Annotated in this window: 49 protein-coding genes, 3 tRNA genes and 2 pseudogenes (1 of these 54 cut by a window edge); 48 read left to right on the top strand and 6 right to left on the bottom strand. The window is 70.1% G+C overall.

Annotated elements, in window-relative coordinates; all coding sequences use genetic code 11:
- The 11 genes and pseudogenes from IE330_RS38765 to IE330_RS06335 all read left to right on the top strand — a co-directional run.
- Positions 1 to 679: pseudogene (locus tag IE330_RS38765) on the top strand (hypothetical protein); the annotation flags it as partial.
- Positions 676 to 1644: a complex I subunit 1/NuoH family protein gene (locus IE330_RS06380; protein ID WP_190134862.1), complete on the top strand. Its 969-nt coding sequence runs from the start codon at positions 676 to 678 to the stop codon at positions 1642 to 1644. The pseudogene IE330_RS38765 and the gene IE330_RS06380, both read left to right, overlap by 4 nt.
- Positions 1644 to 2339: a 4Fe-4S binding protein gene (locus IE330_RS06375; RefSeq protein WP_190134861.1), complete on the top strand. Its 696-nt coding sequence runs from the start codon at positions 1644 to 1646 to the stop codon at positions 2337 to 2339. Before IE330_RS06380 ends, IE330_RS06375 begins: the two co-directional genes overlap by 1 nt.
- The gene (locus tag IE330_RS06370; protein WP_229925424.1) at positions 2336 to 3010 is read left to right on the top strand and encodes an NADH-quinone oxidoreductase subunit J family protein; all 675 of its coding nucleotides are present in this window, start codon (positions 2336 to 2338) and stop codon (positions 3008 to 3010) included. The genes IE330_RS06375 and IE330_RS06370 overlap by 4 nt, the downstream gene beginning before the upstream one ends.
- Positions 3010 to 3453: an NADH-quinone oxidoreductase subunit NuoK gene (gene nuoK / locus IE330_RS06365; RefSeq protein ID WP_190134860.1), complete on the top strand. Its 444-nt coding sequence runs from the start codon at positions 3010 to 3012 to the stop codon at positions 3451 to 3453. The genes IE330_RS06370 and nuoK overlap by 1 nt, the downstream gene beginning before the upstream one ends.
- A complete protein-coding gene (locus IE330_RS06360; RefSeq protein ID WP_190134859.1) occupies positions 3450 to 5444 on the top strand; it encodes an NADH-quinone oxidoreductase subunit 5 family protein in 1995 nt (664 codons plus the stop codon). The genes nuoK and IE330_RS06360 overlap by 4 nt, the downstream gene beginning before the upstream one ends.
- A 6-nt stretch (positions 5445 to 5450) precedes the next feature.
- On the top strand, positions 5451 to 7031 hold the full coding sequence (locus tag IE330_RS06355; protein WP_190134858.1) for an NADH-quinone oxidoreductase subunit M: 1581 nt from the start codon (positions 5451 to 5453) through the stop codon (positions 7029 to 7031).
- Positions 7028 to 8587 carry an NADH-quinone oxidoreductase subunit N gene (locus IE330_RS06350; protein ID WP_229925423.1) on the top strand — a complete coding sequence of 520 codons (1560 nt, stop codon included), beginning with the start codon at positions 7028 to 7030 and terminating at the stop codon, positions 8585 to 8587. The genes IE330_RS06355 and IE330_RS06350 overlap by 4 nt, the downstream gene beginning before the upstream one ends.
- 230 nt (positions 8588 to 8817) lie before the next feature.
- Entirely contained in the window at positions 8818 to 9681 is an 864-nt protein-coding gene (htpX, locus tag IE330_RS06345; protein ID WP_190134857.1) for a zinc metalloprotease HtpX, read from the top strand.
- Entirely contained in the window at positions 9678 to 10142 is a 465-nt protein-coding gene (locus tag IE330_RS06340) for a YccF domain-containing protein (protein WP_190134856.1), read from the top strand. The genes htpX and IE330_RS06340 overlap by 4 nt, the downstream gene beginning before the upstream one ends.
- 115 nt (positions 10143 to 10257) lie before the next feature.
- Complete coding sequence (locus IE330_RS06335) at positions 10258 to 10524, top strand: GlsB/YeaQ/YmgE family stress response membrane protein (RefSeq protein ID WP_190134855.1); 267 nt, start codon at positions 10258 to 10260, stop codon at positions 10522 to 10524.
- Positions 10525 to 10642: 118 nt separating this feature from the next.
- Here IE330_RS06335 and IE330_RS06330 read toward each other — a convergent pair whose 3' ends face one another.
- Positions 10643 to 11131, bottom strand: coding sequence for a YajQ family cyclic di-GMP-binding protein (locus IE330_RS06330; RefSeq protein ID WP_190134854.1), 489 nt, complete (start codon positions 11129 to 11131; stop codon positions 10643 to 10645).
- A gap of 901 nt (positions 11132 to 12032) precedes the next feature.
- Between IE330_RS06330 and IE330_RS06325 the strand changes: the two genes are divergently transcribed.
- Positions 12033 to 12254, top strand: a complete 222-nt coding sequence (locus IE330_RS06325) for a hypothetical protein (protein ID WP_190134853.1) — start codon at positions 12033 to 12035, stop codon at positions 12252 to 12254.
- 17 nt (positions 12255 to 12271) lie between these two features.
- On the opposite strand, the gene IE330_RS06320 is transcribed toward IE330_RS06325, so the two are convergent.
- Together IE330_RS06320 and IE330_RS06315 are read right to left on the bottom strand one after the other, a co-directional pair.
- Positions 12272 to 12928 (bottom strand): SDR family oxidoreductase, encoded by a 657-nt coding sequence (locus IE330_RS06320; RefSeq protein ID WP_190134852.1) that lies wholly within the window; start codon positions 12926 to 12928, stop codon positions 12272 to 12274.
- 154 nt (positions 12929 to 13082) lie between these two features.
- Positions 13083 to 14315, bottom strand: a complete 1233-nt coding sequence (locus IE330_RS06315) for an amidohydrolase family protein (protein WP_190134851.1) — start codon at positions 14313 to 14315, stop codon at positions 13083 to 13085.
- A 382-nt stretch (positions 14316 to 14697) separates the two neighbouring features.
- Here IE330_RS06315 and IE330_RS06310 point away from each other — a divergent pair.
- From IE330_RS06310 to IE330_RS06275, 8 genes and pseudogenes are all read left to right on the top strand, one after another.
- Positions 14698 to 14770: transfer RNA gene (locus IE330_RS06310), tRNA-Thr, on the top strand.
- 46 nt (positions 14771 to 14816) lie between these two features.
- A tRNA-Met gene (locus IE330_RS06305) sits at positions 14817 to 14889 on the top strand.
- Positions 14890 to 14978: 89 nt separating this feature from the next.
- Positions 14979 to 15143, top strand: a complete 165-nt coding sequence (gene rpmG, locus IE330_RS06300) for a 50S ribosomal protein L33 (RefSeq protein ID WP_003956487.1) — start codon at positions 14979 to 14981, stop codon at positions 15141 to 15143.
- A gap of 103 nt (positions 15144 to 15246) precedes the next feature.
- On the top strand, positions 15247 to 15705 hold the full coding sequence (locus IE330_RS06295) for a MaoC family dehydratase N-terminal domain-containing protein (protein ID WP_190134850.1): 459 nt from the start codon (positions 15247 to 15249) through the stop codon (positions 15703 to 15705).
- Positions 15706 to 15709: 4 nt separating this feature from the next.
- Positions 15710 to 16138, top strand: a complete 429-nt coding sequence (locus IE330_RS06290; RefSeq protein ID WP_190134849.1) for a MaoC family dehydratase — start codon at positions 15710 to 15712, stop codon at positions 16136 to 16138.
- A 372-nt stretch (positions 16139 to 16510) separates the two neighbouring features.
- Positions 16511 to 17068 (top strand): annotated as a pseudogene (locus tag IE330_RS06285) (TetR/AcrR family transcriptional regulator); the annotation flags it as partial.
- A 370-nt stretch (positions 17069 to 17438) separates the two neighbouring features.
- On the top strand, positions 17439 to 18872 hold the full coding sequence (locus IE330_RS06280; protein ID WP_190134847.1) for a DHA2 family efflux MFS transporter permease subunit: 1434 nt from the start codon (positions 17439 to 17441) through the stop codon (positions 18870 to 18872).
- Between the two features lie 132 nt (positions 18873 to 19004).
- Positions 19005 to 20186 (top strand): UDP-N-acetylmuramate dehydrogenase, encoded by a 1182-nt coding sequence (locus IE330_RS06275; protein WP_190134846.1) that lies wholly within the window; start codon positions 19005 to 19007, stop codon positions 20184 to 20186.
- Between the two features lie 166 nt (positions 20187 to 20352).
- On the opposite strand, the gene IE330_RS06270 is transcribed toward IE330_RS06275, so the two are convergent.
- Positions 20353 to 20991 carry an NAD(P)-dependent oxidoreductase gene (locus IE330_RS06270; RefSeq protein WP_190134845.1) on the bottom strand — a complete coding sequence of 213 codons (639 nt, stop codon included), beginning with the start codon at positions 20989 to 20991 and terminating at the stop codon, positions 20353 to 20355.
- Positions 20992 to 21080: 89 nt separating this feature from the next.
- On the opposite strand from IE330_RS06270, the gene IE330_RS06265 reads away from it, so the two are divergent.
- Positions 21081 to 21692 carry a TetR/AcrR family transcriptional regulator gene (locus tag IE330_RS06265; RefSeq protein ID WP_190134844.1) on the top strand — a complete coding sequence of 204 codons (612 nt, stop codon included), beginning with the start codon at positions 21081 to 21083 and terminating at the stop codon, positions 21690 to 21692.
- Here the strand turns inward: IE330_RS06265 and IE330_RS06260 are convergent.
- Together IE330_RS06260 and IE330_RS06255 are read right to left on the bottom strand one after the other, a co-directional pair.
- Complete coding sequence (locus tag IE330_RS06260; protein WP_190134843.1) at positions 21682 to 22701, bottom strand: adenosine deaminase; 1020 nt, start codon at positions 22699 to 22701, stop codon at positions 21682 to 21684. The genes IE330_RS06265 and IE330_RS06260 overlap by 11 nt on opposite strands.
- Before the next feature lie 135 nt (positions 22702 to 22836).
- Positions 22837 to 24063, bottom strand: coding sequence for a pyridoxal phosphate-dependent aminotransferase (locus IE330_RS06255; protein ID WP_190134842.1), 1227 nt, complete (start codon positions 24061 to 24063; stop codon positions 22837 to 22839).
- Between the two features lie 193 nt (positions 24064 to 24256).
- On the opposite strand from IE330_RS06255, the gene IE330_RS06250 reads away from it, so the two are divergent.
- Positions 24257 to 24329 (top strand) — tRNA-Trp (locus tag IE330_RS06250).
- Between the two features lie 107 nt (positions 24330 to 24436).
- A complete protein-coding gene (gene secE / locus IE330_RS06245) occupies positions 24437 to 24724 on the top strand; it encodes a preprotein translocase subunit SecE (RefSeq protein WP_190134841.1) in 288 nt (95 codons plus the stop codon).
- 77 nt (positions 24725 to 24801) lie between these two features.
- Positions 24802 to 25749 carry a transcription termination/antitermination protein NusG gene (gene nusG, locus IE330_RS06240; protein WP_190134840.1) on the top strand — a complete coding sequence of 316 codons (948 nt, stop codon included), beginning with the start codon at positions 24802 to 24804 and terminating at the stop codon, positions 25747 to 25749.
- Positions 25750 to 26020: 271 nt separating this feature from the next.
- Positions 26021 to 26548 (top strand): hypothetical protein, encoded by a 528-nt coding sequence (locus IE330_RS06235; RefSeq protein WP_190134839.1) that lies wholly within the window; start codon positions 26021 to 26023, stop codon positions 26546 to 26548.
- A 191-nt stretch (positions 26549 to 26739) separates the two neighbouring features.
- Complete coding sequence (rplK, locus tag IE330_RS06230; RefSeq protein ID WP_093613725.1) at positions 26740 to 27174, top strand: 50S ribosomal protein L11; 435 nt, start codon at positions 26740 to 26742, stop codon at positions 27172 to 27174.
- Positions 27175 to 27279: 105 nt separating this feature from the next.
- Complete coding sequence (gene rplA / locus IE330_RS06225) at positions 27280 to 28002, top strand: 50S ribosomal protein L1 (protein ID WP_190134838.1); 723 nt, start codon at positions 27280 to 27282, stop codon at positions 28000 to 28002.
- Between the two features lie 196 nt (positions 28003 to 28198).
- The gene (locus IE330_RS06220; protein ID WP_190134837.1) at positions 28199 to 29119 is read left to right on the top strand and encodes an SCO4651 family lipoprotein; all 921 of its coding nucleotides are present in this window, start codon (positions 28199 to 28201) and stop codon (positions 29117 to 29119) included.
- A gap of 153 nt (positions 29120 to 29272) precedes the next feature.
- Positions 29273 to 30148, top strand: a complete 876-nt coding sequence (locus tag IE330_RS06215) for an SCO4651 family lipoprotein (protein WP_190134836.1) — start codon at positions 29273 to 29275, stop codon at positions 30146 to 30148.
- 518 nt (positions 30149 to 30666) lie between these two features.
- Positions 30667 to 31194: a 50S ribosomal protein L10 gene (rplJ, locus tag IE330_RS06210; RefSeq protein WP_190134835.1), complete on the top strand. Its 528-nt coding sequence runs from the start codon at positions 30667 to 30669 to the stop codon at positions 31192 to 31194.
- A 111-nt stretch (positions 31195 to 31305) separates the two neighbouring features.
- Positions 31306 to 31695, top strand: a complete 390-nt coding sequence (rplL, locus tag IE330_RS06205) for a 50S ribosomal protein L7/L12 (RefSeq protein ID WP_190134834.1) — start codon at positions 31306 to 31308, stop codon at positions 31693 to 31695.
- 584 nt (positions 31696 to 32279) lie between these two features.
- Complete coding sequence (gene rpoB, locus IE330_RS06200) at positions 32280 to 35765, top strand: DNA-directed RNA polymerase subunit beta (RefSeq protein ID WP_190134833.1); 3486 nt, start codon at positions 32280 to 32282, stop codon at positions 35763 to 35765.
- Between the two features lie 118 nt (positions 35766 to 35883).
- Positions 35884 to 39798, top strand: a complete 3915-nt coding sequence (locus IE330_RS06195; RefSeq protein WP_190134832.1) for a DNA-directed RNA polymerase subunit beta' — start codon at positions 35884 to 35886, stop codon at positions 39796 to 39798.
- 126 nt (positions 39799 to 39924) lie between these two features.
- Positions 39925 to 40464: a DUF1707 and DUF4190 domain-containing protein gene (locus tag IE330_RS06190; protein ID WP_229925421.1), complete on the top strand. Its 540-nt coding sequence runs from the start codon at positions 39925 to 39927 to the stop codon at positions 40462 to 40464.
- Positions 40465 to 40785: 321 nt separating this feature from the next.
- Positions 40786 to 41157, top strand: coding sequence for a 30S ribosomal protein S12 (gene rpsL / locus IE330_RS06185; RefSeq protein ID WP_003948652.1), 372 nt, complete (start codon positions 40786 to 40788; stop codon positions 41155 to 41157).
- 2 nt (positions 41158 to 41159) lie between these two features.
- A complete protein-coding gene (rpsG, locus tag IE330_RS06180) occupies positions 41160 to 41630 on the top strand; it encodes a 30S ribosomal protein S7 (protein ID WP_003974303.1) in 471 nt (156 codons plus the stop codon).
- Positions 41631 to 41669: 39 nt separating this feature from the next.
- Entirely contained in the window at positions 41670 to 43796 is a 2127-nt protein-coding gene (gene fusA / locus IE330_RS06175) for an elongation factor G (RefSeq protein ID WP_190134831.1), read from the top strand.
- Between the two features lie 154 nt (positions 43797 to 43950).
- A complete protein-coding gene (tuf, locus tag IE330_RS06170; RefSeq protein WP_190134830.1) occupies positions 43951 to 45144 on the top strand; it encodes an elongation factor Tu in 1194 nt (397 codons plus the stop codon).
- A 515-nt stretch (positions 45145 to 45659) separates the two neighbouring features.
- Positions 45660 to 45968 (top strand): 30S ribosomal protein S10, encoded by a 309-nt coding sequence (gene rpsJ / locus IE330_RS06165; protein ID WP_003948644.1) that lies wholly within the window; start codon positions 45660 to 45662, stop codon positions 45966 to 45968.
- Positions 45969 to 45982: 14 nt separating this feature from the next.
- Positions 45983 to 46627, top strand: a complete 645-nt coding sequence (gene rplC, locus IE330_RS06160; RefSeq protein WP_138961312.1) for a 50S ribosomal protein L3 — start codon at positions 45983 to 45985, stop codon at positions 46625 to 46627.
- A gap of 8 nt (positions 46628 to 46635) precedes the next feature.
- The gene (gene rplD / locus IE330_RS06155; RefSeq protein ID WP_190134829.1) at positions 46636 to 47286 is read left to right on the top strand and encodes a 50S ribosomal protein L4; all 651 of its coding nucleotides are present in this window, start codon (positions 46636 to 46638) and stop codon (positions 47284 to 47286) included.
- Positions 47286 to 47702 (top strand): 50S ribosomal protein L23, encoded by a 417-nt coding sequence (gene rplW / locus IE330_RS06150; RefSeq protein ID WP_190134828.1) that lies wholly within the window; start codon positions 47286 to 47288, stop codon positions 47700 to 47702. The genes rplD and rplW overlap by 1 nt, the downstream gene beginning before the upstream one ends.
- Positions 47703 to 47740: 38 nt before the next feature.
- The gene (rplB, locus tag IE330_RS06145) at positions 47741 to 48577 is read left to right on the top strand and encodes a 50S ribosomal protein L2 (protein ID WP_190134827.1); all 837 of its coding nucleotides are present in this window, start codon (positions 47741 to 47743) and stop codon (positions 48575 to 48577) included.
- A gap of 12 nt (positions 48578 to 48589) precedes the next feature.
- The gene (rpsS, locus tag IE330_RS06140) at positions 48590 to 48871 is read left to right on the top strand and encodes a 30S ribosomal protein S19 (protein WP_010036728.1); all 282 of its coding nucleotides are present in this window, start codon (positions 48590 to 48592) and stop codon (positions 48869 to 48871) included.
- A gap of 40 nt (positions 48872 to 48911) precedes the next feature.
- The gene (gene rplV / locus IE330_RS06135; protein ID WP_030685471.1) at positions 48912 to 49259 is read left to right on the top strand and encodes a 50S ribosomal protein L22; all 348 of its coding nucleotides are present in this window, start codon (positions 48912 to 48914) and stop codon (positions 49257 to 49259) included.
- Complete coding sequence (rpsC, locus tag IE330_RS06130) at positions 49259 to 50095, top strand: 30S ribosomal protein S3 (RefSeq protein ID WP_190134826.1); 837 nt, start codon at positions 49259 to 49261, stop codon at positions 50093 to 50095. The genes rplV and rpsC overlap by 1 nt, the downstream gene beginning before the upstream one ends.
- Positions 50096 to 50100: 5 nt before the next feature.
- Positions 50101 to 50520, top strand: a complete 420-nt coding sequence (rplP, locus tag IE330_RS06125; RefSeq protein WP_190134825.1) for a 50S ribosomal protein L16 — start codon at positions 50101 to 50103, stop codon at positions 50518 to 50520.
- Position 50520, top strand: a 1-nt sliver of a protein-coding gene (rpmC, locus tag IE330_RS06120) for a 50S ribosomal protein L29 (protein ID WP_010036720.1). The gene runs 224 nt beyond the window's last position; only 1 of the gene's 225 nt is visible here; only part of the start codon is in view: it crosses the right edge, with 1 base visible at position 50520; the stop codon falls past the right edge of the window. Before rplP ends, rpmC begins: the two co-directional genes overlap by 1 nt.

The following is a 50520-nucleotide window of genomic DNA, read 5'->3' as shown; positions in this document are numbered from 1 at the left end:
GGCGGCCGGACGCGCCGCCGCGGGGGAGCGGCCGCCGCGCCGCACCCGTTCGGCGTCGGAAGGTTCGGCAAGCCAGGCCGCGAGCCCGGCCCCCGTCGAGGCCGCGGGCCAGGCCCCCGTCCAGGCCACGGACCAGGCCACCGGTCAGCCGGAGGCGGCCCCCGCGCCGCGCCCCCGGCGTACGCGCAGCGCCGGCCAGGGCTCAGCCTCGCAGCGTACGGAGGCCGCGGAGGCCGCGCAGATCGCCTCCGAGGCGCCCTCGACCTCCGGCCTGCCGACAGCGCCGTCCGACAGTGCGACCTCGCCCGCACCGACCCCGGCCGCGGACCCCCAGGCCGCCAGGACCCCGGCCGCCGAGCCCCCGGCCACGGAGCGGCCCCGACCCGCCCCGCGCAGCGCCGACGCCCCGTGGCACCACGCCCGTCCGGCTTTCGACATGCCGGAGGAGACACCGGCCAAGAAGACGGCGGATCTGGAAGACACCGGTAGCGAAGACACCGGTAGCGAAGACCTCGGTGGCGAACACCCCGGTAGCGAAGACAGCGGTCGCGAAGACCCCGGTAACCAGGAGAGCCCCGGCGACGGAGAACGCCCCGGCGACGGTGCCCAAGCTGACCAAGGTGCCCAAGGCGACCAAGGTGCCCAAGAGGACACCGGTAACGAAGGAGGCCCGCAGTGAACGACGCCCTCGACGTCGCCCTGCGACTCCTCGTCGTCTTCGTCGCCTTCCTCGCGCTGCCCCTGATCATCGGCCAGACCGAGCACAAGGTGATGGCGCACATGCAGGGCCGCCTCGGCCCCATGTACGCGGGCGGCTTCCACGGCTGGGCCCAGCTCGTCGCCGACGGCGTGAAGTTCGCGCAGAAGGAGGACATCGTCCCGGCCGACGCCGACCGCCGCGTCTTCCAGCTCGCCCCGGCCATCGCGCTCCTGCCCTACCTCCTGGTGCTCGTCGCCATCCCCGTCGGCCCGCAGGAGGGCGCCGTCGGCGAGGTCGTCGACGCCGGTGTGTTCTTCGTCCTCGCCGTGATGGGCGTGGGCGTCCTCGGCCCGCTGATGGCGGGCTGGGCGTCGGCCAACAAGTTCTCGCTGCTCGGCGGCCTGCGCACCGCCGCGCAGCTCCTCGCGTACGAACTGCCGATGCTGCTCGCCGCCGCCTCCGTCGCGATGGCGGCGGGCACGGTGTCGCTGCCCGGCATCGTCAACGCCTTCGAGTGGTGGTGGCTGCCCTGGCAGATCGTGGGCGCCCTGGTCTTCTTCGTCGCCGGACTCGCCGAGCTCCAGCGGCCGCCCTTCGACATGCCCGTCGCCGACTCGGAGATCATCTTCGGCGCGTACACCGAGTACACGGGTCTGCGCTTCGCCCTGTTCCTGCTGGCCGAGTACGCGGGCATCGTCGTCCTCTGCGGCCTGACCACCGTCCTCTTCCTGGGCGGCTGGCACGGTCCCTGGGGCGCGGACGGCCTCGGCTGGGTGTGGACGCTCCTGAAGACCGCCGTCCTCGCCTTCGTCGTCATCTGGCTGCGCGTCAGCTACCCGAGGCTCCGCGAGGACCAGCTCCAGAAGCTGTCCTGGACCTTCCTCGTCCCGCTCGCCCTGGCGCAGATCGCGCTCACCGGAATCGTGAAGGTGGCGATCAACTGATGGCCGCACAGCCCCCGCCCGCCCGGCCCCGGATCCCCGGCAGCGGCCTCGCCAAGGGCCTGGCCGTCACCCTGCGCACGATGACGCGGAAGTCCGTCACCGAGCAGTACCCGGACGTCCAGCCCGACCTGGCGCCCCGTACCCGGGGCGTCATCGGCCTGTTCGAGGAGAACTGCACGGTCTGCATGCTCTGCGCCCGCGAGTGCCCGGACTGGTGCATCTACATCGACTCCCACAAGGAGACGGTGCCGCCCGCCGCGCCCGGCGGCCGCGAGCGCAGCCGCAACGTCCTCGACCGCTTCGCCATCGACTTCTCCCTCTGCATGTACTGCGGCATCTGCATCGAGGTGTGCCCCTTCGACGCGCTGTTCTGGTCCCCGGAGTTCGAGTACGCCGAGACCGACATCCGCGACCTCACCCACGAGCGCGACAAGCTCCGCGAGTGGATGTGGACCGTCCCGGCCCCGCCCGCCCTGGACCCCGCGGCCGAGGAGCCCAAGGAACTCGCCGCCGCCCGCAAGACCGCCGACAAACTCGCCGCGGAGCAGGCCGCGGAGCCCGGCGCGGGGCAGGCCGCCGAGACCCCCGCGCAGCAGGCCGCCGAGCCCGGCGCGGGGCAGGCCGCCGAGCCCGCCGCAGGGCAGCAGGCAGCCCGGCCGGAGACCGAGCCCGCGCCGAAGGAGGGCGAGTCGTGAACCTCGCCGCGCAGCACCACGGCTTCCTCTCCCCGACCGGCGTCGAGATCGCCTTCCTCCTCGTCGGCCTCGTCACCCTCGGCGCGGCGGTCGTCACCGTCACGACCAAGCAGCTCGTGCACGCCGCGCTCTGGCTGGTCGTGGCGCTCGGCGGGCTCGCCGTCGAGTACCTCCTCCTGTCCGCCGAGTTCATCGCCTGGGTACAGGTCCTGATCTACGTCGGCTCCGTCGTCGTGCTCCTCCTGTTCGGGCTGATGCTCACCAGGGCCCCCATCGGCCGCTCACCGGACGCCGACTCGGGCAACCGCTGGGTCGCGCTCGGCGTGGCGCTCGCTGCCGCCGCCGCCCTGGTGTGGGTCGTCGTGGACGCGTTCCGCACCCAGTGGATCGACCTGGACGGCCCCGCCCAGGGCTCCACCGACGTCACCGGCGCGATCCTCTTCCGGCACTGGGTGCTGCCCTTCGAGGCGCTGTCGGTCCTGCTCCTCGCCGCCCTCGTCGGCGCGATCGTCCTCTCCCGCAAGTCCGACCGGGAGTCCGGCAGGACCGAGCAGGAGTCCGGCAAATCCGACCGGGAGTCCGGCAAGACCGACCGGAAGTCCGGCGACCGGACCCGCGCGAACCACGGGACACAGGCACCCCAGCAGGCACGCAAGGAGGGCACCCGCTGATGCACCTCGCCTACCCCGCCGTCCTCGCCGTCCTCCTCTTCTGCGTCGGCCTGTACGGCGTGCTCGCCCGGCGCAACGCGATCCTGGTCCTGATGTCCGTCGAGCTCATGCTCAACGCCGTCAACCTCAACCTCGTCGCGTTCGACGTCTGGCTGCGCGACCGGCTGCACTCCGGCCAGGCCCTGACGCTCTTCACCATCGCCATCGCCGCCGCCGAGATCGGCATCGGCCTCGCGATCGTCCTGGCCGTCTACCGCAACCGCGGCACCTCCGCCGTCGACGACCTCCGCGACACCGCCGAACGCCCCGACGGCGGCGACGGCGACGACGGCACGGAGGGTGCCGCCCTGGACGAGCCCGCTCCGGACGAGCCCGCCCCGAACCAGGCGTCCCCGAAGCCGCAGTCGTCCCCGACGTCGCAGAAGGCCGAGGCCACCGCGTGACCACCACCACCCTCGCCGTCCTCGTCCCCCTCCTGCCGTTCCTCGGAGCCGTCGCCGGCCTGCTGCTCGGCCGCTCGGTGCCCGGCCTGGCCCGCCCGCTCGCGGTCCTGCCCACGCTGACGTCGCTCGTGCTCGCCGCCCTCGTGGCCGTCCGCCAGGGCGGCGACACGGCCGTGGACGCGGCGACCCAGCTCACGCCCACCGGCTCGGTCCCGATCGACCTCGCCCTGCACATCGACGGCTTCGCCGCGCTCGTCGCCGTCCTCGTCGGCGTCGTCGCCACCTGCGTGCAGATCTACTCGACGGGCTATCTGCACGACGACCCGCGCTACCCCTCGTACGCCGCCCTCGTCTCGCTGTTCACCTCCGCGATGCTGCTCGTCGTCTACTCCGGCGACCTGATGGTGCTCCTGGTCGGCTGGGAGGTCATGGGCATCTGCTCGTACTTCCTCGTCGGCCACTACTGGGAGACCCCCGAGGCGCGGGCCGCGTCCCTCAAGGCCTTCCTGGTCACCAAGCTCGGCGACGTCCCCTTCCTGATCGGTCTGTTCGCCCTCGCCGCCGACGCCGGCTCGTTCCGGATCACGACCGTCCTCGCGACCGTCGCGGACGGCGGCCTCGACCACCCGACGCTCGTCGCGCTGCTGCTCCTCGCCGGTGTGGCGGGCAAGTCCGCGCAGTTCCCGCTGCACACCTGGCTGCCCGACGCGATGGCGGGCCCGACGCCCGTCTCCGCGCTCATCCACGCCGCGACGATGGTCGCCGCCGGTGTCTACTTCGTCGCCAGGATCCTCCCGGTCATCGCCGCCTCCCAGGCCGCGCTCGTCGTCCTCGCCGTCATGGCCGCCGTCACGATGGCTGGTTCGGCGCTCGCCGCGCTCGCCCAGGACGACATCAAGCGCGTGCTCGCGTACTCGACCGTCGGGCAGCTCGGCTACATGACCGGCGCGCTCGCCGTCGGCGACCGGGGGGCCGCCGTCTTCCACCTCCTGTCCCACGGCGCCTTCAAGGCGCTCCTCTTCCTCGCCGCGGGCGTGGTCATCCACGCCGCGGGCACCAACTCGCTGGCCGCCATGTCCCGCATGCGAAACCTGCGCGACCGCGTTCCGGACGCCTACTGGACGATGACCGTGGCGCTCCTCGCGCTCGCCGCGATCCCGCCGTTCAGCGGCTTCTTCTCCAAGGAGGCCGTCCTCGGCGCCGCCGAGCACGCCGCCACCGGACACGCCGGACCCGTCCCGGGCGCGGCGGGCTGGATCGTGCTCGTCGCCGCGCTCGCCACCGCCCTGCTCACCGCCGCCTACGCGACCCGCCTGTGGCTGCGCGCCTTCCACGGCACCGGCGCCGAGGCGCCCGACCACGGCAGGCAGCCGGTCACCATGACGGCCGTCCTGTGGGTGCTCGCCGTCCCGTCGCTCGCCTTCGGCGTCACCGTCGGCACCCTGCCCGACTGGTTCGACGGCCACGACCTCGCCCCGAAGCTCACCACCTCCGTCCTCGGCACCGGCCTCGCCCTGGCCGGCGCCCTCGTCACGTACGGCGCCTGGCGGCACACCACGGCGCTCGCCGCCCGCGCCCCGATCGGCGCGGTCGCCGCCCACCCGCGGGCGGACGCCGGCCAGGTCGAGGCCGCGGCCATCGCCACGCACGCCCCCGCGTACGGGGACGTCGCGAGCGCCCCCGACCCGGCGGACCCCGGCCGCCTCCTGCTCGGCCCGCTGCACCGCCACGCCGCCGTCGGCTTCCACCTCGACGCCGTCTACGCGGCCCTGTTCGTCCGCCCCGTCCGGGCGGGCGCCCGCCTGGTGCGCTTCCTCGACCGCGAGGTCGTCGACACTTACGTGCGCGGCGCGGGCACCGCGCCCCGCCTGCTCGGCGCGGCCGTCCGGCGCGCGCAGACCGGCAACGTGCAGACCTATCTGAGCGCGCTGCTCGCGGGCACCGTCGTCCTGGCGGTCGCCGCCGTCCTCGTCGCCACCGCCGGAGCGTGAGCCGCCGTGATCGGTATCAGTGAGTCCGTGATGCAGTTCCTTCTCGCGTTGATCGTCGCCGGCCCGCTCATCGGCGCCGTCGCGGCCCTCCTGCCGGCGCCGCCCGGGCTGAAGGGGAAGTCGCCCGACCAGGCCGTGCTGCGCCACGGCGTGGTCGTGACCGGGGCCGTGCTCATCGCCGCGATCGTCCTCGCGCTCGGCTTCGACCACGACCACCCGTCGAGGATGCAGGCCACGACCGACATCAGGTGGATCCCCGCGCTCGACGTGCGCGTCCACCTCGGCGTCGACGGCATTTCCCTCCCCCTCCTGGTCCTGACCGCGCTGCTGACCTTCCTCTGCGCGCTGTACAGCTACTTCAAGATGCCGGAGGGACCCTCCCCCCGGGCCTTCGTCGCGCTGGTCCTCGTCCTCGAGGCCGGCACCCTCGCGACCTTCGCCGTCCTCGACCTGCTGCTGTTCTTCCTCGCGTTCGAGATGGTCCTGATCCCGATGTACTTCCTCATCGCCCGCTGGGGCGGGGCGCGACGGGGGCCCGCCGCCTGGAAGTTCATCCTCTACACGCTGCTCGGCTCCGTCGTGATGCTGCTCGGCCTCCTCCTCATCGGCCTGAAGTCCGGCACGTTCGACATGGTGGCACTCGCCACTGACAACGACCCGGGGCTCACCACATCCGTGCAGGTCACGGCCGTTCTGGCGATCGGCGTCGGGCTCGCGGTGAAGACGCCGATGTGGCCGCTGCACAGTTGGCTGCCGGACGCGCACACCGCCGCGCCGACCGTCGGCTCGGTCCTGCTGGCCGGCGTCCTGCTGAAGATGGGTACGTACGGGTTCGTCCGGATCCTGCTGCCGATCGCGCCGGACGGCATGGAGACCTTCGCGCCCTACCTCGCCGCGTTCGCCGTCGTCGGGATCGTCTACGGGTCGCTCGCCTGCCTCGCGCTCGCCAGGCCCGGCGCGAAGGGCGACCTCAAGCGCCTCATCGCGTACTCCTCCGTCGGCCACATGGGCTTCGTGCTCCTCGGCATCGCGACCATGACCCCGACCGGCGTGAACGGCGCGCTCTTCGCGAACATCGCCCACGGCCTCATCACCGGCCTGCTGTTCTTCCTCGTCGGCGCGGTCAAGGACCGCACGGGCACCAGCGACCTGGACACCCTCGCCCAGGAGTCCGGCGCCGCCCTGTACGGCAAGGCCCCCCGCCTCGGCGCCCTGCTCGCCTTCGGCGCCGTCGCCTCGCTCGGCCTTCCCGGACTCGCCGGGTTCTGGGGCGAGATGCTCGCCCTGTTCGGCGCGTTCGACCCCGCCGACGGCCTCAGCCGCCCCGCCTTCCTCACCTTCATGGCGATCGCCGCCTTCGGCACCCTGCTCACGGCCGCGTACATGCTCATCGTCGTACGCCGCGTCTGCATGGGCCCGGGGGCCGGGACGGAGCAGGCGCCGCGCCTCGCCGACGTCCACGGCTACGAGTTCGCCGCCTGGACCCCGCTCGTCGCCCTGACCGTCCTCGCCGGACTCTGGCCCGCGGCCCTCCTCGGCCTCACCGACCCGGCCGTGCAGCAGCTCCTCGCGGGAGGAAAGTCGTGACCGTCGCCCCCACCGACAGCGGCTTCGTCGCAGGCGCCGCGAACGTCGTCCAGTCCGTCGACTGGCTCGCGATCGCGCCGCCCACCATCGCGGCCGTCGTCGGCCTCGCCGTGCTCGTCACCGACCTCTTCGTGCCCGAGCGCCGCAAGGAGCTGCTCGGCTGGATCTCCGTGGCGGGCCTGGCGGCGGCCGGCCTCTCCTTGCTGCCGATCCTGGACGACGAGCGCTCCACGTTCTGCGTGGTCGGCCGCGGCGACACCCTGTGCAGCTACACGGCCGACGAGTTCACGCTCGTCATCCAGCTCCTCGTCCTCGGCGGCGCCCTCCTGACGGCACTGCTCTCGCTGAGCACCCTCAAGGACGCGCGGGCCGCGGGCAAGGAGATCCCCGAGGGGGAGTTCTGGTTCCTGCTGCTCTCCTCCGCGGCGGGCGCCGCCCTGCTGCCCGCGGCGCGCGACCTCGCCACGCTCGTCGTCGCCCTGGAGGTGGCCTCGCTGCCCGCCTTCGCCCTCGTCGGCCTCAAGCGCGGTGACCGGCGCTCCTCCGAAGGCGCCCTGAAGTTCTTCCTCTCCTCGGTCACCGCGACCGCCGTGACCCTCCTGGGCGCGAGCTTCGTCTACGCCGCCACGGGCACCCTGCACCTCGCGGAGATCGGTGCCGAACTGGGGGAGGTGGACGGCGATCTGCGGACCCTCGCGCGCGCGGGCGTCGTCCTCACGCTCGTCGGCTTCGCCTTCAAGGTGGCGGCCGTACCGTTCCACTTCTGGGTACCCGACACTTACGTAGGCGCGCCGTTGCCGGTCGCCGCCTACTTGTCGGTCGTCGGCAAGGCGGTCGGCTTCACCGGCCTCATCCTGGTCCTCGTCGTCGCCTTCCAGGAGTACCACGACGTCTGGGGCCCGGCCCTGGCCGTCCTGGCCGCGCTCACCATGACGGCCGGCAACGTGGCCGCCCTGCGCCAGCGCCCCACGCGCGCGTACAGCGCGGTCCGGCTGCTCGCCTGGTCCTCGGTCGGGCAGGCGGGCTACCTCCTGGTGCCGATCGCGGCCGCCGGGTACGCCGACCGCCCCTCGCAGGCCGACAGCGCCGTCGGCTCCACCGTCGCGTACGCCCTGATGTACGCCGCCGTGAACCTGGGGGCCTTCGCCGTCGCCGCCCTGGTGGGGCGCACCCATGCGCGCAACCGCGTCAGCGACTACCGGGGCCTGTACGCCCGGAGCCCCCTGTCGGCCCTCACGCTGGCCTTCTTCCTGCTGTGCCTGGCCGGCCTGCCGCCCGGGATCATCGGCCTCTTCGCGAAGGTCACCGTCTTCTCGGCGGCCGTCGACGCGGGCCTGGGCTGGCTCGCCGTCGTCATGGCCGCCAACGTGGTGATCGCGCTCTACTACTACCTCCAGTGGACCGCGCTGCTGTTCCGCGCTCCCGAGGGCGAGCCCGAGCGCTACCGGGTCCCCGCCCCCCTCACCGTCGCCGTGGCCCTCGCCGCGGTCCTCGGCGTGGCCCTCTCCGGAGCGCCCCAGCTCGTCCTGAGGTTCACCACGTCCGGCTTGTTCTGACCGCGACACCAGAAAGCCACCCGGGACGGCACCCAGGGCGGCCCACGGCACCACGCAGGACGCCGCCAGGACCTCACCGGCGCCGTCACCCGGACGGCTCACGGCGCCTCCGGCGGGCACAAGGGAACTAGCACCTCCCGCCTGGCGTTGACCAGGAAGGGAGGGTCCACTGAACAGTGGAAGCCCCTGCAAACAGAGGGTTCCCTCGCGCACCACCAGGAGGGCGTACCGTGCACCGCCGCACCAACGGGCTGAAAACCGCCGTACTCCTCGGAGGACTGTCGGCACTCATCCTCGTCATCGGCAGTTTCTTCGGGCGTACGGGCCTCGTCGTGGCGCTCCTCGTGGCCATCGGGACCAACGCGTACGCGTACTGGAACAGCGACAAGCTCGCCCTGCGCGCGATGCGCGCCCGCCCCGTGAGCGAGTTCGAGGCCCCGGAGCTGTACCGCATGGTCCGCGAGCTCTCCACACAGGCCCGCCAGCCCATGCCCCGGCTCTACATCTCGCCCACGGAGGCGCCGAACGCGTTCGCGACGGGCCGCAACCCCCGCAACGCGGCCGTGTGCTGCACCGAGGGCATCCTGCGCATCCTCGACCCGCGCGAGCTGCGCGGCGTCATCGGCCACGAGCTCAGCCACGTCTACAACCGCGACATCCTGATCTCGTCGGTCGCCGGAGCGCTCGCCTCCGTCATCATGTTTCTGGTCAACTTCGCCTGGCTGATTCCCGTCGGCCGCTCCAACGACAACGACGGACCCGGCATCTTCGGCATGCTGCTGATCATGCTCCTCGGCCCGCTGGCCGCGTCCATCATCCAGCTCGCCATCAGCCGTTCCAGGGAGTACGAGGCCGACGCCTCCGGCGCACAGCTCACCGGCGACCCCTTGGCCCTCGCCAGCGCCCTGCGCAAACTGGACGCCGGTACGAAGCAGTTGCCGCTCCCGCCCGAGCCCCGGCTGGAAACGGCGAGCCACATGATGATTGCGCATCCCTTCCGGCCCGGTCAGGGTATGTCGAAGCTGTTCTCCACCCACCCGCCGATGGCGGAGCGCATCGCCCGGCTCGAGCAGATGGCAGGTCGTCAGCAGTGAAGGTAGTCCTGAACCTCATTTGGCTCGTCCTGAGCGGGCTGTGGATGTGCCTCGCCTACCTGGTCGCGGGCGTGATCCTGTGCGTCACGATCATCGGCATCCCGCTCGGCCTGGCCGCGTTCCGCATCGGCCTGTTCGCCCTGTGGCCCTTCGGCCGCAAGGCGGTCGACCGCGCGGACGCGGGCGCGCCCTCCCTGATCGGCAACGTGGTGTGGCTGATCCTCGCGGGCTGGTGGCTCACCCTCGGCCACCTCTTCACCGGCCTGCTGCTCTGCCTGACGATCATCGGCATCCCGCTCGGCCTCGCCAACTTCAAGATGATCCCGATCTCGCTGATGCCGCTCGGCCGCGAGATCGTGCCCACGGACGAGCCCTTCGGTGCCGCCTCGGTCCGTGGCGGCGCCCCGGCCTCCCCGCAGTCCCCGCAGCCCCCGCAGTCTCCGCCGCCGGCCGGCTGGTAGCCCTCCGGCCCGTGCTGCGGCGCGGGCCGCACCACTCCACGGGAACCGCGCCCCGCCCCTGCCGCGTCCTATCGGACAAGCACGGAGGAAAAGGCACGAAAGGGCAGGTCACGGTATGGGCATCGTCAGTTGGATCATCCTCGGCCTGCTGGCCGGTGCCACCGCCAAGCTGCTGCTCCCGGGCCGCGACCCGGGCGGCATCATCGGCACGACCCTCATCGGCGTCGCGGGCGCCTTCGTAGGCGGCTGGATCTCCGCCCGCTTCCTGGACCGCCCCGTCACCGAGCACTTCTACGACGGCGCGACCTGGGCGGCGGCCATCGGCGGCTCCCTCGTCCTGCTCGTCGCGTACCGCATCCTCTTCGGCCACTCCCGGCGCTGACTCCGCCGGACGGCCGCCTGAGCCCCCACAGACCGCAGCCAGCAGCAAGGGCGGGCACCCGATCCGGGTGCCCGCCCTGTGTGCGTACGCCGCGCGGACCGCAGCGGTCCGCCGATGCCTACCGGTAGTTCACGAACTGCAGCGCGAAGTCGAAGTCCTTGCCCTTGAGCAGGGCGATCACGGTCTGCAGGTCGTCACGGCTCTTGGAGCTGACGCGCAGCTCGTCGCCCTGGACCTGGGCCTTGACGCCCTTGGGGCCCTCGTCGCGAATGATCTTCGCCACCTTCTTCGCGTTGTCCTGGGAGATGCCCTCCTGGATCGACGCGAAGATCTTGTACTCCTTGCCGGAGAGCTGCGGCTCGCCCGCGTCCAGCGCCTTCAGCGAGATGTTCCGCTTGATCAGCTTGGACTGGAAGACGTCCAGGATCGCCTTCACGCGGTCCTCGCCGTTCGCCTCCATCAGGATCTTCTCGCCGGACCACGAGATCGAGGCATTCGTGCCCTTGAAGTCGTAGCGCTGCGAGATCTCCTTGGCCGTCTGGTTGAGGGCGTTGTCGACCTCCTGCCGCTCGACCTTCGAGACGATGTCGAAACTGGAGTCGGCCATGTCCTGTGGCTCCTTGTATCGGTATCTGCGTACTCAGCGGGTACACGGCCTTCAGTCGCCGACCGCATCCGCAAAGCCTAGCCACTGCCCGCGCGCCGGGCCCCGATCAATCAGGTGGCGGAGCACCCCTGAGCATCAGGTATCGTTTACGTCGTTGCCACGGAGCACCGCGAAAGCGGACCAGGCAGCAACCCCGGCGGTGTGGCTCAGCCTTCCCAGGTTCGAATCCTGGCGCCGCCACGCTGAGGGAGACCCCCTCCGACCTGCGACAGCAGGATTCGGAGGGGGTCTCTTCGTGTGCGGCGTCGCCTGCGGGAAGTGCGGCTGTGGTGACCTGTTTCACGCGTCACGCGGGTGGCGTCGCCCCGGGTAGGTGCCGTGTACAGCCAGTGCCCGATCTCGCACTGTCCCGTCGGTCGGCCTCACGACGGCAGTAACTGCGACCAACTGTCCCCTGAGGGACGCGTGACGCGCACGACACCCCGAACTGCGCGGAGGTCCCCGGGCACAAGAAGGGGAGCTGCGACGAGCCCCGCCGGAAGTGCGACCTGACCGGCGCCGAGGTGGTCTCCTCCGCGGGGCATACGGCTCACGTGCCGCCGGGCGGACGACGGGACGCTGCGGGGGCTTCCCTGACCGGACAGGGGCCGCTGCGAGCCGCCGCTCTGTGCGCTGCGACACCCGTTGCTACCGGCTGCTTCAGTCGCCGTCTGCCGACCCGGGGTGACCTGGCCTCCATGAGGGGCGCCCTCGACCGGCGTACGAAGGACGGCACGGGCCGGTCGTCCCGCTCCACGGCGGTGCCGCGGCTTGGGAACTGGTGGCCCGTCAGGGCGGCAGGGCCCGGCGAGCAAGGCCCCTTCGTGGCCGAGGGGCGGTTCATGTGGGCAGACTGGGCCGCATGTCGTCCAGTTCAGCGCGTCGCAGACGCTGCCCGGAGTGCCGTCGCGACATCGCCGTCGTCGGCGGACGGTTCGCCCGGCACGACCCGCCGGGGCCCCGCGGCGGCGGCGACCTGGTGTCGTGCCCCGGCTCGCGGCGCCACGCCCAGCTCGACGCCGCACAGCCCACGCTGGACGGCTACGTCGTACCGGATTTCCCGGGACAACTGCCCCTTTTCTGAACGCCCCTGGCGCGGCCTCAGTTCCCGGCCACCGACTTCACGGCCACGGACACCGGCGTGGACCCGCTGACCAGCTCCAGCGTCAGGCCGGCCGTCGCCGGGGTCTCCAGGAGCTCGGCCAGCACCGCCGCCACGTCGTCGCGGGGGACGGGGCCGCGCCCCGTCGAGGCCTCCAGGCGCACCAGGCCGTTGCCCGCGTCGTCCGTCAGCATCCCGGGCCGCAGGATCGTCCAGTCCAGGGCCGAGCGGCCGCGCACGTACGCGTCGGCCGCGCCCTTGGCCCGCAGGTAGGCGTCGAAGACCTCGTCCCCGGCGTGGTCCGGGTCCGCGCCCATCGACGACACCACCACGTAGCGGCGCACCCCGGCCCGCTCCGCCGCGTCCGCGAACAGGACGGCGGCGCCCCGGTCCACGGTGTCCTTGCGGTCCACGCCGCTGCCCGGGCCCGCGCCCGCGGCGAACACGGCCGCGTCCGCGCCCTCCAGGAGGGCGGCGACCTCCTCGACCGACGCCGACTCCAAGTCGCACAGCACCGGTTCGGCGCCCGCGTCGCGCAGGTCGGCCTCGTGTGCGGAGTTGCGGATGATCCCTACGGCTTCGTCTCCGCGCGCGGCGAGCAGCCGCTCGAGTCGCAGGGCGATCTGACCATGGCCTCCGGCGATGACAATGCGCATGTCTTCGACGGTACGGCACATCCGGCCACTCGGCCTCGGGCAGCGGAACGGCCCCGTCCGCGCCCGGGCTTCACCGGCCGGTCCACCCGTCCGCGCCCGGACTTCACCGGCCGGTCCCCTCCGTGCGCCCGCCCCCGGGCCGCCCGCGCGGCGGCTACGTTCCCCGCCCCTGCCGCGGCAGTCCCAGCGCCACCGCCGCCGCGGAGTCGCAGTACTCCCGTACCGCGCTCGTCCGCGCCACCACGCGCCCCCGGTGCACCACCACGCGGCTGTACGCCAGCGACAGCGCGCCCGCGAGGCTGTCGCCGCGGACGGCCAGGAGTTCGGCGGGGAAGCCCGCCTCGATCCGGACCGGCGGGAGGCCCATGGCCGCGCGGGCGGACGCGCTCACCGAGGTGTACGCCTCCTCCGGGTCCAGGTCACCGCGGGACGCCAGGAGGTAGGCCGCCTCCATCGGGTCCCCGCGGCCCACGGGGTTCGTGACGTCGCGCAGCGCGCCGCTGCCCGCCGCGAACCGCACCCCGGCGGCCCGCAGGAGACGTACCGGCGCCGCCCCGGCGCCGCCCGGCACGGCACCGCAGCCGCCCTGCGGCAGGCACACGACCGTCACCCCGGCCGCCGCGAGCTGCTCCGCCGTCCGCGCGGCCACGTCGGCCGGCAGCCGCCCGAGACCGTCGCAGGGGCCGATCGTCACACCCGGCCGCAGGCCCCCGGCCACCGCGGCGAGCCGGGCGAGCCGCGCCGGGTCGGCGCCGTCCGTGTGCAGGTCGACCGGGCGGCCGTACTCCGCCGCCAGGTCAAGGACCGCCTCCGCGTACCCGGTCGGGTCGGGGTCGAGGTCCGGGCAGCCGCCCACCACGGACGCGCCCATCCGCACCGCGTCCCGCAGCATCGCGAGCCCCTCGGCGCCGGCCGCGCCCGTGAGCAGCCGGGGCATCGCGACGACGGACAGGTCCACGAGCCCGCGCAGCGACCGCCGCGCCTGGAGCACCGCCTCCAGGGAGGCGAGCCCCTGCGGCTCGCCCACGCGCACGTGCGAGCGCAGTGCCGTCGCCCCGTGCCCGAGCTGCAGCAGCGCGGCCTCCGTGGTGCGGCGCTGCACGTCCTGCGGGTCGTACGCGGCCGGCCCCTCGCACAGGGCCGTCAGCGCGGTGTCGCCGTGGGCGTGCGGCTCGGCGGCGGCCGGGAGCAGGAGGTAGCCGGCCAGGTCCACGCGCGCGGCGTCCGCACTGAGGCTGCCCGCGGTGCCCACCGCCTCGATGCGCCCGGCGCCGAGCCGGACGTCCACGGCCCTGCCGTCCACGAGCCGCGCCCCGCGGAGCAGCAGGGCCCCGGACGTGGCGGCGGGCTCGGCGGAGTTCGGCTGCTGCGGCTGGCTGTCGGGCATCGCGCTCCTGGGGCTCGAGGGCGGCTGCGGAAGGCTCGAAGGGTCCGGTGCCGCGTTCCGGCGCCGCCGACGGGCCCGGTGGACCGCCCCGCGCGGACGCGTACCGGCCGCGCGCACCGGCACGGCGCGGACGCGCGGGCCCGGCGCCGCGTCGTGGCACGCAAGATCACGCAGCGTGGGACGAGCCTAGGGCGGCCGCCGCTCCGCTTCGGGGAGGAGCGCAATAGTCGTACGGACGTGGTGCGCGTGGGACGGGAAGGGTCCACGGGGCCTGAGGATGCGTACGAGACGGGCGGAACGGGGCTCCTGCCTTGCCCCGGGACGGGCCTCGCGAAACGGATTTGGGCGAACGGCTGGAGACCGTGTAATGTCTTCATCGCTCGCCCCAATAGCTCAGTCGGTAGAGCGTCTCCATGGTAAGGAGAAGGTCAACGGTTCGATTCCGTTTTGGGGCTCTGATGTGAAGGGTTCCCCGCCTCGGCGGGGGGCCGGTCGCATCGCAGCGGTGTAGCTCAGTCGGTAGAGCAAGCGGCTCATAATCGCTGTGTCACCGGTTCAAGTCCGGTCACCGCTACTCACAGTAGCCGATTGCGGGGTCGGTCCTTCGATCGGCTACTCTTTCTTGCGTTCATCCGTCCATCCGTCCGTCATAGGAGCACTCACGTGGCTGCCACCGACGTCCGCCCGAAGATCACGCTGGCCTGCGTGGAGTGCAAGGAGCGGAACTACATCACCAAGAAGAACCGGCGTAACAACCCGGACCGTCTTGAGATGAAGAAGCACTGCCCGCGTTGCAACTCGCACACCGCGCACCGCGAAACGCGATAAATACAGGCTCGTACCAGAGGCCGTCCCCAGCAGTTCGGGGACGGCCTCTCGTCGTATGCCGAGAGCCGTTCGTAGCAGACCCAGTTGCAGGAGGTGCCGAGCCATGGCGCTCGACCAGTCCTTCGTCGGGCGGACCTACCCGCCCACCGACCCGTACGAGGTCGGGCGCGAGAAGATCCGCGAGTTCGCGGTCGCGGTGGGTGACGCCAACCCCGCCTACGCCGACCCCGAGGCCGCCAAGGCGCTCGGCCACCGGGACGTGCTGGCCCCGCCGACCTTCGTGTTCGCCATCACGTTCAAGGCCGCGGGCCAGGTGATCGAGGACCCGCAGCTCGGGCTCGACTACAGCCGGGTGGTCCACGGCGACCAGCGGTTCGCGTACACGCGGCCGGTGTACGCGGGCGACCGGCTCACGGTCACCTCGACCATCGAGGCGATCAAGACCATGGCGGGCAACGACATCCTGGACATCCGCGGCGAGGTCCACGACGAGGCCGGGGAGCACGTGGTGACCGCGTGGACCAAGCTCGTCGCCCGCGCGGCCGGGACCGAGGAGGCGTGAGGCGATGACGGCGAAGATCGCGTACGACGACGTGGAGGTCGGCACGGAGCTGCCGACCCAGACCTTCCCGGTGACGCGCGCCACCCTCGTGCAGTACGCGGGCGCGTCCGGGGACTTCAACCCGATCCACTGGAACGAGAAGTTCGCGGTGGAGGTCGGTCTGCCGGACGTCATCGCCCACGGCATGTTCACCATGGCCGAGGCGATCCGCGTCGTGACGGACTGGACCGGCGACCCCGCCGCCGTCGTCGAGTACGGCGTGCGCTTCACCAAGCCCGTCGTCGTCCCGAACGACGACAAGGGCGCGACCATCGAGGTCAGCGCCAAGGTCGCGGCCAAGCTCGACGACCACAAGGTCCGCGTGGACCTGACCGTCACCAGCGACGAGCGCAAGGTGCTCGGGATGTCACGGGCGGTCGTACGGCTCGCCTGAGCGAGGACGGACGGCGCCGCCGCGCGCCCGGCCATGCTGTGTAAGGGGCGCCTGCCCAGGTAGGCGCCCCTTACGCGTGTCTCCTGGAGACCCCACGGAGCGCCCTCCTGTACGTGGCCCTGCACGGGGGTTCCGTACGTGGCCCGTCCGTGCTCCACGCGACGAGGCCCTGCACGTGGCTCCACACGACAAGGCCCTGCACGTGGCTCCGCACGGGGCTTCCGTACGCGGCGCCCCTCCCGAGTGCCGGGTCCCTCTTCCAGGTGACGCCGAACCCCGGAGACGCCTCTCTCGGGGCGGCCACCGCTCGGGTTCTCCTCACCGGCGAGCACCCCCTTGACGTAGTTAGTGATTGAGTACTAACTTACCGACATGGTCAGGATGAGCGCAGAGGAGAGGCGCGAGAGCGTCATCCGCGCGGCGATGAGCGAATTCGCCCGCGGTGGCTACCACGGGACGTCGACCGAGGCGATCGCCAAGCGCGTCGGTGTCTCGCAGCCGTATCTCTTCCGGCTCTTTCCCGGCAAGAAGGCGATCTTCCTCGCGGCGGCGACCCGCTGCGTCGAGGACACCCGCAAGGTCTTCGAGGCGGCGAGCGAAGGGCTCCGGGGCGAGGAAGCCCTGCACGCCATGGCTCAGGCGTACCAGGACCTCATCACGAAGGACCCCGACAAGCTGCGGATGCAGCTCCAGATGTACGTGGCCGTGGCGGCTGCCGAGGCCGCCGGCGACCACGAGTTCGGCGAGATGGTGCGCGCCGGATGGATGGGCCTCTGGGACGCCGTGCACCAGCCCCTCGGGGCCGACGTCAATGAGACGACGACCTTCCTGGCGTACGGGATGCTGGTCAACGTCCTGATGGCCATGGGGTTTCCGCCCGAACACCGGGTGTGGGAGGGCTTCTACCTGTCGGCCCAGCCGCCGGGTGGAATGCCTCGCACGGCCGGGGGCGGGGACGCGGACGGCGGACCTGGCGCGCGCGGCGACGGGTCCGGCGGGGCCGTCGTGAGCGAGGACGGGCCCGACGGGAAGGGTCGCCGGTCCGGCGTGAGCGGTGACGACGGGGCGGGCGCGGACCCCGCGGCGTCCCGTCGGCCCGAAGAGGCGGAATAGGCGTCGGCGAACAGGGCCGGGCGCCCGCGGCGGTCGCGGAGGAGGCTGGTCCCGGCGTGCCGGGGGCTCCGGTTCTTCTCTGCGGGTACCTCTGCCCGCGAAAGTTAGTCAGCAATCACTAATGAGAGGTCGCGTCCGTCCGGGACCGGCCACGAATGTCCGCCCGACGAAGGGCATGGGGGAAGCGATGTCACAGCAAGAAGCAGGGCGCGGGGGAGTCGTCTGGGCCCTCGTCATCACCAGCGTCGCCGGGTTCATGGCGGCGCTCGACAACCTCGTGGTCACGACCGCGCTGCCCTCCATCCGCGAGGACCTCGGCGGGGCGCTCCACGACCTGGAGTGGACGGTCAGCGCGTACACCCTCACCTTCGCCGTCCTCCTGATGTTCGGCGCGGCCCTGGGGGACCGGTTCGGGCGGCGCAGGCTCTTCGGGGTCGGGCTCACCGTGTTCACCGCGGCCTCCGCCGGCGCGGCCCTCGCGCCCGGCATCGACGCGCTGGTCGCGGCGCGCGCGGTGCAGGGCGTCGGCGCGGCGATCATGATGCCGCTGACGCTGACCCTGCTCACGGCCGCCGTGCCGCCGGCCAAGCGCGGGATGGCGTACGGCATCTGGGGCGCCGTCAACGGCCTCGCCGTCGCCAGCGGGCCGCTCATCGGCGGCGCCCTCACCGAGCACGTCTCCTGGCAGTGGATCTTCTGGCTGAACGTGCCGCTGGGCCTCGCGCTGCTGCCGCTGGCCCGGCTGCGGCTCACCGAGTCGTACGCGGCCGGCGCCCGGCTCGACGCCGTCGGCACGCTGCTGGCCAGCGGCGGTCTGTTCGGCATCGTCTACGGCCTGATCCGCGGCAACATCGACGGCTGGACCAGCGCGCCCGTCCTGACCGGGCTGATCGGCGGCGGTGCGCTGCTCGCCGGGTTCGTGTACCACGGCGTCCGGCACCCGGCGCCGATGCTGCCCATGCGGATGTTCCGGAACCGGGCCTTCTCCGCCGTCAACGCCGCGAGCCTGCTGATGTTCGTCGGCATGTTCGGCTCCATCTTCCTGCTCAGCCAGTTCCTGCAGAACGTGCTCCACTACTCGCCGACCGAGGCGGGGCTCCGGATGCTGCCCTGGACGGGCATGCCCATGATCGTGGCGCCCATCGCCGGCTACCTGTCCGATCGGATCGGCGGCCGCCCGGTCGTCACCGTGGGCCTCGCGCTCCAGGCCGTGGGCCTCGGCTGGTTCGCCGTGGTCCTCACCCCGGACGTCTCGTACGCGGCGCAGTTGCCCGCCCTGATCATCAGCGGGGTCGGCATGGCGCTGTACTTCGCCCCGGCCGCGAGCCTGGTCATGGCGAGCGTCCGGCCCGCCGAGCAGGGCATCGCCTCCGGCGCGAACAACGCGCTGCGCGAGGTGGGCGGGGCCCTGGGCATCGCCATCCTCGCCGCGGTGTTCTCCGCGCAGGGCGGGTACGGGCCGCCGCAGATGTTCGTGGACGGACTCGAGCCCGCGCTGTGGGTCGGGGCGGGGGTCGTCGGCCTCGCGGCCGTGGCCGCCTCCCTGCTGCCGCGCCGCCGCGGCGGGGCGGCGGACGCGGGGGCCGTACCGGCAAAGGAGCGGGTGCCGGTCTCCGCGTGACGGGGGCGGGGCGCGGGGCGCGGCCGCTGGTTGGCCGCGCCCCGCGCTCGTCCTCGATCACCGGACGGGCTTCGTGCGTGCGGCCCACCCTCCCCTTCCGGGGCGGGTGGGCCGTGTCGCGGGGCGGGGGCGATGTCGCTCCGCTTGTCCGTCAGCCCGCGAGGGATCTCCTTCCGGGAGGAGACGGAGGAGGGCCCGACCGGCGGCCGAGGCAGCCCAGGCCCGGCCGGGGGAGCGGCCCGGCATACCCTGGTGTGCGTGCTGGTACTTCACGACGCCCCCCTCGCCCCGCTGACCACCTTCCGCCTCGGTGGCCCCGCCGACCGGCTGATCACCGCGACGACCGACGCCGAGGTCGTCGCCGCCGTCCGCGAGGCCGACGCGTCCGGCACGCCGCTGCTGCTCATCGGCGGCGGCAGCAACCTGGTCATCGGCGACAAGGGCTTCGCCGGGACCGCCCTGCGCATCGCCACCACCGGGTTCGCCCTCGACGGCACGACGCTGGAGCTGGCGGCGGGCGAGGTGTGGACGGACGCTGTGGAGCGGACCGTCGCGGCGGGGCTCGCGGGCATCGAGTGCCTCGCCGGGATCCCCGGCTCCGCAGGCGCGACGCCGATCCAGAACGTGGGCGCGTACGGCCAGGAAGTGTCCCAGACGATCACCGAAGTGGTCGCGTACGACCGCAAGACGGACGAGACGGTGACCATTCCGAACGCGGAGTGCGCCTTCTCGTACCGCCACAGCCGCTTCAAGGCCGACCCCGACCGCTTCGTCGTGCTGCGCGTCCGCTTCGCCCTGGAGGACGCGGACGGCATGAGCGCCCCGATCCGGTACGCGGAGACGGCCCGCGCGCTCGGCGTCGAGGCCGGTGAGCGCGTCCCGGCCGCCGCGGCCCGCGAGACCGTCCTGAAGCTGCGGGCGGGCAAGGGCATGGTGCTCGACGCCGAGGACCACGACAGTTGGTCGGCCGGATCGTTCTTCACCAACCCGATCCTCACGGAGGAGGAGTTCGCCGCCTTCCACGCGCGCGTGGCCGACCGGCTCGGCCCGGACACCGCACCGCCCGCGTTCCCGACGGGTGACGGCCACGTGAAGACCTCCGCGGCCTGGCTCATCGACAAGGCCGGCTTCCCCAAGGGCTACGGACAGGGCCCCGCCCGCATCTCCACCAAGCACACCCTGGCGCTGACCAACCGCGGCGGCGCCACCACGGAGGACCTGCTCACCCTGGCCCGCGAGGTCGTCGCGGGCGTACGGGACGCCTTCGGGATCACGCTGGTCAACGAGCCGGTCACGGTCGGCGTCAGCCTGTAGCGGGCCAAGGCCGAGGCCAGGGCCAGGGCGAAGGTCAAGGCCGGGGCCGGGCCAGGGCTTCGGCGCAGGGCTCAACCGGGCTCACGCGAACCACCGCCTCCCCGGCCGAGGGCCACCGCCCCCGGCCCACCAGCCCGAAGCGAACCACCTCCCCCCCCGCACGCCCTCAATACGCCACCCCCACCCCCTCCTTCACCGTCCCCGCGTCGTCGATCAGCGTCAGCATCGCGTGCGCCACGTCAGCCCTGCCGATCCGCCGGGCGCCGCGCGGATTGCGCCCGACGGCCGTGCGGTACGTGCCTGTCAGCGGCGTGTCGAGGAGGCGGGGCGGGCGTACGGACGTCCAGTCCGTCGCGCTGCGCGCCAGCTCGGCCTCCAGCGCGCGCAGGTCGTCGTAGACCGCCTTGAACACCCGGCCCACCAGCGCCGGCGCCACGCGGTCGGCGAAGGGCTCCCGCTCCACCACGGGCGCCAGCGGCGCCGCGCTCACCACGAGCAGGCGGCGCGTCCCCTCCGCCTCCATCGCCCGCAGCACCGGCACGGTGAGCCGCGTGGCCACGCCCGCCCGCGCGACGGCCCGCCGCCGCGCGCCGAGCCCGGAGAGCACCGCGTCCCGCCCGGCCACCGCCCCGCGCAGCTCCTCCGCGTCCGTCAGGTCCGCGCGGACGACGTCCAGCCGGTCCCCGGTGGCCGCGAGGCGGGCCGGGTCGCGCACCACCGCCGTGACGTGGTGCCCCGACGCGAGCCCCTGCCGCACGATCTCCCCGCCGATGCCGCCGGTCGCTCCGAACACCGTCAGCCTCATCGCACGCCCTCCCGGTGGGTAAGCATTCACTCACCACTAGGGTGAGTAAGCACTCACCCTCGCGTCAAGCCCGGACGGACAGGCAGCCCATGGAACAGCAGGCACCGCGCAGGCCCACGCGCGAGCGCATCCTCGACGCGGCGCACGAGCTGATGCGCACGCTCGGCCTCGCCCGCGCCACCACCAAGGAGATCGCGAAGGCGGCGGACTGCTCCGAGGCCGCGCTCTACAAGTACTTCAGCAGCAAGGAGGACCTGTTCGTCCGCGTGCTCCAGGAGCGGCTGCCCCGCCTCGGCCCGGCCCTGCACCGGCTCGTCGACGCCCCGGGGGAGCGCACCGTGGAGGAGAACCTCACCGAGGTCGCCACCCTGGCCTGCCAGTTCTACGCCGAGAGCTTCCCGATCGCGGCCTCCCTGTACGCCGAGACCAAGCTCAAGGCCCGCCACGAGGACGCCCTGCGGCAGATGGGCACGGGTCCGCACATGCCCATCGAGGCCCTGGACGCCTATCTGCGCGCCGAGCGCGACGCGGGCCGCATCGCCGCCGACGCGGACACCTTCGCCGCCGCCTCGCTCCTCCTCGGCGCCTGCGCCCAGCGCGCCTTCGCCTACGACGCGACCGTCGGCAAGCGCCCCCCGCTCCCCGTCGACGCCTTCGCCACCGGCCTCGCCCGCACCCTGCTGGCCGGGATCAGCCGCTGAGCCACTGGTCGATGCCGGCGAGCAGCTTGTCCTGCACGCCGACGGGCGCGGCCGACCCGCGCACGGACTGCCGCGCAAGCTCCGCCAGCTCCGCGTCATCGAAGCCGTGGTGGTGGCGCGCGATCTCGTACTGCGCGGCCAGCCGCGAGCCGAACAGGAGCGGGTCGTCGGCCCCGAGCGCCATCGGCACCCCGGCCTCGTACAGCGTCCGCAGCGGCACGTCCTCGGGCTTCTCGTAGACGCCGAGGGCCACGTTCGACGCCGGGCAGACCTCGCAGGTCACGCCCCGCTCGGCGAGCCGCTGCAGCAGCCGCGGGTCCTCCGCCGCCCGTACCCCGTGCCCGATGCGCCGCGCGTGCAGGTCGTCCAGGCAGTCGCGCACCGAGGCCGGGCCGGTCAGCTCGCCGCCGTGCGGCGCCGCGAGCAGCCCGCCCTCCCGCGCGATCGCGAAGGCGCGGTCGAAGTCCCGCGCCATGCCGCGCCGCTCGTCGTTGGAGAGCCCGAAGCCGACGATGCCGCGGTCGGCGTACCGGACCGCCAGCCGTGCCAGCGTGCGCGCGTCCAGCGGGTGCTTCATGCGGTTCGCGGCGATCAGCACGCGCATCCCGAGCCCGGTCTCGCGCGAGGCGGTCTCGACCGCGTCCAGGATGACCTCCAGGGCGGGGATGAGCCCGCCGAGCCGGGGCGCGTACGACGTCGGGTCCACCTGGATCTCCAGCCAGCCGGAGCCGTCCTTGATGTCCTCCTCGGCGGCCTCGCGCACCAGCCGCTGGATGTCCTCGGGCGCGCGCAGGCACGACCGGGCGATGTCGTACAGGCGCTGGAAGCGGAACCAGCCCCGCTCGTCGGTGGCCCGCAGCTTCGGCGGCGTGCCGCTGGTCAGCGCCTCGGGCAGATGGACGCCGTACTTGTCGGCGAGCTCCAGGAGGGTGGCGGGCCGCATCGACCCGGTGAAGTGCAGGTGCAGATGGGCTTTGGGCAGCTCGCTCAGGTGTCGTACACGCTCCATTCCAGGATCTTGCCGTACGCACCCCCCGTCCCGGTAGCCGCTTCTGCTCATGGGGTACGCGCCCGAACGAAGAAACGGGGCGGCAGCGCACCACGTGGTGCACTGCCGCCCCGCTCCCGCGCTCGGGGCGCGCGGTCAGTCCCGCGCCTCCGCCAGCAGCTTCTGGATGCGCGACACGCCCTCGACCAGGTCCTCGTCACCCAGCGCGTACGAAAGCCGCAGGTAGCCCGGCGTGCCGAAGGCCTCACCCGGGACGACCGCGACCTCGACCTCGTCGAGGATCAGCGCGGCGAGCTCGACGCTGTCCTGCGGGCGCTTGCCGCGGATCTCCTTGCCGAGCAGGCCCTTCACCGACGGGTAGGCGTAGAACGCGCCCTCGGGCTCGGGGCAGAGGACGCCGTCGATCTCGTTCAGCATCCGCACGATGGTCCGGCGGCGCCGGTCGAAGGCCTCGCGCATCTTCTCGACGGCGGTCAGGTCGCCGGAGACGGCGGCGATCGCGGCGGCCTGCGCCACGTTGGACACGTTGGAGGTGGCGTGCGACTGGAGGTTCGTCGCGGCCTTCACCACGTCCTTCGGCCCAATGATCCACCCCACGCGCCAGCCGGTCATCGCGTACGTCTTCGCGACGCCGTTCACCACGACGCACTTGTCGCGCAGCTCGGGCAGCAGCGCGGGCAGCGACGTGAACTCGGCGTCCCCGTAGACCAGGTGCTCGTAGATCTCGTCCGTCATCACCCACAGGCCGTGCTCCAGGGCCCAGCGGCCGATGGCCTCCGCGTCCGCGCGGCTGTACACCGCGCCCGTCGGGTTGGACGGCGACACGAAGAGGACGACCTTGGTCTTCTCCGTGCGCGCGGCCTCGAGCTGCTCCACGGAGACGCGGTACCCCGTCGTCTCGTCGGCGACGACCTCGACCGGGACGCCGCCCGCGAGCCGGATCGACTCCGGGTACGTCGTCCAGTAGGGCGCCGGCACGATGACCTCGTCACCCGGGTCGAGGATCGCGGCGAAGGCCTCGTAGATCGCCTGCTTGCCGCCGTTGGTCACCAGGATCTCGGCGGCCTCGGGCTCGTAGCCGGAGTCGCGCAGCGTCTTCGCGGCGATCGCGGCCTTCAGCTCGGGCAGGCCGCCCGCCGGGGTGTAGCGGTGGTACTTCGGGTTCTTGCAGGCCTCGACCGCGGCCTCGACGATGTAGTCCGGGGTCGGGAAGTCGGGCTCACCGGCGCCGAAACCGATCACCGGGCGCCCGGCGGCCTTGAGGGCCTTGGCCTTGGCGTCGACGGCGAGGGTCGCGGACTCGGAGATCGCGCCGACTCGGGCGGAGACCCGGCGCTCGGTGGGTGGAGTGACAGCGCTCATGGGCCCATCGTTCCAGACCCCGCGCGGCCCGGGCACACGGGTTTGCCGGAGCGCCGGAACGACCGGCGGAACCCAAGCTGTTCGACGAGGCGCTCCGGACCACGTACACTCACTCGTCGTTGGCCCTCACCGGCCGCACCTTCCAACCGCACTCGGTGCACCTGGTCGGATGCTGTAGGTTGGGGGACTCCAAAGGGTCGTAGCTCAATTGGTAGAGCACTGGTCTCCAAAACCAGCGGTTGGGGGTTCAAGTCCCTCCGGCCCTGCTACACACACCTTCGCCAGGATGTGTGCGCATGTACGTACTGCTATGCACCGCCGTGCGGCTCAACCGGGCGCGGCACGGCCACGACCCGGAATCAGGTGAGGACGAGTGACGGACGCCGTGGGCTCCATCGACATGCCTGATGCCCAGGACGAGGCGCCGGAGTCCAAGAAGAAGACCCGCAAGGGCGGCAAGCGCGGAAAGAAGGGCCCTCTGGGCCGTCTCGCGCTCTTCTACCGCCAGATCGTCGCCGAGCTCCGCAAGGTCGTCTGGCCCACGCGCAGTCAGCTCACGACGTACACCACCGTGGTGATCGTCTTCGTCGTCATCATGATCGGCCTCGTGACCGTGATTGACTATGGCTTCAGCAACCTCATCAAGTACATCTTCGGCTGAGCCGCAAGCGAAGGGCGCCGCACCAGGCGCCCCTTTCGCGTGTTCCACCCCTATGTATCCAGGAAGAAGCAGCCACCGTGTCTGACCCGAACCTGAACGACGCCATCGAGTCGGCGGAGTCCGTGGAGGACCAGATCGACATCGTCGAGGCGGCGGACGCCGTGGACCCGGACGAGGCCGAGGCTGCCGACGCCGCCGCCGGTGAGGCTGCCGAAGAGGCCGCGGTGCACGAGGACGACGAGCTCGAGGCCGAGGCGGCCGACGGCGACGAGCTCGAGGCCGAAGCCGACGACGAGGCCGAAGCCGACGACGAGGCCGAGGCCGTCGCGGAGAGCGACGAGGACGAGGCCGCCGAGGACTCCGAGGAGAGCGCGGAGGACGCCGAGGAGGCGGAGCCCGCCGAGCCGGTCGACCCCGTCGCCGCCCTCCGTGACGAGCTGCGCGGCCTGCCCGGCGAGTGGTACGTGATCCACACCTACGCCGGTTACGAGAACCGCGTGAAGACGAACCTCGAGCAGCGCGCCGTCTCGCTGAACGTCGAGGACTACATCTTCCAGGCCGAGGTGCCGCAGGAAGAGGTCGTCCAGATCAAGAACGGCGACCGCAAGACGATCCGCCAGAACAAGCTCCCCGGCTACGTCCTGGTGCGCATGGACCTGACGAACGAGTCCTGGGGCGTCGTCCGCAACACCCCCGGCGTCACCGGCTTCGTGGGCAACGCCTACGACCCGTACCCGCTGACCCTGGACGAGATCGTCAAGATGCTCGCCCCGGAGGCCGAGGAGAAGGCCGCCCGCGAGGCCGCCGAGGCCGAGGGCAAGCCGGCCCCGCAGCGCAAGGTCGAGGTCCAGGTCCTGGACTTCGAGGTCGGCGACTCGGTCACCGTCACCGACGGCCCGTTCGCCACGCTCCAGGCCACGATCAACGAGATCAACGCCGACTCGAAGAAGGTCAAGGGCCTCGTCGAGATCTTCGGCCGCGAGACCCCGGTCGAGCTGAGCTTCGACCAGATCCAGAAGAACTGAGCGCGCGGCACGCGCGCACCGGAGCCCCTGGGCAGCGGGAAACCGCAGCCCAGGGGCTCTGTCGTGGGCGGGCGCAGGTGCATGTGTTCCGCACCACAACCTTCCGGGGCCCCGGGCTGTCTCACTGGTAGACGGAAACGCCCGGTCCCTTCCTCCACGCCACTTCAGCACGCTTATGGGAATTCCTGTCGCCATGAGCGGCGATTTGTGGTGCTCTGCGGCGGTACGGGGGCCAGGGCGGACTCCACCGACGAGCAAGGGGGACCACCTGATGTTTGCCCGTAAGACCGCGATCGCCGCCTCCGCCTGCGCCTTCGTCCTGCTCGGCGCCGGTTCCGCCCTCGCGGGCACCGGCCCGGCGCCCGCACCCGACGCCAGAAGGGCGGCGTCCCAGTCGACCGCCCCCTCGGCCGAGGGCAACCCGAAGAGCCTCAAGGCCCAGGCGGCCGGCGTCTGCTCGGACGCCTACCAGATCGGGACCACGGCCTACATCGACCGGGGCGGTGCGCGCGCCGCGTCGGTCAAGCAGTTCTACTCGCCCCGCTGCAAGCAGAACTACGGCTACGTCTGGGTGTGGCAGAGCTTCCGCGACAAGGTCAGGGACTACGACGTCAGCACCGGGGTCTACAGCTACTCCCGGGACGAGATCGTCGGCCAGGACTGGTGGAGCCCGACGAACGCGCAGGAGTTCTGGTCGCTGCCCGCCGCCACCGCCGGCGAGTGCACCGCCGCGGTCGGGCAGCTCCGCGCGCCCGGTGACCCGCTGGCGGGCCAGGCGATGACGTCCAAGCGCTGCTGAACCCGGGGGCCGGGACCCGGAGAGGGGTGTCCGGTGGGGTCCGCCGCGATATCGGTTTGGGCCCCGCCGCGATACCCGTTATCGTAGTGCGGTATGCCTCCATCCAGATGATCCCGACGATCGCCTGCGGTCGCCGAAGGATCATGGTGGAGGGGGCTGCTCCACACTCTCACTAGGACCCGGAGAGAGCAATGCCTCCCAAGAAGAAGAAGGTCACGGGGCTGATCAAGCTCCAGATCCAGGCCGGTGCCGCCAACCCGGCCCCGCCGGTCGGCCCCGCGCTGGGCCAGCACGGCGTGAACATCATGGAGTTCTGCAAGGCCTACAACGCCGCGACCGAGTCGCAGCGCGGCTGGGTCATCCCGGTGGAGATCACGGTCTACGAGGACCGTTCCTTCACCTTCATCACCAAGACCCCGCCGGCCGCGAAGATGATCCTCAAGGCCGCGGGTGTGGAGAAGGGCTCCGGCGAGCCGCACAAGACCAAGGTCGCCAAGATCACCCAGGCGCAGGTCCGCGAGATCGCCGAGACCAAGATGCCCGACCTCAACGCCAACGACCTCGACGCCGCGTCGAAGATCATCGCTGGCACCGCCCGCTCCATGGGCATCACGGTCGAGGGCTGACCTCACCCACACCGCGGGGTCGCACCGTAGACCCGCAGACCTGATGTGGCAGGGCCAAGCGCTGGCCCGGACCACGAACTCCATACCTGAACCTCAGGAGTAGAAGTGAAGCGCAGCAAGACTCTCCGCGCTGCGGACGCCAAGATCGACCGGGACAAGCTGTACGCCCCGCTCGAGGCGGTCCGTCTCGCCAAGGAGACCTCCGCGACCAAGTTCGACGGCACCGTCGAGGTCGCCTTCCGCCTGGGTGTCGACCCGCGCAAGGCCGACCAGATGGTCCGTGGCACCGTGAACCTCCCGCACGGCACCGGCAAGACCGCCCGGGTCCTGGTCTTCGCGACCGGTGACCGTGCTGCGGCCGCGGAAGCCGCCGGGGCCGACATCGTCGGCGCCGACGAGCTGATCGACGAGGTCTCCAAGGGCCGTCTGGACTTCGACGCCGTCGTCGCCACCCCGGACCTCATGGGCAAGGTCGGCCGCCTCGGCCGCGTGCTCGGTCCGCGTGGTCTGATGCCGAACCCGAAGACCGGCACCGTGACCCCCGACGTCGCCAAGGCTGTCAACGACATCAAGGGCGGCAAGATCGAGTTCCGTGTCGACAAGCACGCGAACCTGCACTTCATCATCGGCAAGGCGTCCTTCGACGACACCAAGCTGGTGGAGAACTACGGCGCGGCCCTGGAGGAGATCCTCCGTCTGAAGCCGTCCGCCGCCAAGGGTCGCTACATCAAGAAGGCCGCCATCACCACCACGATGGGCCCCGGCATTCCGGTCGACCCCAACCGCACCCGCAACCTCCTCGTCGAGGAGGACCCGGCCGCCGTCTGACACCGACGGCAGCCGAGCGACCGGCGCGCATGAGACGGGCCCCGCAACCATTCGTGGTGCGGGGCCCGTCCCGTTGTACGGGTATACACCCGGGGGACGCATGGTCCCGTACGTGATGTGGACGACGTACGGGAGACGCCGGGGAGCGGACCGCGCTAGCGTGCTGGCTCTCCATGGACGCAAGGGGTGGGACGACATGAACGGCATGACAGTGCGCCGCCTGGCGCTGGGTATCGCCACCGCGACGGCCCTGACCGGACTGGCCGCCTGCGGCTCGTCGGGCGGCTCGGACGACGACAAGGGCTCCTCGGACAGCAAGGGCTCCTCGGACGGCAGCAAGGGCAAGGGCGGGCTCGACATCAGCCCCATAGCCGCCCTGCGCCAGATCGAGAGCACCACGGACAAGGCCGACTCGGCGAAGGTCGAGTCGGAGACCACCATGGGCTCCGCGATGTCCATGAAGGCCAGCGGCTCCCTCGGCTGGGCGGACGGCCTCACCGGCACCATGACCATCACCTACACCGGCGGCCAGATGGCCGAGACGATGCGCCAGACCGGCAGCACGTCCATGGAGGCCCGCTACCGGCCCGACGCGTACTACGCGAAGATGGGCGACCGCTTCGCCGCCCAGATCGGCGGCAAGCACTGGGTGAAGTACGCGTACGACGACCTGGAGCGGATCGGCGGCGGCTCGGGCGCGTACATGAAGGACGCGATGCAGAACAGCACGCCGCACCAGTCGGTGAAGATGCTGCTCGCCTCCGGCGACGTGAAGAAGGTCGGCCGCGAGAAGGTCCGGGGCGTGAACACCACGCACTACTCCGGCACCGTCGACGTCGCCGAGCTCGCCGAGAAGTCCTCCGGCCTCAGCGAGTCCCAGCTCGCCGACATGAAGAAGCAGCTCGAGCAGGCGGGCGTCACCACCGAGACCGTCGACATCTGGGTCAACGACGAGAACCTGCTGGTCAAGAAGGTCGAGAAGGGCCAGATGAAGACCGGCGAGCTGTCCGCGACCGCCTACTACAGCGACTACGGCACCGCGGTCTCCGCCGAGGAGCCGCCCGCGTCCGACACCGCGGACTTCCGGGACCTGATGAACCGGCAGCCCACGACCTGACCCTCCGGCGGCCCCCGCGCCGGTCCGGTCTCGGTCAGGTTCCGGCCTGATCTCGGTCTGACCTCGGGGATTCTCCCGGAGGTCCGCCGCGCGTCCGTCAGGTAATCTCACCCCACCGCAAGAAGTGGATCAAATGTTCGTAGGGGTGGGGTAATGAGCAGTTCCGTACGTATGGGTCGTAAGAGGGTGGCGAGTGCCGCTCTGGCGGCCCTGCTGCTGGCCGGTGGCGCGGTGGCGTGCGGCTCGGAGAAGAAGTCGGACCGCGCGGGCGAGGACATCTCGCCCGCCGCGGCCGTGAAGAAGGCCGCGAAGAACAGCGAGGAGCTGACGTCCTTCAGCTTCCGGATGAAGGGCCTGCTCCCGGGGGAGGGCAAGGTCCGGGGCGAGGCGTCCATGGCGACCGAGCCGCTCGCCGTGAGCATGAACATGAGCACGCCGGAGGGTCCCGAGAAGCTGGAGATCCGCGTCGTCGGTGACGGCGTCTACCTCGGCGGCGGGAAGGCCGCCGCCGAGGCGGACGGCAAGCGGTGGATCAAGTTCGACGCCAAGACCATGGGCAAGGGCGCGCCGAACAAGCCCGCGCCGTCCTCGGCCACCGCCACGGCCGAGCAGAACCCGGCCGCCCAGTCGACCCTCTTCACCGGCTCCGACGACCTGAAGAAGGTCGGCGAGGAGACCGTGGACGGCGCCGAGACCACCCACTACCGGGGCACGGTCACGCTGGACCAGATGCGCGCGTCGATCGACAAGAAGGACGCGAAGACCCGCGAGCGCCAGGAGAAGGGCCTCAAGCAGTACGAGGACATGGGCATCGACAAGCTGACGATGGACATGTGGATCGACGGCGAGAACCACACCAAGCAGTTCCGCACCCAGGGCGACGCCGACAAGGGCAAGTTCGACATGACGATCACGTTCTTCGACGTGAACAAGCCGGTGAAGGTCACGGCGCCGCCGAAGAACGAGGTCATGGACCTCGCCGAGATGATGAAGGAGATGGAGAGCGGCAGCGACGAGGGCACCTCCTGACGCCCGCTGCGGCGACTCTCCGCTCCTGACCGGCCGCCAGTGGCGCCTCCCGGGCGGGAACGTTCCTCCCGGGAGCGCCGGCCCCGGCCCCGCGCTGCGAACGGCCCGCTCCGGGCCCCCGGCCCCGGGGCGGGCGGCGCCTCCCGGAGCCCCGCAGTGCGCCTCCCGGCCCCGGGGGCGGCCCGGCCCGCTCCCGCCCCGGACGACCGATTTGCTTGACGCGGCCCCGTTCGCGTAGCCTTCCACAGAAGCCAAAGACCGCTGGTCGTTGTCGTGTGCTCGTAAGAGTGCGCGGCGGCCGAAGGATCCGCTGAACTGCGGACGACCCGCGTAGGTGACCGTGGAAGTGCTCCTGGACGCATCGCGTCCGGTCGAGCTCACGCCCCGTGCGCCTGCGCCGGGGCGTTTCGTTTTGTGCAAGGCCCCTTCCTCGTGTGCCTGATTCAGGCGGTCCGGCGACGCGCGGCTGATCGAACAGGTCAGTCGAGGATCATCACCCCGGAAGGAGGCCGAGGCTCATGGCGACGTCCGACAAGGTCGCAGCCGTCGAGGAGATCACGCAGAAGCTGCGCGACTCCAACGCTGCTGTTGTGACTTCCTACACCGGACTGAGCGTGGCGCAGCTCAAGCAGCTCCGCCGTTCTCTCGGCGACAACGCTCAGTACCGTGTGGTGAAGAACACGCTGACCAAGATCGCGGCCAACGAGGCCGGGATCCAGCTCGACGAGCACCTCAAGGGCTCGACGGCTGTCGCCTTCGTGACCGGCGACCCGGTCGAGGCGGCGAAGGGTCTGCGTGACTTCGCCAAGGACAACCCCGCCCTCGTCATCAAGGGCGGCGTCCTTGACGGCAAGGCGATGTCCGCCGACGACATCAAGAAGCTTGCGGACCTCGAGTCCCGCGAGGTTCTGCTCTCCAAGCTGGCCGGTGCCTTCAAGGCGAAGCAGTCCCAGGCTGCCTCCGTCTTCCAGGCGCTGCCGTCGAAGCTCGTCCGCACCGTGGACGCGCTCCGTGCCAAGCAGGACGAGCAGGGCGGTGCCGAGTAACTCGGCTCGCACACTGGCCCTCGCCTGACGGCGAAGGCCACAGCGGGCCAGACGTACGCCCGCCACACCAGTACATCCGGCACCTGCCGAATTAGTGGAAGGACCGCCATCATGGCGAAGCTCACCCAGGACGAGCTGCTCGCGCAGTTCGAGGAGATGACCCTCATCGAGCTCTCCGAGTTCGTGAAGGCCTTCGAGGAGAAGTTCGACGTCACCGCCGCCGCTGCCGCGCCGGTCGTCATGGCCGGCGGTGCCGCTGGTGGCGCCGCCGCCGAGGCCGTCGAGGAGAAGGACGAGTTCGACGTCATCCTCACCGGCGCCGGCGACAAGAAGATCCAGGTCATCAAGGTCGTGCGTGAGCTGACCTCCCTGGGTCTGAAGGAGGCCAAGGACCTCGTCGACGGCACCCCGAAGCCGGTCCTCGAGAAGGTCGCCAAGGACGCCGCGGAGAAGGCCGCCGAGGCCCTCAAGGGCGCCGGCGCCTCCGTCGAGGTCAAGTAAGGCCTCACGGGGTCGTACGCGACTCCTTCGGCCCGCCGTCCCCCTGAGGGACCCGGAGCCGCCCGCGCTGTAACGCGGGGACACTGAAGGGCGATCACCCAGTTGGGTGGTCGCCCTTCGGCGTTCCCGTGACGGCCGCTTGCACTGTCGGCACCGGGGGGTATGGTGATCTTCGTTGTGCCCCGGGCGGCCCCGGGCGGCCCCCGAATCGGGGCCCGTCAGGGCTGGGGGGCCTTGACGAACCGCACGCAGCGCGCAATTCTCAGGACGCGTCGTCACAAGGATCCGCATCCGAGGCATGGATCGGCGGCGAAGAGGGCAGTATCGATGTGCGTTGAGGACGTGGCTTGCCGCAGGTGTTGAGAACAACGAGGGTCTCCGAAACCCCGCACTGGACATCAGTGGGCCAGGTGGCTACACTGACCCTTTGCGCTGCCTGTTAGCTGCCTCCTGCCCGTCACCAGGGGCATGCCCATGCTTGAGCACTGTGGACCGAAGCCTCCCTGACCTGGGATTTCTGTCTCTCTGTACAGCCTGGGACCGGTACGCGCGTAGTGAGTCCGAGCCCTCGGAAGGACCCCCTCTTGGCCGCCTCGCGCACTGCCTCGACCGCGAATACGAACAACGGCGCCAGCACCGCCCCGCTGCGCATCTCCTTTGCAAAGATCAAGGAGCCCCTCGAGGTTCCGAACCTTCTCGCGCTGCAAACCGAGAGCTTCGACTGGCTGCTCGGCAACGACGCGTGGAAGGCTCGCGTCGAGGCGGCTCTCGAGTCAGGTCAGGACGTCCCCACCAAGTCCGGTCTGGAGGAGATCTTCGAGGAGATCTCCCCGATCGAGGACTTCTCCGGGTCGATGTCGCTGACCTTCCGCGACCACCGCTTCGAGCCTCCGAAGAACTCGATCGACGAGTGCAAGGAGCGCGACTTCACGTTCGCCGCGCCGCTCTTCGTCACCGCCGAGTTCACCAACAACGAGACCGGCGAGATCAAGTCCCAGACGGTCTTCATGGGCGACTTCCCGCTCATGACCAACAAGGGCACCTTCGTCATCAACGGCACCGAGCGTGTCGTGGTGTCGCAGCTCGTCCGTTCCCCGGGCGTCTACTTCGACTCCTCCATCGACAAGACGTCCGACAAGGACATCTTCTCCGCCAAGATCATCCCGTCCCGGGGTGCCTGGCTGGAGATGGAGATCGACAAGCGCGACATGGTCGGCGTCCGCATCGACCGCAAGCGCAAGCAGTCGGTCACCGTCCTGCTCAAGGCGCTCGGCTGGACCACCGAGCAGATCCTCGAGGAGTTCGGCGAGTACGAGTCCATGCGCGCCACCCTGGAGAAGGACCACACCCAGGGCCAGGACGACGCGCTGCTCGACATCTACCGCAAGCTGCGCCCGGGCGAGCCGCCCACGCGTGAGGCCGCGCAGACGCTGCTCGAGAACCTCTACTTCAACCCGAAGCGCTACGACCTCGCGAAGGTCGGCCGCTACAAGGTCAACAAGAAGCTGGGCGCGGACGCCCCGCTCGACGCTGGCATCCTGACCGTCGAGGACATCATCTCGACGATCAAGTACCTGGTGAAGCTGCACGCGGGCGAGACCGAGACGGTCGGCGACAACGGCACGCAGATCGTCGTCGAGACCGACGACATCGACCACTTCGGCAACCGCCGCCTGCGCAACGTCGGCGAGCTCATCCAGAACCAGGTCCGCACGGGTCTGGCCCGCATGGAGCGCGTCGTCCGCGAGCGCATGACGACGCAGGACGTCGAGGCCATCACGCCGCAGACGCTGATCAACATCCGGCCGGTCGTCGCCTCCATCAAGGAGTTCTTCGGCACCAGCCAGCTCTCGCAGTTCATGGACCAGAACAACCCGCTGTCCGGGCTGACGCACAAGCGTCGTCTGTCCGCGCTCGGCCCGGGTGGTCTGTCCCGTGAGCGGGCCGGCTTCGAGGTGCGTGACGTGCACCCGTCCCACTACGGCCGCATGTGCCCGATCGAGACGCCCGAAGGCCCGAACATCGGTCTGATCGGCTCGCTCGCCTCCTACGGCCGCGTCAACGCGTTCGGCTTCGTCGAGACGCCGTACCGCAAGGTCGTCGACGGCCAGGTCACCGACGACGTCGACTACCTGACCGCCGACGAAGAGGACCGATTCGTCATCGCGCAGGCCAACGCGCCGCTGACGGACGAGCTCCGCTTCGCCGAGAACCGCGTCCTGGTCCGCCGCCGCGGCGGCGAGGTCGACTACGTCGCCCCGTCGGACGTGGACTACATGGACGTCTCGCCGCGCCAGATGGTGTCGGTCGCGACCGCCATGATCCCCTTCCTCGAGCACGACGACGCCAACCGCGCGCTCATGGGCGCGAACATGATGCGCCAGGCCGTGCCGCTGATCACCGCCGAGGCCCCCCTCGTCGGTACGGGCATGGAGTACCGCTGCGCCGTCGACGCCGGCGACGTCATCAAGGCCGAGAAGGCCGGTGTGGTCCAGGAGGTCTCCGCGGACTACGTCACCGTCACCAACGACGACGGCACGTACACCACGTACCGCGTCGCCAAGTTCTCCCGCTCCAACCAGGGCACCTCGGTCAACCAGAAGGTTGTCGTCGAGGAAGGCCAGCGCGTCATCGAGGGCCAGGTCCTCGCCGACGGTCCGGCCACCCAGGAAGGCGAGATGGCGCTCGGCAAGAACCTGCTGGTCGCGTTCATGCCGTGGGAGGGCCACAACTACGAGGACGCGATCATCCTGTCGCAGCGCCTCGTGCAGGACGACGTCCTCTCCTCGATCCACATCGAGGAGCACGAGGTCGACGCCCGCGACACCAAGCTGGGCCCCGAGGAGATCACCCGGGACATCCCGAACGTCTCCGAGGAGGTCCTCGCCGACCTCGACGAGCGCGGCATCATCCGCATCGGCGCCGAGGTCATCGCCGGCGACATCCTCGTCGGCAAGGTCACGCCCAAGGGTGAGACCGAGCTGACCCCGGAGGAGCGCCTGCTCCGCGCGATCTTCGGCGAGAAGGCCCGCGAGGTCCGTGACACCTCGCTGAAGGTGCCGCACGGCGAGACCGGCAAGGTCATCGGCGTCCGCGTCTTCGACCGCGAGGAGGGCGACGAGCTTCCCCCCGGTGTGAACCAGCTCGTGCGCGTGTACGTGGCGCAGAAGCGCAAGATCACCGACGGTGACAAGCTCGCCGGCCGCCACGGCAACAAGGGCGTCATCTCCAAGATCCTGCCGATCGAGGACATGCCGTTCCTGGAGGACGGCACCCCGGTCGACATCATCCTCAACCCGCTGGGTGTCCCGTCCCGAATGAACCCGGGACAGGTCCTGGAGATCCACCTCGGCTGGCTCGCCAGCCGCGGCTGGGACGTCTCCGGCCTCGCGGACGAGTGGGCGCAGCGCCTCCAGGCCATCGGCGCCGACAAGGTCGACCCCGGCACGAACGTCGCCACCCCGGTCTTCGACGGTGCGCGCGAGGACGAGCTGGCCGGTCTGCTCCAGCACACCATCCCGAACCGCGACGGCGAGCGGATGGTGCTCCCGTCCGGCAAGGCGCGGCTGTTCGACGGCCGCTCCGGCGAGCCGTTCCCGGACCCGATCTCGGTCGGGTACATGTACATCCTCAAGCTGCACCACCTGGTCGACGACAAGCTGCACGCCCGCTCGACCGGTCCGTACTCCATGATCACCCAGCAGCCGCTGGGTGGTAAGGCTCAGTTCGGTGGCCAGCGCTTCGGTGAGATGGAGGTGTGGGCCCTCGAGGCCTACGGCGCCGCGTACGCGCTCCAGGAGCTGCTGACCATCAAGTCCGACGACGTCACCGGCCGCGTGAAGGTCTACGAGGCCATCGTCAAGGGCGAGAACATCCCCGAGCCCGGCATTCCTGAGTCCTTCAAGGTGCTCATCAAGGAAATGCAGTCCCTGTGCCTCAACGTGGAGGTGCTGTCCTCGGACGGCATGTCCATCGAGATGCGCGACACGGACGAGGACGTCTTCCGCGCCGCGGAGGAGCTCGGTATCGACCTGTCCCGGCGCGAGCCGAGCAGCGTCGAAGAGGTCTGACGGGTCCCCCGCCTCCCCTTCCCGGGGAGGCGGGCCCCCGGACCCCGACAGACCATTGATGAAGCGCCAATATCTCGCTGACGCGAGGTGGCACAACCCTGAGAGGGATTGACGCATAGTGCTCGACGTCAACTTCTTCGACGAGCTCCGGATCGGCCTGGCCACCGCTGACGACATCCGTCAGTGGAGCCACGGCGAGGTCAAGAAGCCCGAAACCATCAACTACCGCACGCTCAAGCCCGAAAAGGACGGACTCTTCTGCGAGAAGATCTTCGGTCCGACCCGGGACTGGGAGTGCTACTGCGGCAAGTACAAGCGCGTCCGCTTCAAGGGCATCATCTGTGAGCGCTGTGGCGTCGAGGTCACGCGCGCCAAGGTGCGCCGCGAGCGGATGGGCCACATCGAGCTCGCCGCGCCCGTCACGCACATCTGGTACTTCAAGGGCGTCCCGTCGCGCCTCGGCTACCTCCTCGACCTCGCGCCGAAGGACCTCGAGAAGGTCATCTACTTCGCCGCGTACATGATCACGTTCGTGGACGAGGAGCGCCGCACCCGCGACCTGCCCTCGCTGGAGGCCCACGTCTCCGTCGAGCGCCAGCAGATCGAGAACCGCCGCGACGCCGACCTCGAGGCCCGCGCCAAGAAGCTCGAGACCGACCTGGCCGAGCTGGAGGCCGAGGGCGCCAAGGCCGACGTGCGCCGCAAGGTGCGCGAGGGCGCCGAGCGCGAGATGAAGCAGCTCCGCGACCGCGCCCAGCGCGAGATCGACCGTCTCGACGAGGTGTGGAACCGCTTCAAGAACCTCAAGGTCCAGGACCTGGAGGGCGACGAGCTGCTCTACCGCGAGCTGCGTGACCGCTTCGGCACGTACTTCGACGGCTCGATGGGTGCCGCGGCGCTGCAGAAGCGCCTGGAGTCCTTCGACCTCGACGAGGAGGCCGAGAAGCTCCGCGAGATCATCCGCACCGGCAAGGGCCAGAAGAAAACCCGTGCCCTGAAGCGCCTGAAGGTCGTCTCCGCGTTCCTGCAGACGTCCAACAGCCCCAAGGGCATGGTGCTCGACTGCGTGCCGGTCATCCCGCCGGACCTGCGTCCGATGGTGCAGCTCGACGGTGGCCGCTTCGCGACCTCCGACCTGAACGACCTGTACCGCCGCGTCATCAACCGCAACAACCGCCTGAAGCGGCTTCTCGACCTCGGCGCGCCCGAGATCATCGTGAACAACGAGAAGCGCATGCTCCAGGAGGCCGTCGACGCGCTCTTCGACAACGGCCGCCGCGGCCGCCCGGTCACGGGCCCCGGCAACCGTCCGCTGAAGTCGCTGTCCGACATGCTCAAGGGCAAGCAGGGCCGCTTCCGTCAGAACCTGCTCGGCAAGCGCGTGGACTACTCCGCGCGTTCCGTGATCGTCGTCGGTCCGCAGCTCAAGCTGCACCAGTGCGGTCTGCCGAAGGCGATGGCGCTGGAGCTCTTCAAGCCGTTCGTGATGAAGCGCCTGGTCGACCTGAACCACGCGCAGAACATCAAGTCGGCCAAGCGCATGGTCGAGCGCGGCCGCACCGTCGTGTACGACGTCCTCGAAGAGGTCATCGCCGAGCACCCGGTGCTGCTGAACCGCGCGCCCACGCTGCACCGCCTCGGCATCCAGGCCTTCGAGCCGCAGCTCGTCGAGGGCAAGGCCATCCAGATCCACCCGCTCGTCTGCACCGCGTTCAACGCGGACTTCGACGGTGACCAGATGGCCGTGCACCTGCCGCTGTCCGCGGAGGCGCAGGCCGAGGCCCGCATCCTGATGCTGTCCTCGAACAACATCCTCAAGCCCGCCGACGGCCGTCCGGTGACGATGCCGACGCAGGACATGGTCCTGGGTCTGTTCTTCCTCACCACCGACGGCGAGGGCCGCGGGGTCAAGGGCGAGGACCGCTCCTTCGGCTCCACCGCCGAGGCGATCATGGCGTTCGACGCGGGCGAGCTCTCGCTCCAGTCGAAGGTCGACATCCGCTTCCCGGTGGGCACCATCCCGCCGCGCGGCTGGACCCCGCCGGTGTCCGAGGAGGGCGACGAGGGCGTCGCGGAGCGCGAGTACCAGCAGGGCGACAGCTTCCGGCTGAAGACCACGCTGGGCCGTGCGCTCTTCAACGAGCTGCTGCCCGAGGACTACCCGTTCGTCGACTACGAGGTCGGCAAGAAGCAGCTCTCCGAGATCGTCAACGACCTCGCCGAGCGCTACCCCAAGGTCATCGTGGCGGCGACGCTCGACAACCTGAAGGCGGCCGGCTTCTACTGGGCGACCCGCTCCGGCGTCACCGTGGCCATCTCCGACGTCGTCGTCCCCGAGGCGAAGAAGGAGATCGTCGCGGGCTACGAGGCGCAGGACGAGAAGGTCCAGAAGCAGTACGAGCGCGGTCTGATCACCAAGGAAGAGCGCACGCAGGAGCTCATCGCGATCTGGACCAAGGCGACCAACGAGGTCGCCGAGGCGATGAACGCGAACTTCCCCAAGACCAACCCCATCTTCATGATGGTTGACTCGGGTGCCCGAGGAAACATGATGCAGATGCGGCAGATCGCCGGTATGCGTGGTCTGGTGTCGAACGCGAAGAACGAGACCATCCCGCGTCCGATCAAGGCCTCGTTCCGCGAGGGCCTGTCCGTGCTGGAGTACTTCATCTCCACGCACGGTGCCCGTAAGGGTCTGGCGGACACCGCCCTGCGTACCGCCGACTCCGGTTACCTCACCCGTCGTCTGGTCGACGTCTCCCAGGACGTCATCATTCGCGAGGAGGACTGCGGCACCGAGCGCGGCCTCAAGCTGCGCATCGCGGACCGCGGCGCCGACGGCGTGCTGCGCAAGACGGACAACGTCGAGACGTCCGTCTACGCCCGCATGCTGGCCGAGGACGTCGTCATCGACGGCAAGGTCATCGCCCCGGCCAACGTCGACCTCGGTGACGTGCTCATCGACGCCCTGGTCGCCAACGGCGTCGAGGAGGTCAAGACCCGCTCGGTCCTGACCTGTGAGTCGGCGGTCGGCACCTGTGCCTTCTGCTACGGCCGTTCGCTCGCCACCGGCAAGCTGGTCGACATCGGTGAGGCGGTCGGCATCATCGCCGCCCAGTCCATCGGTGAGCCCGGCACGCAGCTCACGATGCGTACCTTCCACACCGGTGGTGTGGCCGGTGACGACATCACCCAGGGTCTGCCCCGTGTCGTCGAGCTCTTCGAGGCCCGTACGCCGAAGGGTGTCGCCCCGATCTCCGAGGCCGCGGGCCGCGTCCGCATCGAGGAGACCGAGAAGACCAAGAAGATCGTCGTCACCCCGGACGACGGCAGCGACGAGACGGCGTACCCGATCTCGAAGCGCGCCCGTCTCCTGGTCGGCGAGGGCGACCACGTCGAGGTGGGCCAGAAGCTCACCGTGGGTGCCACCAACCCGCACGACGTGCTGCGCATCCTGGGCCAGCGCGCCGTCCAGGTCCACCTGGTCGGCGAGGTCCAGAAGGTCTACAACTCGCAGGGTGTGTCGATCCACGACAAGCACATCGAGATCATCATCCGGCAGATGCTCCGCCGCGTGACGATCATCGAGTCCGGCGACGCCGAGCTGCTGCCCGGCGAGCTGGTCGAGCGCTCCAAGTTCGAGACCGAGAACCGTCGGGTCGTGACGGAGGGTGGCCACCCGGCCTCCGGCCGTCCGCAGCTCATGGGTATCACCAAGGCCTCGCTGGCGACGGAGTCCTGGCTGTCGGCCGCCTCCTTCCAGGAGACGACCCGAGTGCTGACGGACGCGGCGATCAACGCCAAGTCCGACAGCCTCATCGGCCTCAAGGAGAACGTCATCATCGGTAAGCTCATCCCGGCCGGTACGGGTCTGTCCCGCTACCGCAACATCCGGGTCGAGCCGACCGAGGAGGCCAAGGCCGCGATGTACTCGGCCGTCGGCTACGACGACATCGACTACTCGCCGTTCGGCACCGGCTCCGGCCAGGCCGTTCCGCTGGAGGACTACGACTACGGTCCGTACAACCAGTAGTCGGCCCGCTCGCCCGGCGAGCGCGCCACCCGCCGCAGGGCGGTCATCCGACGGGAGTCGGGTGGCCGCCCTGCGGCGCTTTGACGCATGATGGGAGCACACACCGTGTGGGGGAGCGTGCGTCTCGTGACCGATCCGTCGTGGCAGCCGGCGCCGTGGCCGGGACAGCAGGGCCAGCCGTCGATGCTCGCGGGCCACTCCGACCGGGAGCGCGCGGTCGACGTGCTGCGCGCCGGGTTCGCCGAGGGCCGGCTCCAGCAGGACGAGTACGAGCGCCGGGTGGAGCGCGCCCACGCCGCCCGTACGGTGGGGGAGCTGGGGCTCCTCGTCGCCGACCTGCCCCAGGGCCCGACGGGCTTCCCGCAGCAGTTCCCCCAGCAGTTCCCGCAGCAGTACGCGCCCCGGGTGCCGCCCACCTTCATGCCCGCCCCGGCGCCCACCAACGGCAAGGCCACCGCGGCCCTGGTGTGCGGCATCGCGACGTTCTTCACCCTCGGCGCCTCGGCCGTCCCCGCGGTCGTCCTCGGCCACATGGCCCGCGCCGAGATCCGCCGCACCCACGAGAACGGCGACGGCCAGGCGATGGCGGGCCTGGCCCTGGGCTGGCTGTCGATCGTGGGGTGGACGCTGCTGTTGCTGCTGGTCGTGTCGGCGTCCGGGGGCTAGGGCCGGTCCGGCCGCCGGGAGGGACCCGGGCGGGCGGGCCGCCGCGGCACCGGCGGCGCCCTGCGGTGCCCGGCGTGTCCGGGGTGCGGGGTATTTGTTTTGACCGCAGCCAATGAGGTAGGTACGCTCAGACCTTGTGCCTGGGGTGTGCCTTGGCTCGCGCGCGTGTCTTCCACCGCACCGTGAGTCTGATCCGGCCACCGCAATCTGCGCCCTCCCCGTCGTTCAGCGGGGGTCTGCAGTATTCGACACACCCGACCGCGTGGGTCGGCGACGTTCCAGGTTAGCTTTACTATTCGGCACACAGAAACCGGAGAAGTAGTGCCTACGATCCAGCAGCTGGTCCGCAAGGGCCGGCAGGACAAGGTCGAGAAGAACAAGACGCCCGCACTCGAGGGTTCGCCCCAGCGCCGTGGCGTCTGCACGCGTGTGTTCACGACCACCCCGAAGAAGCCGAACTCGGCCCTGCGGAAGGTCGCGCGTGTGCGTCTGACCTCCGGGATCGAGGTCACGGCCTACATTCCGGGTGAGGGACACAACCTGCAGGAGCACTCCATCGTGCTCGTGCGTGGTGGCCGTGTGAAGGACCTGCCTGGTGTTCGCTACAAGATCATCCGCGGTTCCCTCGACACCCAGGGTGTCAAGAACCGCAAGCAGGCCCGCAGCCGCTACGGCGCCAAGAAGGAGAAGTAAGAATGCCTCGTAAGGGCCCCGCCCCGAAGCGCCCGGTCATCATCGACCCGGTCTACGGTTCTCCTCTGGTGACCTCCCTCATCAACAAGGTGCTGCTGAACGGCAAGCGCTCCACCGCCGAGCGCATCGTCTACGGCGCCATGGAGGGCCTGCGCGAGAAGACCGGCAACGACCCGGTCATCACGCTGAAGCGCGCGCTCGAGAACATCAAGCCGACCCTCGAGGTCAAGTCCCGCCGTGTCGGTGGTGCGACCTACCAGGTCCCGATCGAGGTCAAGCCGGGCCGTGCGAACACGCTCGCCCTGCGCTGGCTGGTCGGTTACTCCCGTGCCCGTCGGGAGAAGACCATGACCGAGCGTCTGCTGAACGAGCTCCTCGACGCCTCCAACGGCCTCGGCGCCGCTGTGAAGAAGCGCGAGGACACGCACAAGATGGCCGAGTCCAACAAGGCCTTCGCGCACTACCGCTGGTAGTCGCTACCCACATCGAGAACCGAGAGAAGACTGAGCCTTATGGCTACCACTTCGCTTGACCTGGCCAAGGTGCGCAACATCGGCATCATGGCCCACATCGACGCGGGCAAGACGACGACCACCGAGCGGATCCTGTACTACACCGGTGTCTCGTACAAGATCGGTGAGGTCCACGACGGTGCTGCCACCATGGACTGGATGGAGCAGGAGCAGGAGCGTGGCATCACGATCACCTCTGCTGCCACCACCTGTCACTGGCCGCTGGAGGACGTCGACCACACCATCAACATCATCGACACCCCGGGGCACGTCGACTTCACCGTAGAGGTGGAGCGTTCCCTGCGTGTGCTCGACGGTGCCGTGACGGTGTTCGACGGCGTCGCCGGCGTTGAGCCCCAGTCCGAGACCGTGTGGCGTCAGGCCGACCGCTACGGCGTTCCGCGTATCTGCTTCGTCAACAAGCTCGACCGCACCGGTGCCGAGTTCCACCGCTGCGTCGACATGATCACGGACCGCCTCGGTGCGCAGCCGCTGGTCATGCAGCTCCCGATCGGTGCCGAGGCCGACTTCAAGGGCGTCGTGGACCTGGTCCGCATGAAGGCCCTGGTCTGGTCCGCGGACACCAAGCTGGGCGAGGCGTACGACGTCGTCGACATCCCGGCCACCCACACCGAGGCTGCCGAGGAGTACCGCGGCAAGCTGCTCGAGGCCGTGGCCGAGAACGACGAAGAGATCATGGAGCTGTACCTGGAGGGCCAGGAGCCCACCGAGGAGCAGCTCTACGCCGCGATCCGTCGCATCACCATCGCCTCCGGCAAGGGCGGCGACACCACCGTCACTCCCGTGTTCTGCGGCACCGCGTTCAAGAACAAGGGCGTGCAGCCCCTGCTCGACGCCGTCGTGCGCTACCTCCCCTCCCCCCTGGACGTCGAGGCCATCGAGGGCCACGGCGTCAAGGACCCGGAGGAGGTCGTCAAGCGCAAGCCGTCGGACGACGAGCCGCTGGCCGCGCTGGCGTTCAAGATCGCCTCCGACCCGCACCTGGGCAAGCTCACCTTCGTCCGGATCTACTCCGGCCGCCTGGAGTCCGGCACCGCCGTGCTGAACTCCGTCAAGGGCAAGAAGGAGCGCATCGGCAAGATCTACCGCATGCACGCGAACAAGCGTGAGGAGATCGACTCGGTGGGCGCGGGCGACATCATCGCCGTCATGGGTCTGAAGCAGACCACGACCGGTGAGACGCTGTGCGACGAGAAGAACCCGGTGATCCTGGAGTCCATGGACTTCCCGGCGCCGGTCATCGAGGTCGCCATCGAGCCCAAGTCCAAGGGTGACCAGGAGAAGCTGGGTGTCGCCATCCAGCGTCTCGCGGAGGAGGACCCCTCCTTCCAGGTGCACACCAACGAGGAGACCGGCCAGACCGTCATCGGCGGTATGGGCGAGCTGCACCTCGAGGTGCTCGTCGACCGCATGAAGCGCGAGTTCAAGGTCGAGGCCAACGTCGGCAAGCCGCAGGTCGCGTACCGCGAGACGATCCGCAAGGCCGTCGAGCGCGTGGACTACACCCACAAGAAGCAGACCGGTGGTACCGGTCAGTTCGCCAAGGTGCAGATCGCGATCGAGCCGATCGAGGGCGGCGACGCCTCGTACGAGTTCGTGAACAAGGTCACCGGTGGTCGCATCCCGAAGGAGTACATCCCTTCGGTCGACGCCGGCTGCCAGGAGGCCATGCAGTTCGGCATCCTCGCCGGTTACGAGATGACCGGCGTCCGTGTCACGCTGCTCGACGGTGCCTACCACGAGGTGGACTCCTCCGAGCTCGCCTTCAAGATCGCCGGTTCGCAGGCCTTCAAGGAGGCCGCGCGCAAGGCCAGCCCCGTGCTGCTCGAGCCGATGATGGCCGTCGAGGTCACCACGCCCGAGGACTACATGGGCGACGTCATCGGCGACATCAACTCCCGCCGTGGCCAGATCCAGGCCATGGAGGAGCGCAGTGGCGCCCGGGTCGTCAAGGGCCTGGTTCCGCTGTCGGAGATGTTCGGCTACGTCGGAGACCTCCGCAGCAAGACGTCGGGTCGCGCAAGCTACTCGATGCAGTTCGACTCCTACGCCGAGGTTCCGCGGAACGTCGCCGAGGAGATCATCGCGAAGGCCAAGGGCGAGTAACTCACCCGAGTTCACGCCGTAGGCTTGACTCCGGAGCCTTCGGGGCATTCCGGCCCTCACCGGGACGGAGTGCCCCGGGCCCCGGGCACCCCAGCAAAGATCACCTGGCGCCGATGAAGTAAGGCGTACAGAACCACTCCACAGGAGGACCCCAGTGGCGAAGGCGAAGTTCGAGCGGACTAAGCCGCACGTCAACATCGGCACCATCGGTCACATCGACCACGGTAAGACGACCCTCACGGCCGCCATTACCAAGGTGCTGCACGACGCGTACCCGGACCTGAACGAGGCCTCGGCCTTCGACCAGATCGACAAGGCTCCCGAGGAGCGCCAGCGCGGTATCACCATCTCCATCGCGCACGTCGAGTACCAGACCGAGACGCGTCACTACGCCCACGTCGACTGCCCCGGTCACGCGGACTACATCAAGAACATGATCACGGGTGCCGCGCAGATGGACGGCGCCATCCTCGTGGTCGCCGCCACCGACGGCCCGATGCCGCAGACCAAGGAGCACGTGCTCCTGGCCCGCCAGGTCGGCGTTCCGTACATCGTCGTCGCCCTGAACAAGGCCGACATGGTGGACGACGAGGAGATCCTGGAGCTCGTCGAGCTCGAGGTCCGTGAGCTCCTCTCCGAGTACGAGTTCCCGGGCGACGACGTCCCGGTCGTCAAGGTCTCGGCGCTCAAGGCGCTCGAGGGCGACGCCGAGTGGGGCAAGTCCGTCCTCGACCTGATGAAGGCCGTCGACGAGGCCATCCCGCAGCCAGAGCGTGACGTCGACAAGCCGTTCCTGATGCCGATCGAGGACGTCTTCACGATCACCGGCCGTGGCACCGTCGTCACCGGTCGTATCGAGCGCGGTGTCCTCAAGGTCAACGAGACCGTGGACATCATCGGCATCAAGACCGAGAAGACCACCACCACGGTCACGGGCATCGAGATGTTCCGCAAGCTGCTCGACGAGGGCCAGGCCGGTGAGAACGTCGGTCTGCTCCTCCGCGGCATCAAGCGCGAGGACGTCGAGCGCGGCCAGGTCATCATCAAGCCGGGCTCGGTCACCCCGCACACCGAGTTCGAGGCGCAGGCGTACATCCTGTCGAAGGACGAGGGTGGCCGCCACACCCCGTTCTTCAACAACTACCGCCCGCAGTTCTACTTCCGTACGACGGACGTGACCGGCGTCGTGACCCTCCCCGAGGGCACCGAGATGGTCATGCCGGGTGACAACACCGAGATGAAGGTGGAGCTCATCCAGCCCGTCGCCATGGAGGAGGGCCTGAAGTTCGCCATCCGTGAGGGTGGCCGGACCGTGGGCGCCGGCCAGGTCACCAAGATCGTCAAGTAAGTACCTGACGGTCGGGGAGACCCGGCAGCTCTTCTCGAGCTCCTGAGAAGCCCCGCTCACCAGCCGGTGGGCGGGGCTTTTCGCGCGCCTTCCCGGGTGCGAGGACCGGGGCGGGTCAGCTTGACAAGGGGCTCGATTGGCGTCCGGCATGCCCCGTATGGCAGACTAGCGGGGTTGCTCGGTTGAGTGCCGATGCTGCGCGCCTCCCGCCGGGAGGACTGGAAGCGAGTCCCACGGTACTCGTCGCTCCAACTGCCGTCAGGCAGCGCTGGGGCGGACGTACGGGAATCTTCCGGGAAGCGTCAGCGGGGTGCCTCGGCCAGGCACCCGGCGGCCTTTCTCAGGCTTCCCCCGGACCAGCGGTCGCAAACGGCCGCAGCCCCCTAGCAGGGAAATCCCCAGGGATATCCATGTCAGCGGGACTGCGACACGCCCGACCGCGTGGGTCGGAGGGGCGGAGAAGATCCGGCCTCAGGGTTCCAGAGCGTTACGAGAGACAGGACTACAAAGTAGCCATGGCGGGACAGAAGATCCGCATCCGGCTCAAGGCCTACGACCACGAGGTCATCGACTCCTCGGCGAAGAAGATCGTCGAGACGGTGACGCGTACTGGTGCGTCGGTCGCGGGCCCGGTGCCGCTGCCCACTGAGAAGAACGTGTACTGCGTCATCAAGTCGCCGCACAAGTACAAGGACTCGCGCGAGCACTTCGAGATGCGCACGCACAAGCGCCTGATCGACATCCTCGACCCGACGCCCAAGACCGTTGACTCGCTGATGCGCCTGGACCTTCCGGCCGGCGTCGACATCGAGATCAAGCTCTGAGAGGCGCGGAAGAGATGACCAAGCAGATCAAGGGCATCCTGGGCGAGAAGCTCGGCATGACCCAGGTCTGGGACGAGAACAACCGTGTCGTCCCCGTGACCGTGGTCAAGGCCGGGCCCTGCGTTGTTACCCAGGTCCGTACGAATGACAGCGACGGCTACGAGTCGGTCCAGATCGCCTTCGGCGAGATCGACCCGCGCAAGGTGAACAAGCCCCTCAAGGGCCACTTCGCCAAGGCCGACGTGACCCCCCGTCGCCACCTCGTCGAGATCCGTACCTCGGACGCCTCCGAGTACACCCTCGGCCAGGAGCTCACCGCCGAGACCTTCGAGTCGGGCGTCAAGGTCGACGTGACCGGCAAGAGCAAGGGCAAGGGCTTCGCCGGTGTCATGAAGCGCCACAACTTCGGTGGCCTCGGCTCCAGCCACGGCACCCAGCGCAAGCACCGCTCGCCCGGTTCCATCGGTGGCTGCGCCACCCCGGGCCGCGTGTTCAAGGGCCTCCGCATGGCGGGCCGCATGGGCAACGAGCGGGTCACCACCCAGAACCTGACCGTCCACGCCGTTGACGCGGAGAAGGGTCTGCTGCTCATCAAGGGCGCGGTTCCCGGTCCGAACGGCGGCCTCGTCCTGGTCCGCACCGCGGCCAAGGGGGCCTGAGGTAACCGATGAGCACTGTTGACATCCTTTCGCCGGCAGGCGACAAGGCCGGTACCGTCGAGCTCCCCGCGGAGATCTTCGACGCCAAGGTCAGCGTTCCGCTGATCCACCAGGTCGTCGTCGCGCAGCTGGCCGCTGCCCGCCAGGGCACGCACAAGACCAAGACCCGCGGCGAGGTCCGTGGTGGCGGCAAGAAGCCGTACCGCCAGAAGGGCACCGGCCGCGCCCGCCAGGGTTCGACCCGCGCGCCGCAGTTCGCCGGTGGTGGCGTCGTGCACGGTCCCGTGCCGCGTGACTACTCGCAGCGGACCCCGAAGAAGATGAAGGCCGCCGCCCTGCGCGGTGCCCTCACCGACCGGGCCCGCCACAGCCGCATCCACGTCGTCTCCGACGTGGTCGAGGGCGACATCTCCACGAAGGCCGTCAAGGCTCTCCTCGGCAAGATCAGTGAGCGCAAGAACGTGCTCCTGGTCGTCGAGCGCGAGAACGAGAAGGCCGTGCTGTCCGCCCGCAACCTGCCCCAGGTCCACATCCTGGAGCCGGGCCAGCTCAACACGTACGACGTTCTCGTCTCGGACGACGTGGTCTTCACCCAGGCCGCTTTCGAGTCCTTCGTGTCTGGCCCCAAGGCCGCCGACACCGAAGGGAGCGAGGCCTGATGGCTACCCGCCACCCCGCTATCGCCTCGAAGGCCGCCAAGGCCGCCAAGGCCGCGCGCGTCGCCAAGGCGAAGCGTCACGCCACCGAGGGCAAGAACACCGTCGAGACGCCGCTGAGCAAGAGCTTCACGGACCCCCGTGACGTCCTCGTCAAGCCGGTCGTCTCCGAGAAGAGCTACGCGCTGCTCGACGAGAACAAGTACACGTTCCTCGTCGACCCGCGGGCCAACAAGACCCAGATCAAGCAGGCCGTCGAGACGGTCTGGTCGGTCAAGGTCACCGGGGTCAACACGATCAACCGGCAGGGCAAGCGCAAGCGCACCCGCACGGGCTTCGGCAAGCGCGCCAACACCAAGCGCGCGATCGTGACCCTCGCTGAGGGCGACCGTATCGACATCTTCGGCCAGGCCTCCTAACGGAGACCCTGGTCCGAATATCGGACGAGGACTGAGAAATGGGAATCCGCAAGTACAAGCCGACGACGCCGGGCCGCCGTGGCTCCTCCGTCGCCGACTTCGTCGAGGTCACGCGGTCCACGCCGGAGAAGTCGCTGGTCCGCCCGCTGCACAGCAAGGGCGGCCGTAACAACGCCGGTCGTGTGACCGTTCGCCACCAGGGTGGCGGACACAAGCGCGCCTACCGTGTGATCGACTTCCGTCGTCACGACAAGGACGGCGTGCCGGCGAAGGTCGCGCACATCGAGTACGACCCGAACCGCACCGCGCGCATCGCCCTGCTGCACTACGCAGACGGCGAGAAGCGCTACATCATCGCTCCGCGCGGCCTGGCGCAGGGTGACCGGGTGGAGAACGGCCCTGGCGCCGACATCAAGCCCGGCAACAACCTGGCCCTGCGCAACATCCCGGTCGGTACCACGATCCACGCGATCGAGCTCCGTCCGGGCGGCGGCGCCAAGTTCGCCCGTTCCGCGGGTGCCTCGGTGCAGCTCCTGGCGAAGGAGGGCTCGATGGCCCACCTGCGCATGCCGTCGGGTGAGATCCGCCTGGTCGACGTCCGCTGCCGCGCCACCATCGGTGAGGTCGGCAACGCCGAGCAGTCGAACATCAACTGGGGCAAGGCCGGCCGCAAGCGCTGGCTGGGCGTCCGTCCCACCGTTCGCGGTGTCGTGATGAACCCGGTTGACCACCCGCACGGTGGTGGTGAGGGCAAGACCTCCGGTGGTCGCCACCCGGTCTCGCCCTGGGGCAAGAAGGAAGGCCGTACTCGTTCGCCCAAGAAGGCGTCGAACAAGTACATCGTCCGCCGCCGCAAGACGAACAAGAAGCGCTAAGGACGGGTTGAGATGCCTCGTAGCCTGAAGAAGGGGCCCTTCGTCGACGACCACCTGATCAAGAAGGTGGACGCCCAGAACGAAGCCGGCACCAAGAACGTCATCAAGACCTGGTCCCGTCGCTCGATGATCGTCCCGGCCATGCTCGGCCACACGATCGCGGTGCACAACGGCAAGACCCACATCCCGGTGTTCGTCACCGAGTCGATGGTCGGCCACAAGCTCGGCGAGTTCTCGCCGACTCGCACCTTCCGCGGCCACGTCAAGGACGACCGGAAGTCGAAGCGCCGCTAAGCGGGGTGGAACGACTATGACTAACACCGAAGGGACAACCATGGAAGCCAGGGCCCAGGCGCGGTACATCCGCGTCACGCCCATGAAGGCCCGCCGCGTGGTGGACCTCATCCGTGGCATGGACGCCACGGAGGCTCAGGCGGTCCTGCGTTTCGCCCCGCAGGCCGCCAGCGTGCCGGTCGGCAAGGTGCTGGACAGCGCCATCGCCAACGCCGCGCACAACTACGACCACACGGACGCCTCGTCGCTGTACATCAGCGAGGCGTACGTGGACGAGGGCCCGACCCTGAAGCGGTTCCGCCCGCGTGCCCAGGGCCGCGCCTACCGGATCCGTAAGCGGACCAGCCACATCACCGTGGTCGTCAGCAGCAAGGAAGGAACCCGGTAATGGGCCAGAAGGTAAACCCGCACGGGTTCCGGCTCGGTGTCACGACCGACTTCAAGTCGCGTTGGTACGCCGACAAGCTGTACAAGGACTACGTCAAGGAAGACGTCGCCATCCGTCGGATGATGACGTCCGGCATGGAGCGCGCCGGCATCTCGAAGGTGGAGATCGAGCGCACCCGTGACCGCGTGCGGGTGGACATCCACACCGCTCGTCCCGGCATCGTCATCGGCCGCCGTGGCGCCGAGGCCGACCGCATCCGCGGTGACCTCGAGAAGCTCACGGGCAAGCAGGTCCAGCTCAACATCCTCGAGGTCAAGAACCCCGAGACGGACGCTCAGCTCGTGGCCCAGGCCGTTGCCGAGCAGCTTTCGTCCCGCGTCTCCTTCCGCCGCGCCATGCGCAAGAGCATGCAGTCGGCGATGAAGGCGGGCGCCAAGGGCATCAAGATCCAGTGTGGCGGTCGTCTCGGCGGTGCCGAGATGTCCCGTTCGGAGTTCTACCGCGAGGGCCGTGTGCCCCTGCACACGCTCCGCGCCAACGTGGACTACGGCTTCTTCGAGGCCAAGACGACCTTCGGCCGCATCGGCGTGAAGGTCTGGATCTACAAGGGCGACGTCAAGAACATCGCCGAGGTCCGCGCCGAGAACGCCGCTGCCCGTGCCGGCAACCGCCCGGCCCGTGGTGGCAACGACCGCCCGGCCCGTGGTGGCCGCGGTGGCGAGCGTGGCGGTCGCGGTCGCAAGCCGCAGCAGCAGTCGGCTCCGGCCGCCGAGGCCCCCAAGGCCGAGGCGCCCGCCGCTGCCGCTCCGGCTGAGAGCACCGGAACGGAGGCCTGACCGACATGCTGATCCCCCGTAGGGTCAAGCACCGCAAGCAGCACCACCCCAAGCGCTCGGGCATGAGCAAGGGTGGCACGCAGGTTGCGTTCGGTGAGTACGGCATCCAGGCCATGGGCCCGGCGTACGTCACCAACCGTCAGATCGAGGCCGCGCGTATCGCGATGACCCGCCACATCAAGCGTGGCGGCAAGGTCTGGATCAACATCTACCCGGACCGTCCGCTCACGAAGAAGCCGGCCGAGACCCGCATGGGTTCCGGTAAGGGTTCCCCGGAGTGGTGGGTCGCCAACGTCAAGCCCGGACGTGTCATGTTCGAGCTGTCGTACCCCAACGAGAAGATCGCCCGTGAGGCGCTGACCCGTGCGGCCCACAAGCTGCCGATGAAGTGCCGGATCGTCAAGCGCGAGGCAGGTGAAGCGTGA

Source organism: Streptomyces longispororuber, assembly GCF_014656095.1.
In the GTDB taxonomy this organism is placed as follows: Bacteria; Actinomycetota; Actinomycetes; order Streptomycetales; family Streptomycetaceae; genus Streptomyces; species Streptomyces longispororuber.
Note: the sequence above shows the minus strand (reverse complement) of the source record. Positions and strands in the feature narration are given on the sequence as shown.

Bases quoted from the DNA above. Each gene is read 5' to 3' on its own strand.
- IE330_RS06375 (WP_190134861.1), top strand. From the start codon at position 1,644: ATGGCCGCACAGCCCCCGCCCGCCCGGCCCCGGATCCCCGGCAGCGGC.
- nuoK (WP_190134860.1), top strand. From the start codon at position 3,010: ATGCACCTCGCCTACCCCGCCGTCCTCGCCGTCCTCCTCTTCTGCGTC.
- IE330_RS06335 (WP_190134855.1), top strand. From the start codon at position 10,258: ATGGGCATCGTCAGTTGGATCATCCTCGGCCTGCTGGCCGGTGCCACC.
- IE330_RS06330 (WP_190134854.1), bottom strand. From the start codon at position 11,131: ATGGCCGACTCCAGTTTCGACATCGTCTCGAAGGTCGAGCGGCAGGAG.
- IE330_RS06325 (WP_190134853.1), top strand. From the start codon at position 12,033: ATGTCGTCCAGTTCAGCGCGTCGCAGACGCTGCCCGGAGTGCCGTCGC.
- IE330_RS06320 (WP_190134852.1), bottom strand. From the start codon at position 12,928: ATGCGCATTGTCATCGCCGGAGGCCATGGTCAGATCGCCCTGCGACTC.
- IE330_RS06315 (WP_190134851.1), bottom strand. From the start codon at position 14,315: ATGCCCGACAGCCAGCCGCAGCAGCCGAACTCCGCCGAGCCCGCCGCC.
- IE330_RS06295 (WP_190134850.1), top strand. From the start codon at position 15,247: ATGGCGCTCGACCAGTCCTTCGTCGGGCGGACCTACCCGCCCACCGAC.
- IE330_RS06290 (WP_190134849.1), top strand. From the start codon at position 15,710: ATGACGGCGAAGATCGCGTACGACGACGTGGAGGTCGGCACGGAGCTG.
- IE330_RS06280 (WP_190134847.1), top strand. From the start codon at position 17,439: ATGTCACAGCAAGAAGCAGGGCGCGGGGGAGTCGTCTGGGCCCTCGTC.
- IE330_RS06275 (WP_190134846.1), top strand. From the start codon at position 19,005: ATGTCGCTCCGCTTGTCCGTCAGCCCGCGAGGGATCTCCTTCCGGGAG.
- IE330_RS06270 (WP_190134845.1), bottom strand. From the start codon at position 20,991: ATGAGGCTGACGGTGTTCGGAGCGACCGGCGGCATCGGCGGGGAGATC.
- IE330_RS06265 (WP_190134844.1), top strand. From the start codon at position 21,081: ATGGAACAGCAGGCACCGCGCAGGCCCACGCGCGAGCGCATCCTCGAC.
- IE330_RS06260 (WP_190134843.1), bottom strand. From the start codon at position 22,701: ATGGAGCGTGTACGACACCTGAGCGAGCTGCCCAAAGCCCATCTGCAC.
- IE330_RS06255 (WP_190134842.1), bottom strand. From the start codon at position 24,063: ATGAGCGCTGTCACTCCACCCACCGAGCGCCGGGTCTCCGCCCGAGTC.
- IE330_RS06235 (WP_190134839.1), top strand. From the start codon at position 26,021: ATGTTTGCCCGTAAGACCGCGATCGCCGCCTCCGCCTGCGCCTTCGTC.
- rplK (WP_093613725.1), top strand. From the start codon at position 26,740: ATGCCTCCCAAGAAGAAGAAGGTCACGGGGCTGATCAAGCTCCAGATC.
- IE330_RS06220 (WP_190134837.1), top strand. From the start codon at position 28,199: ATGAACGGCATGACAGTGCGCCGCCTGGCGCTGGGTATCGCCACCGCG.
- IE330_RS06215 (WP_190134836.1), top strand. From the start codon at position 29,273: ATGAGCAGTTCCGTACGTATGGGTCGTAAGAGGGTGGCGAGTGCCGCT.
- rplJ (WP_190134835.1), top strand. From the start codon at position 30,667: ATGGCGACGTCCGACAAGGTCGCAGCCGTCGAGGAGATCACGCAGAAG.
- rplL (WP_190134834.1), top strand. From the start codon at position 31,306: ATGGCGAAGCTCACCCAGGACGAGCTGCTCGCGCAGTTCGAGGAGATG.
- rpsG (WP_003974303.1), top strand. From the start codon at position 41,160: ATGCCTCGTAAGGGCCCCGCCCCGAAGCGCCCGGTCATCATCGACCCG.
- fusA (WP_190134831.1), top strand. From the start codon at position 41,670: ATGGCTACCACTTCGCTTGACCTGGCCAAGGTGCGCAACATCGGCATC.
- rpsJ (WP_003948644.1), top strand. From the start codon at position 45,660: ATGGCGGGACAGAAGATCCGCATCCGGCTCAAGGCCTACGACCACGAG.
- rplC (WP_138961312.1), top strand. From the start codon at position 45,983: ATGACCAAGCAGATCAAGGGCATCCTGGGCGAGAAGCTCGGCATGACC.
- rplD (WP_190134829.1), top strand. From the start codon at position 46,636: ATGAGCACTGTTGACATCCTTTCGCCGGCAGGCGACAAGGCCGGTACC.
- rplW (WP_190134828.1), top strand. From the start codon at position 47,286: ATGGCTACCCGCCACCCCGCTATCGCCTCGAAGGCCGCCAAGGCCGCC.
- rplB (WP_190134827.1), top strand. From the start codon at position 47,741: ATGGGAATCCGCAAGTACAAGCCGACGACGCCGGGCCGCCGTGGCTCC.
- rpsS (WP_010036728.1), top strand. From the start codon at position 48,590: ATGCCTCGTAGCCTGAAGAAGGGGCCCTTCGTCGACGACCACCTGATC.
- rplV (WP_030685471.1), top strand. From the start codon at position 48,912: ATGGAAGCCAGGGCCCAGGCGCGGTACATCCGCGTCACGCCCATGAAG.
- rpsC (WP_190134826.1), top strand. From the start codon at position 49,259: ATGGGCCAGAAGGTAAACCCGCACGGGTTCCGGCTCGGTGTCACGACC.
- rplP (WP_190134825.1), top strand. From the start codon at position 50,101: ATGCTGATCCCCCGTAGGGTCAAGCACCGCAAGCAGCACCACCCCAAG.